This is a genomic window from Pseudomonas sp. ICMP 561, assembly GCF_002699985.1.
Lineage (GTDB): Bacteria > Pseudomonadota > Gammaproteobacteria > Pseudomonadales > Pseudomonadaceae > Aquipseudomonas > Aquipseudomonas quasicaspiana.
Window position 1 is genome coordinate 461,374 of sequence record NZ_LKBT01000001.1, and the last position, 53,682, is coordinate 515,055.

42 protein-coding genes (1 of these 42 only partly in view) are annotated in these 53,682 nt (G+C 53.5%); 19 read left to right on the top strand and 23 right to left on the bottom strand.

Going from position 1 to position 53,682, the window contains the following annotated elements:
• From AO242_RS02180 to AO242_RS02195, 4 genes are all read right to left on the bottom strand, one after another.
• Nucleotides 1–300 carry the 5' end (the start) of a polysaccharide biosynthesis protein gene (locus tag AO242_RS02180; RefSeq protein ID WP_099267471.1) on the bottom strand. It extends 1,695 nt beyond the left edge of the window, so 300 of the gene's 1,995 nt are visible here — the first part of the coding sequence; the start codon lies at nucleotides 298–300; its stop codon lies off the left edge, out of view.
• Between the two features lie 244 nt (nucleotides 301–544).
• The gene (locus AO242_RS02185; RefSeq protein ID WP_099267530.1) at nucleotides 545–2,539 is read right to left on the bottom strand and encodes a polysaccharide biosynthesis protein; all 1,995 of its coding nucleotides are present in this window, start codon (nucleotides 2,537–2,539) and stop codon (nucleotides 545–547) included.
• A gap of 90 nt (nucleotides 2,540–2,629) precedes the next feature.
• On the bottom strand, nucleotides 2,630–3,658 hold the full coding sequence (locus AO242_RS02190; RefSeq protein WP_373562188.1) for an MraY family glycosyltransferase: 1,029 nt from the start codon (nucleotides 3,656–3,658) through the stop codon (nucleotides 2,630–2,632).
• A 53-nt stretch (nucleotides 3,659–3,711) separates the two neighbouring features.
• The gene (locus tag AO242_RS02195; RefSeq protein WP_099267473.1) at nucleotides 3,712–4,680 is read right to left on the bottom strand and encodes an NAD-dependent epimerase/dehydratase family protein; all 969 of its coding nucleotides are present in this window, start codon (nucleotides 4,678–4,680) and stop codon (nucleotides 3,712–3,714) included.
• 398 nt (nucleotides 4,681–5,078) lie between these two features.
• Between AO242_RS02195 and AO242_RS02200 the strand changes: the two genes are divergently transcribed.
• The 13 genes from AO242_RS02200 (at nucleotide 5,079) to AO242_RS02260 (ending at nucleotide 20,062) form a co-directional block, all read left to right on the top strand.
• Nucleotides 5,079–5,978, top strand: coding sequence for a glycosyltransferase family 2 protein (locus tag AO242_RS02200; RefSeq protein WP_099267531.1), 900 nt, complete (start codon nucleotides 5,079–5,081; stop codon nucleotides 5,976–5,978).
• A 330-nt stretch (nucleotides 5,979–6,308) separates the two neighbouring features.
• Nucleotides 6,309–7,094 carry an ABC transporter permease gene (locus AO242_RS02205; RefSeq protein WP_099267474.1) on the top strand — a complete coding sequence of 262 codons (786 nt, stop codon included), beginning with the start codon at nucleotides 6,309–6,311 and terminating at the stop codon, nucleotides 7,092–7,094.
• Between the two features lie 82 nt (nucleotides 7,095–7,176).
• The gene (locus AO242_RS02210) at nucleotides 7,177–8,307 is read left to right on the top strand and encodes an ABC transporter ATP-binding protein (protein ID WP_218927824.1); all 1,131 of its coding nucleotides are present in this window, start codon (nucleotides 7,177–7,179) and stop codon (nucleotides 8,305–8,307) included.
• Entirely contained in the window at nucleotides 8,294–9,058 is a 765-nt protein-coding gene (locus AO242_RS02215) for a TylF/MycF/NovP-related O-methyltransferase (RefSeq protein WP_099267476.1), read from the top strand. The genes AO242_RS02210 and AO242_RS02215 overlap by 14 nt, the downstream gene beginning before the upstream one ends.
• A complete protein-coding gene (locus tag AO242_RS02220) occupies nucleotides 9,058–9,714 on the top strand; it encodes an acyltransferase (RefSeq protein WP_099267477.1) in 657 nt (218 codons plus the stop codon). The genes AO242_RS02215 and AO242_RS02220 overlap by 1 nt, the downstream gene beginning before the upstream one ends.
• A gap of 76 nt (nucleotides 9,715–9,790) precedes the next feature.
• Complete coding sequence (locus AO242_RS02225; RefSeq protein ID WP_141562174.1) at nucleotides 9,791–12,181, top strand: glycosyltransferase; 2,391 nt, start codon at nucleotides 9,791–9,793, stop codon at nucleotides 12,179–12,181.
• A gap of 19 nt (nucleotides 12,182–12,200) precedes the next feature.
• Entirely contained in the window at nucleotides 12,201–13,295 is a 1,095-nt protein-coding gene (locus AO242_RS02230) for an NAD-dependent epimerase/dehydratase family protein (RefSeq protein WP_099267479.1), read from the top strand.
• 12 nt (nucleotides 13,296–13,307) lie between these two features.
• Entirely contained in the window at nucleotides 13,308–14,249 is a 942-nt protein-coding gene (locus AO242_RS02235) for a glycosyltransferase (protein ID WP_099267480.1), read from the top strand.
• Complete coding sequence (locus AO242_RS02240; protein ID WP_099267481.1) at nucleotides 14,249–15,388, top strand: glycosyltransferase; 1,140 nt, start codon at nucleotides 14,249–14,251, stop codon at nucleotides 15,386–15,388. Before AO242_RS02235 ends, AO242_RS02240 begins: the two co-directional genes overlap by 1 nt.
• A 69-nt stretch (nucleotides 15,389–15,457) precedes the next feature.
• Entirely contained in the window at nucleotides 15,458–16,858 is a 1,401-nt protein-coding gene (locus AO242_RS02245; RefSeq protein ID WP_099267482.1) for an MBOAT family O-acyltransferase, read from the top strand.
• Nucleotides 16,833–18,068 carry a hypothetical protein gene (locus tag AO242_RS02250; protein WP_141562175.1) on the top strand — a complete coding sequence of 412 codons (1,236 nt, stop codon included), beginning with the start codon at nucleotides 16,833–16,835 and terminating at the stop codon, nucleotides 18,066–18,068. Before AO242_RS02245 ends, AO242_RS02250 begins: the two co-directional genes overlap by 26 nt.
• A 17-nt stretch (nucleotides 18,069–18,085) precedes the next feature.
• A complete protein-coding gene (locus AO242_RS02255) occupies nucleotides 18,086–18,997 on the top strand; it encodes a glycosyltransferase (protein ID WP_099267484.1) in 912 nt (303 codons plus the stop codon).
• 249 nt (nucleotides 18,998–19,246) lie between these two features.
• The gene (locus AO242_RS02260; protein WP_141562176.1) at nucleotides 19,247–20,062 is read left to right on the top strand and encodes a hypothetical protein; all 816 of its coding nucleotides are present in this window, start codon (nucleotides 19,247–19,249) and stop codon (nucleotides 20,060–20,062) included.
• Nucleotides 20,063–20,126: 64 nt separating this feature from the next.
• Here AO242_RS02260 and AO242_RS02265 read toward each other — a convergent pair whose 3' ends face one another.
• The 14 genes from AO242_RS02265 to mtnA form a co-directional block, all read right to left on the bottom strand.
• Nucleotides 20,127–21,143: an acyltransferase family protein gene (locus AO242_RS02265; protein ID WP_176560555.1), complete on the bottom strand. Its 1,017-nt coding sequence runs from the start codon at nucleotides 21,141–21,143 to the stop codon at nucleotides 20,127–20,129.
• 1,216 nt (nucleotides 21,144–22,359) lie between these two features.
• A complete protein-coding gene (locus AO242_RS02270; RefSeq protein ID WP_099267487.1) occupies nucleotides 22,360–23,283 on the bottom strand; it encodes a glycosyltransferase in 924 nt (307 codons plus the stop codon).
• A 6-nt stretch (nucleotides 23,284–23,289) separates the two neighbouring features.
• The gene (gene rfbA / locus AO242_RS02275) at nucleotides 23,290–24,168 is read right to left on the bottom strand and encodes a glucose-1-phosphate thymidylyltransferase RfbA (protein WP_099267488.1); all 879 of its coding nucleotides are present in this window, start codon (nucleotides 24,166–24,168) and stop codon (nucleotides 23,290–23,292) included.
• Between the two features lie 278 nt (nucleotides 24,169–24,446).
• On the bottom strand, nucleotides 24,447–25,898 hold the full coding sequence (locus tag AO242_RS02280) for an MBL fold metallo-hydrolase RNA specificity domain-containing protein (protein WP_099267489.1): 1,452 nt from the start codon (nucleotides 25,896–25,898) through the stop codon (nucleotides 24,447–24,449).
• A gap of 416 nt (nucleotides 25,899–26,314) precedes the next feature.
• Nucleotides 26,315–26,557 (bottom strand): lipopolysaccharide assembly protein LapA domain-containing protein, encoded by a 243-nt coding sequence (locus tag AO242_RS02285; RefSeq protein ID WP_027897945.1) that lies wholly within the window; start codon nucleotides 26,555–26,557, stop codon nucleotides 26,315–26,317.
• A gap of 9 nt (nucleotides 26,558–26,566) precedes the next feature.
• Nucleotides 26,567–26,875, bottom strand: coding sequence for an integration host factor subunit beta (gene ihfB, locus AO242_RS02290; RefSeq protein WP_027897944.1), 309 nt, complete (start codon nucleotides 26,873–26,875; stop codon nucleotides 26,567–26,569).
• A 498-nt stretch (nucleotides 26,876–27,373) separates the two neighbouring features.
• Nucleotides 27,374–29,065, bottom strand: coding sequence for a 30S ribosomal protein S1 (gene rpsA, locus AO242_RS02295; RefSeq protein WP_027902857.1), 1,692 nt, complete (start codon nucleotides 29,063–29,065; stop codon nucleotides 27,374–27,376).
• 121 nt (nucleotides 29,066–29,186) lie between these two features.
• Nucleotides 29,187–29,876: a (d)CMP kinase gene (gene cmk / locus AO242_RS02300; protein ID WP_027902856.1), complete on the bottom strand. Its 690-nt coding sequence runs from the start codon at nucleotides 29,874–29,876 to the stop codon at nucleotides 29,187–29,189.
• Nucleotides 29,873–32,080: a bifunctional prephenate dehydrogenase/3-phosphoshikimate 1-carboxyvinyltransferase gene (locus tag AO242_RS02305; RefSeq protein ID WP_099267490.1), complete on the bottom strand. Its 2,208-nt coding sequence runs from the start codon at nucleotides 32,078–32,080 to the stop codon at nucleotides 29,873–29,875. The genes cmk and AO242_RS02305 overlap by 4 nt, the downstream gene beginning before the upstream one ends.
• A 28-nt stretch (nucleotides 32,081–32,108) precedes the next feature.
• On the bottom strand, nucleotides 32,109–33,221 hold the full coding sequence (gene hisC / locus AO242_RS02310) for a histidinol-phosphate transaminase (RefSeq protein WP_099267491.1): 1,113 nt from the start codon (nucleotides 33,219–33,221) through the stop codon (nucleotides 32,109–32,111).
• A gap of 213 nt (nucleotides 33,222–33,434) precedes the next feature.
• Nucleotides 33,435–34,529 carry a prephenate dehydratase gene (gene pheA, locus AO242_RS02315; protein WP_027902853.1) on the bottom strand — a complete coding sequence of 365 codons (1,095 nt, stop codon included), beginning with the start codon at nucleotides 34,527–34,529 and terminating at the stop codon, nucleotides 33,435–33,437.
• Nucleotides 34,529–35,614: a 3-phosphoserine/phosphohydroxythreonine transaminase gene (serC, locus tag AO242_RS02320; RefSeq protein ID WP_099267492.1), complete on the bottom strand. Its 1,086-nt coding sequence runs from the start codon at nucleotides 35,612–35,614 to the stop codon at nucleotides 34,529–34,531. The genes pheA and serC overlap by 1 nt, the downstream gene beginning before the upstream one ends.
• 223 nt (nucleotides 35,615–35,837) lie before the next feature.
• Nucleotides 35,838–38,630 carry a DNA gyrase subunit A gene (gene gyrA, locus AO242_RS02325; RefSeq protein WP_099267493.1) on the bottom strand — a complete coding sequence of 931 codons (2,793 nt, stop codon included), beginning with the start codon at nucleotides 38,628–38,630 and terminating at the stop codon, nucleotides 35,838–35,840.
• A gap of 306 nt (nucleotides 38,631–38,936) precedes the next feature.
• Nucleotides 38,937–40,013, bottom strand: coding sequence for an S-methyl-5-thioribose-1-phosphate isomerase (gene mtnA, locus AO242_RS02330; protein WP_099267494.1), 1,077 nt, complete (start codon nucleotides 40,011–40,013; stop codon nucleotides 38,937–38,939).
• A 121-nt stretch (nucleotides 40,014–40,134) separates the two neighbouring features.
• On the opposite strand from mtnA, the gene AO242_RS02335 reads away from it, so the two are divergent.
• The 5 genes from AO242_RS02335 to AO242_RS02360 all read left to right on the top strand — a co-directional run bounded on the left by AO242_RS02335 (nucleotide 40,135) and on the right by AO242_RS02360 (nucleotide 45,079).
• A complete protein-coding gene (locus tag AO242_RS02335) occupies nucleotides 40,135–41,466 on the top strand; it encodes a TRZ/ATZ family hydrolase (RefSeq protein ID WP_099267495.1) in 1,332 nt (443 codons plus the stop codon).
• A 62-nt stretch (nucleotides 41,467–41,528) separates the two neighbouring features.
• Nucleotides 41,529–42,227 carry a bifunctional 2-polyprenyl-6-hydroxyphenol methylase/3-demethylubiquinol 3-O-methyltransferase UbiG gene (gene ubiG, locus AO242_RS02340; RefSeq protein WP_027902848.1) on the top strand — a complete coding sequence of 233 codons (699 nt, stop codon included), beginning with the start codon at nucleotides 41,529–41,531 and terminating at the stop codon, nucleotides 42,225–42,227.
• 2 nt (nucleotides 42,228–42,229) lie between these two features.
• Nucleotides 42,230–42,901, top strand: coding sequence for an N-acetylmuramic acid 6-phosphate phosphatase MupP (mupP, locus tag AO242_RS02345; protein WP_099267496.1), 672 nt, complete (start codon nucleotides 42,230–42,232; stop codon nucleotides 42,899–42,901).
• 297 nt (nucleotides 42,902–43,198) lie between these two features.
• A complete protein-coding gene (locus AO242_RS02355) occupies nucleotides 43,199–43,939 on the top strand; it encodes a YciK family oxidoreductase (protein WP_099267498.1) in 741 nt (246 codons plus the stop codon).
• Between the two features lie 207 nt (nucleotides 43,940–44,146).
• Nucleotides 44,147–45,079, top strand: a complete 933-nt coding sequence (locus tag AO242_RS02360; protein ID WP_027898218.1) for a GGDEF domain-containing protein — start codon at nucleotides 44,147–44,149, stop codon at nucleotides 45,077–45,079.
• A 3-nt stretch (nucleotides 45,080–45,082) separates the two neighbouring features.
• On the opposite strand, the gene AO242_RS02365 is transcribed toward AO242_RS02360, so the two are convergent.
• The 5 genes from AO242_RS02365 to trhO all read right to left on the bottom strand — a co-directional run bounded on the left by AO242_RS02365 (nucleotide 45,083) and on the right by trhO (nucleotide 52,032).
• Complete coding sequence (locus AO242_RS02365; RefSeq protein WP_099267499.1) at nucleotides 45,083–45,868, bottom strand: TenA family transcriptional regulator; 786 nt, start codon at nucleotides 45,866–45,868, stop codon at nucleotides 45,083–45,085.
• A 30-nt stretch (nucleotides 45,869–45,898) separates the two neighbouring features.
• A complete protein-coding gene (locus AO242_RS02370; RefSeq protein WP_099267500.1) occupies nucleotides 45,899–48,364 on the bottom strand; it encodes an EAL domain-containing protein in 2,466 nt (821 codons plus the stop codon).
• 262 nt (nucleotides 48,365–48,626) lie between these two features.
• On the bottom strand, nucleotides 48,627–50,513 hold the full coding sequence (locus AO242_RS02375) for an ABC transporter ATP-binding protein (RefSeq protein ID WP_099267501.1): 1,887 nt from the start codon (nucleotides 50,511–50,513) through the stop codon (nucleotides 48,627–48,629).
• On the bottom strand, nucleotides 50,443–51,045 hold the full coding sequence (locus tag AO242_RS02380; RefSeq protein ID WP_164581461.1) for a DsbA family protein: 603 nt from the start codon (nucleotides 51,043–51,045) through the stop codon (nucleotides 50,443–50,445). Before AO242_RS02380 ends, AO242_RS02375 begins: the two co-directional genes overlap by 71 nt.
• A gap of 36 nt (nucleotides 51,046–51,081) precedes the next feature.
• On the bottom strand, nucleotides 51,082–52,032 hold the full coding sequence (gene trhO, locus AO242_RS02385) for an oxygen-dependent tRNA uridine(34) hydroxylase TrhO (RefSeq protein ID WP_176560558.1): 951 nt from the start codon (nucleotides 52,030–52,032) through the stop codon (nucleotides 51,082–51,084).
• Between the two features lie 433 nt (nucleotides 52,033–52,465).
• Here trhO and AO242_RS02390 point away from each other — a divergent pair, with 433 nt between their 5' ends.
• Nucleotides 52,466–53,641 (top strand): integrase core domain-containing protein, encoded by a 1,176-nt coding sequence (locus AO242_RS02390; protein ID WP_099267504.1) that lies wholly within the window; start codon nucleotides 52,466–52,468, stop codon nucleotides 53,639–53,641.
• The last annotated feature ends 41 nt before the right edge of the window (nucleotides 53,642–53,682 follow it).

The following is a 53,682-nucleotide window of genomic DNA, read 5'->3' on the forward strand; positions in this document are numbered from 1 at the left end:
GCCTAGAATCAATGCAGAAAGGCTGACCGCTTTGATGATAGCGATGAGGGCATCGTTACCGAAGTAGCGCATGACGGCCCGGTAAAGGCCCATTCGAATGAAAAGCGGGATGGCGACAATGGGGGCGCTGATAAACAACCAGGTGTGTGAGTGCAGAGGGTTAATCAAATCGTCGGCGCCAAGCCGCACGAAAAATGCCATCCACAACGCAGCCCACACCAGGACAATATCAGTGGCTACCTGAATGATTCGTTTTTGACGGCGAGGCAGCGCTAACAGGAATGCTCTAAGTTTTTCCATGGTCCCCTTCAGTCCCCTTGATCAGCATCCTGGGTCATCTACGCAACCTGCAGAACATCAGGCGAGGATGAAGTCGTTACGAGTTATCTCAAAAACTATAGAACAACGCTATCAATTATAGAGCCGCGTCGTTAAATTTCATGTTGAGGGCAGACTGTTTGTTACAGCGGTTCGACAAGCGATCTAAACGTAGCCTAATGCCATGTATATCCATGATCTCATATATTCCCCCGCGCGCTCGCCCTTACTGGGGGTCAGCACGCGTCTCAAGGTAATTCCAGTCAACAATGTCACCCTCTGGGGCGTAACCAGCAACCAGGTCGCCTAATACACGCCTCACATCCGGATAGTCGTCTCTTGAAACCGCATCGAGAAGTAACTCCAGTTGCTCCTTGAGCTGGCTCCAGGGCAGGAAATCTTCCTGAGCACTCATGATCATCGGGTGGCGTGTCGAGACGACGTTATCGCCGATCAACAACTCTTCATAGAGCTTCTCACCCGGCCGCAATCCAGTGAACTCGATAGCGATGTCACCGTGAGGGTTGCGCTCGGATCGAATACTGAGCCCGGAAAGATTGATCATTCGCTCGGCGAGTTCAATGATCTTGACCGGGGCGCCCATGTCCAGCACGAAGACTTCCCCGCCCCGGCCCATGGAGCCTGCCTGTATCACCAACTGAGCGGCTTCAGGAATAGTCATGAAATAACGGGTGATGGCCGGGTGCGTCACGGTCAGCGGACCACCGCTCTTGATCTGTTGGTGAAACAGTGGAATGACCGAACCTGATGAGCCAAGCACATTACCGAAGCGCACCATCGTGAATCGTGTCTTGTTGACTTGAGAAACATTGCTGCTGCCACGAAACAGTACCGGCGCAACTTCACGACTAAGGGCCTGGAGAACCATTTCTGCAAGCCGCTTGGTACTGCCCATTACATTGGTCGGACGCACAGCCTTGTCGGTAGAGATCAAAACAAAGTTGGTGACACCGGCCTGCAACGCAGCCTGTGCCGTATGCAAAGTGCCCATGACATTGTTAAGCACGCCTTCGGCAATGTTGTGTTCAACCATCGGGACATGCTTATAAGCCGCGGCGTGGTAAACCGTGTCCACGCCCCAGGTATTCATCACATCGACCATTTTGCCGAAGTAACGAACCGAGCCGAGAATAGGCAATACTTCAACGTCCAGCAAACTCCTCCTAACCTGCTTGTCCAACTCACCAACAATGCTGTAAAGGTTGAACTCGCTGTGATCAAGCAACAGAAGTTTGGTGGGCTTGAGCAACAGGATCTGGCGACAGAGCTCAGAGCCAATTGAGCCCCCTGCTCCCGTGACCATTACGACTTTGCCGGTGATACAGTGCTCCAGCAGATCATCCTGCGCAGGCACAGCATCGCGACCGAGCAAGTCAGCGATATCGACCTCCTGGATGTCATCGACCTTTACCCTGCCGCTGGCCAGATCCGCGAGGGCTGGAACACTGCGTACGTGCAGCGCATAGCCTTCCAGATATTCGAGAATCTCTCGACGCCGAACTCGTGTGGTTGATGGCAAGGCCAGGAGTACTTCTTCAGCGCCTGTCGCGTCGATCATTTGCTGAATGTGCCGGGGTTTATAAACCTGCAATCCGGCAATCGTACGCTTGGTGATGGTTTCATCGTCGTCGATGAACGCCACGGGCCGCATGGAGCGCCCCATACGCAACGCAGCGACCAACTGGTTGCCAGCTGAACCCGCGCCATAGATCGCAACTTTGGGCAGACCATCATTGCGTGAAGCAAAAGGCACATGCTGCACTGCCATGAACCAGTCGCCCATGAAGTACTGACGCATGAACAGCCGTAAACCACCGACCATGACCAGGCTCAACCACCAGTAGTTGAACACGATGGAGCGCGGGACGATTATCTTCTGATCGCTGTACCAGTACACAAAGAAACCTACCAGCAACGCAGACAGGCTTACCGCTTTGCAAATAGTGATCAGCGCATCGTTGCCGAAAAAGCGCATCACCGCTCTGTACATGCCAAAGCGGATGAAGATGGGAATGGTCAGTAAGGGCGTCGCAATAAAAAGCCAAAAATGGGCGGTGAGGGCCGTATAAGCAACGTCAAACCCGAGTCGCACAAAAAACGCGAGAGCCAGGGCAGCCCAGACAATAACGACGTCAGCACCGACCTGCAGCATTCGTTTATTTTGGCGCGAAAGACCGAGCATTCGCGAGCGCAACGACATTTTCATCCCTCAACCACACTAATCCATACGCTATTGTACGGACTGTCGTTGGACCGCGCTTAGTTGAAAACGACCTTTGTAGCTTTTTTATTACAGACGGTTGGCATCATTGGACTCAAGCCCGCCCGCCCCTAGCACTAAAGCCAGTGCCAACAACGGTACATATGCAATGACCAGCAGGGTTGCGCCATCAAATCCCCAGATGCCTGTCGCCATGGCCAGCGGCAGCAGCCAGAACACGTTGATAGCCATCACCCCCAAGGTAACCGGCAAATGCCGACCAAAACGACGTGACGCAAACTGGTAGGCATGGGAGCGATGCGCCTCGTACACCTTGTCACCGCGTACCAGTCGGCGAATGAGTGTTGCAGTTGCATCGACGATAAATACGCCCAGCAAAATCAGCCAGCTCCATAACAAGGACGGCTCAGCCCATGCAGCTTGCAGCGAAAGAAGCCCGACGATGACGCCGAGAAAGCCGCTACCGGCATCGCCCATGAAAATTCGAGCGGGTGGGAAATTCCAGAACAGAAAGCCTGCTACGGCAGCAGCCAGGAACAGTGGTAAAACGATCAACGACCCATGGCCTGAAAGCACATAGATCAGACAGGCACCCAGGCACACGCAAATCGCCTCTACACTGGCGATGCCATCGATGCCATCCATGAAGTTGTAAAGGTTGAGCATCCAGACCAGATAGAACAGCGTCAGGACATGCCCTATCCAACCGAGGTCGAACGTCGCACCAAACAGACTGAACGGCGGCAGGCCGCCTAACCAGTAAAGCCCCCAGATCGCGGCACTGAAATGCCCAAGCAACCGCCAGCGCGCCGCAATGTGGCCGTGGTCATCGAGGAAACCCAGAATCGCAACGACCAGGCCTGCACCGCCCAGGGCAAGCGTCGCATGCCAGGCCCCGGGGCTTTCAACCTGCATAACCAGCAGCGCCAATAAAAAGCTCAGGACAATAGCGACACCCCCGCCCCGAGGCGTGGGCAAACTATGGGAGCTTCGCGCGTTGGGAATGTCCATGAGGCTACGTGCCAATGCGTAACGCCGTAATACCCAGGTGAGCCCCGCCGTTAACAAAACGATCGCAGGCACCCACCAGAAACTCAAATCCATCAAGCGGCTACATCCTTCGAAAAACGGCCATTCTATACGGTTCGCACTCAGGAGCGGGATTGCAACCATTGTCTGGCACTGTCGCGCAATGCATCGGCCGCACTAATCTCAGGCTGCCACCCCAACAAGTGACGTGCCTTACTGGCGTCTACCTGCAACGAACCGCACAGTTGCTGGCCCAGCCCTTTTCGGCCAAGCAAAGCCAGACCCCTGCGCAATGCCGAGACCGGAACAGGAAGAAGCGTTGCGCGATGCCCCATGCCCTGCGCCAGAAACTCAACCAATTGAGTCGTCGAAACATCCTGCCCATCGGCGATCACAAAGGACTCATTGGCAGCCGCTGGATGCGTAAGGCAAAGCTCAAGAAACCCCACCAGATTTTGCAGGGCTATCATGCTTCGGGCATTACAAACGCGGCCCAGGGGCAGCGGAAACCGCTTGCCAACAAGTCCTAGCAGGCGGGCGAAGTTGCCGGGCGCATGACCCGCGTAGACCAGCGGTGGACGAACGATCACCAATTCCATGGGTTGACCTGCCACCAGATCCCGCAATGCCAGCTCGGCTTCAAGCTTCGACTGGGCATAAGCCTGCTGCGGATGGGGAGTGGAAAGCTCAGTGAAAGGTTGACCGAGTGGGGTTTCAGGACCGTTGACACCAATGGAACTGATAAATACAAATCGTCGAACCCCTGCTTCCATTGCCTGGCGGGCCAAGGCCAGCGTGCCTTCGACGTTGACCTTGCGAAATTGCTCAAGCGGATTCGCTTCTTCTTCTAGCAGGACGTGCGCTCTGCCTGCGGTGTGAATCACCACATCACAATGGGTTAGCGCGTCGGACCAGTTGGTGTTGCGATCGATACTGGCGACTTGTATCCAGTCTTCAGAGACGTCTTCTGGACGACGTGATGTGCCACGCACCGCCGCGCCTCGGTTAGACAGGGAGTCGAACAGAGCTCGGCCAATGAAACCGGTGGCACCGGTGATTAGGTATTTAGGGGTCGCTAACTGAGGGTACATAGCAGGTCAATACCGGTCTTGAAATAATTAAGCGCACGTGTTGCGTAGCCACGGTTGTAGCCAGCTAGACAGGATCACACCATGATTCGCTTGAGAAGACGCTAATTGTAGGCAGCTTAATCAATGACAACACCGCAATGCACACACATATGCCCGCTGAGAACCTTCAGAGATGGCAGGTCGTCAAAAATCGCCGCTCAATTGCTGCTCCATACACCAAATACATTGCCATGTGACTCAGATCACTGACAATGCGTAAAATGTAGGATTATCAAAACAAGGCTTCCCCAAGAATGCGTATCACTGGAACGGGCATTGCAGATAGCGAAAGTGAGGTTTCGCACCTAGATACCCTTACTGCAGAGAATAATGCAAGCGACCCATCTGTAGCGATCCTGATGTGTACCTATAACGGCGCACGGTACCTTCGGGAACAGCTCAATTCGTTCTCTGAGCAGACCTGCACCCGCTGGACGGTATTTGTTTCTGATGATGCGTCTACCGACGAGACGCTAGATATACTCGCCGAGTTTCAACAAAAGTGGGGGGAAGACCGGCTGGTTCTATTCAAAGGACCCTGTGAAGGCTTCGCGCGAAACTTTATTTCGCTTGTTCAAAAACCTGAGATCAACGCTGACTTTTTTGCTTTCAGCGATCAAGACGATATCTGGTTTGCAGAAAAGCTCGCACGGAGCCTTGACTGTCTGAAACACGTGCCCAAAAACAAGCCTGCGCTATATTGCTCCCGGACCCGCCTGATCGACGCAGATAAAAAAATAATTGGCCTTTCTCCACTTTTTTCAAAACCACCTGCTTTTAAAAACGCACTGGTTCAGAGCCTTGCGGGTGCAAATACAATGCTCATCAACCATTCAGCTCGGGATCTTTTACTACAGTTGCCAGAGCATTCATCACCGGTATCCCATGACTGGCTAACCTATCTAATTGTTAGCGGTTGCGATGGAGAGGTCGTTTATGATGCCAAGCCCACTCTCGATTATCGCCAGCACGGAGGTAACTTGATTGGTGCAAAAACAACAAGCCTGGATAAATTAAAACGCGTGCGCGGGATGTTTTCGGGGCGCTTTGCGCAATGGAACGACAGGAATCTCGACATATTAAACAAGATGAAATCACTCCTCTCAGAGGAAAATCAAAAAGTTCTGACACGCTTTGAGGGCGCCCGGAATGAAAAATTCTTCAAACGCCTGATCGCATTTAGCAGCACTGGTGTTTATAGGCAAACTTCACGCGAAAACTTGATCCTGCTAGTAGCAATCCTTCTTGGAAGGATCTGAAAGTGACTCGTGAAAGCAGGGTCAGCGGGCACAGCCTGCAAGGTGAGCATCCAGGCGAGGAAGGCTTTTGCCAGCTTGCTGAACTCGTACGATTGCGCCATTGCAATCAGGGAGCGGGCGGTGGCGACAGCTCAAAATCTCGCCACCCAAGAACCATCATCCCTCCACCACAGCGGTCTGTCAGGTGGCTTTTTGGGAATGCAACGTTAAGAATCCGGCTATCAAACATCATCTGCTACAAGCCTACTCGCTTTTTCGCTGAGGCCTCTTTATAATTCTGCGCCTTGACTAAGTAGGCCTGACACCAGTTGTATAATTTTTGAGGTATGTATGAAGTTTGCAGAATGTGTCAGATTAGCGTGGGATTTGGCAAGGCGCGACCTGCAAGCTAAGTATAAACGGTCTTTTCTAGGTGTTTTCTGGATGTTGTTGACGCCGCTGTGTTTACTTTGTGTATACACGGTTGTATTTAACGGCATATTAAAAATTAGCTGGCACGAACCCGGCTCTACAACTTCTGTCGGATTCGTTCTACCGTTTTTCATCGGATTGTCTGTTTATCTGCTGCTCGCGGACATCGTTAACTCATCCACCACGCTATTTTCGAGCAAAAGAACATACGTTGTGAAATCACCATTTCCTCTATGGGTACTCTGGCTCGCCAACCTAATGCGCGCCTATGTACACGGCATAATCTACGCGGCAATTGTGTTGGTGTTGTGCCTCATCTACTCAGTTTTAAGTTGGCAAAACGTGGCGTGGTCTTTGGTTCTATTGATTCCGATAGTGGCTACCATTTCCTCGACCTCGCTGATTTTGTCTGTTGTCGGTCCCTTTATCGGAGACATTTCAGAAGCGATAAGGCTGATGATGCGCGTGCTGTTTTATGCCGCCCCCATTTCTTATCCATTGAGCATGGCACCTGAGGCCTATCGGTTTCTGCTTTGGCTCAACCCTTTGACGGTGATTGTCGAACCACTGAGAAACGCGCTCGTTTTCGGAAATGGACCCTCTATCACAGTGCTATCGCTCCTCGTGGCCGCAGCGGTTATTTTGGTTGCGTTTTCAATATGGCTGTTCAACAGAATCAAAGGAGTAGTAGCCGATGTCGTCTGAGAATGAACGCAATCACTTACTACTCGAAGCGACAAATATCAGCAAACGCTACGCGAGTTCCTTACGGCCAACGACTGTGTTCATGGATGCGCTGCTGAAGCGGACTTCCAAAGCTCTAGGTGGGAAGAAGGTGCTGGACGGCATCAGCCTCTGCGTACGCAGCGGAGAAACTGTCGGGATCATCGGCCGTAATGGCGCAGGCAAGTCCACACTTCTGGGAATTCTGGGCAACGTGATAGAGCCCACCGAAGGTGGCGTCGCACGGCACGGTCGAATCGCCACACTTCTCGGCCTTACTGCTGGTTTCAACATGAGCTTTACCGGCAGAGAAAATGCCTACCTGTTTTGCAGCATCCAGGGGATCAACAAACAGGGAACTGACCGCCGCATCGCCGACATCATCGCCTTCGCAGACTTGGGAGATTATTTCGATCAGCCTCTGCGGACGTATTCATCTGGCATGCAGTCTCGTCTAGCTTTCGCTTGTGCAGTGCACGTGGATGCCGATCTGATCATCATTGACGAGACTCTTGCAGTGGGTGACGCAAGCTTTCGCATGAAATGCTATGACCGTATCCGCGAAATGCGTGACGCGGGACAGACATTTTTGTTAGTCACGCACAATCAGAACCTACTGGCGAATTTTTGCACCCGCGCAATAGTTATTGAGGGTGGTAAAAAAATTCACGACGGCTCGGTTTTTGAAGCGATTGAAGTCTATAAAAATGTGCGCAGTGAAAACGAACCCACTAGCCGCGCCAAGGGTAAGTCGTCGCTGAGTAACGCTGCGTCCGCAACAAAAATGATCAAAAATTTCGCCCTTGAGTATAAAGCGGACAGTCAACAGTATGTCTTCACAGGGACGTTCAAAGCGGCCCAGACTTCAGAATGCGTTGCGTTCAACTTTGGAATCCGTAATAGCTCAGGGATTACCGTTTGCGCTATTGACGGCTCCGAAGTTGGGCCGCTTCTACATAATGTGGTTGAGGGTGAAGAATACAGTCTCGCTTTTTCGTTCACTCACCACTTGCTCGGCGGAAAATACTTCTTCAGCTATATCGTCAATGAAGTTGTTGGGGACGCCGCAGTGCCTTTAGAGATGTCACAAAACTTTTTCAATTTTGACATTGCCTCAGTGTCAGGTCAGACAGGTATTGTAAACCTTGGTCTGACCCTTTCCACGTCTAAGGTATGTAATCATGACCAGCAGTGAAACCGTGAAACCAAAGAAACTCAAATTCAATGCGTCGCTTGAATTCCCACATGTTCCACCTTTTTCCGAGATTTTCTTTGAACGGATTCCTGTACTCCACGGTTTCCAGCTCGCAATAGCTAATTACCTACGTAACGAACGTCAGAAAAAAAAGAAAAATCCATGGGGCGATTTTTTTTGGGACTTGGGTATCCGCAGGCTTTCCAGGTTCAATGCTGTAGAGTGTGGGGTGTTTACCGGAAGCAGCTTGATAGCCTGCTCGAAACTAGCTCATGAATCTGGTATCCCGTTCAAAATGCTTGGATTGGATACCTTCAGCGGTCTACCCCCGCTGTCCGAAGAGGATAAGCAACATGCCCCGGCAGATGCTATATATCGAAACAAAACACTCTTCACCGAAACATCCCTCTCAGGCGTACAGAAATTGGTTGACCAAGCGGGGTTGAGCACCAGTGTTGAATTGCGCAAGGGGCTATTTAGTGAAACGCTGCCCACGCTGAACGAAGAGCGCTATCACTACGTCAATATTGACTGTGACTTATTCGAGCCACACATCGAATGCCTGGAGTATTTTTACTTGCGAATGGTGCAAGGAGGGGTCATTTTCTTCGACGATTATAACTCCATCAACTACCCTATGGCACGCAAAGCAATCGACAAGTTTTTTGCAGACAAACCTGAAAAGCTTGCTCAGATTCGGTACGGCGACGATGGTGCGAACCGGACGAAGGCATACGTGGTGAAATATTAATGGTCTGGCTCCTCTCGCAATTGAAACGGTTTTTCTACTCTAAGAAAGAGCGCGTAGCGCCACATGCTTTTTCAATTGGAGAGGGGGCTCAAGTAGCGCCGGACGCGTATTTTGAAGGTTACCTTTCGAATATTGTTCTAGGGAAAAAAGTCATCATCAAGCCGGGGGCAAGGCTCATCTGCACCGATGTTGATGCAAGCATCGTTATCGGCGACGGTAGCATTATTCAGCACGGTGCCATATTAGAGACCGGACCAGGTGGAAAAATCGAACTGGGTAAATCAAACTCTGTTAACCCCTACTGCGTCATCTATGGGCATGGTGGATTAAAAACTGGCAACTATGTACGCATTGCAGCTCACGCCGTCATTATTCCTGCGAATCACATCTACGCCGACTCGACAGTACCCATAGCGAAACAAGGTCTCGTTCGCCAGGGAATTAGCTTGGGTAACGATATTTGGATTGGTGCAGGCTGTAGAATACTCGACGGCGTTTGCATTGAAGACGGCGCAATCATCGCAGCAGGCGCAGTCGTGAACAAATCTGTCGAACGGGGCTCCATCGTGGGAGGAGTGCCCGCAAAACTCATAAAGTATCGTCCTGGCTTCGACTACCCGGCTTGCGACGAAAAAAATACCGATGAGCTGCGGTAAAATGTTGCCGCACATCGAAATGAATAAAGGTATTTAATAAGCAATTGTCAATGTTTTGGATAGGGGAGTGGCAACGGTGAGTAACATTCAAGGGGATAAACCGCTAGTGATCGGATGGTGCGTCACGTCCCTTTCACTCGATGTGGCCAGTATCCGATACCGCGCGATTCTTCCCGCTGTTGCGCTTGAGGCGTCAGGCCACAAATGCGAAGTTTTCCACAGGAGCAATCCTCCACCGCTTGAGTCGTTAGATATCCTGATCGTCGTAAAGGATTTCTCCGTTGAATGTTACGGGCTCATGCAACGTGCCAGCCGTCTGAATATCCCGGTGATATTTGATCTATGTGACAACATATTTGTACCCGGTTACGGTAAGTACTCTGCCAATGTCCCCAGTGACATGTTCAAGGCAATCGCCAAATTGGCTAGCGGCTTCGTCGTCACGACAATTCCTCTGGCAGAAGCCATCGAAAATTACACTGGAGGCGTGCCGGTACACATCATTCCAGACGGTGTAATCAGTCTTGAAACCAATGCTTTGCTGGACAGGTGCTTGCAGGTCGCGCTTGATGCAGCAAAAGAGCGTACGCCCCCTCCTTCGCACCCGCTAATCATTAAATTCAAAAAGCTGGCGAAACTTTGCGGAGCCGTTTCAATTTCCGGTGTACTGAAGAAAATTGCACGGCGCTGGCGCTCGCTGCTCAGACTCGGGTTTTACATACGACAAACACGTAGAGCCACCGCATATCTGGTAGCAAAGGCCCGCATGACACTGCAGCGCCTTACGGCCAAACGCGATAGCAAATTACTAAAGCAGTTAGATAAGACACCTAACATTATCGCGCAGCCCTCGCCCACCGCCAAACAACTGCTGTGGTTTGGAAATCATGGAGCCGATTATGCAAACTTTGGAATTCGCGATGTTGTCCTGATCAAAAGCGCACTTGAATTCATCTCCAAGGATTACGATGTAGAGTTGGTAATAGTTAGTAATGATCTCGCTAAATACGAAACCTATATACTCCCCATGAACATACCCTCGCGCTATGTTCCTTGGTCAAAATTATCGATTGAGCTAGAGATGCAGCGAGCGCACGTGGTGTTGCTACCCAACTCACTGGACGCATTCAGCATCTGTAAGTCTGCCAACCGTGCTGTTCAGGCACTTGTTAATGGTCTGCCTGTAATCGCGACCAATACGCCTGCGCTTGCTCCATTGCGTGGTGCCATCGTAGTAGATGATTTTATTGGTGGACTGAAGCGTTATCTTTCATCCGCTAGCGAAGTAGCGACGGATGTAAAGTATGGCCAAGAACTAGCTGCTGTGCATTTCAGTCCAGATAGGATCGCTCAATTGTGGTTCGGCACGCTTACGCAAACGACCGGGGGAGTTCTTGCTGAGACGCAGATCCCTAAGGTCATTTTTGTACTTCATCTGATTCAGGATCTGGACATCTTGTTGCCAATCATCATTATGGCCAAAGAACGAACATTACCTTTTGAGGTTTGGTGCAGTGCCACCCTACTTAATAAATCAAGTTTAACACTTCGTACGCTTCACAGGATTAACGTTTTCCCGGTCACAATCGTAGAAAACCAAGCGGCTATTTTCCCTGTTATTCATAAGGGAACTAAAGCAATGCTCTCCGCGACTGAAACGAATCTGGCTCCCCATGCCTTTACACGCGCCATCACTGATCGCGCAAACAAGGCAGGGTTGAAAACTGCAACATTGCAACACGGTTTCGAAAATGTGGGGTTAACCTACAGTGATGAAGTTCATAGCGTCCAAAAAGTTAATTTTTCGTCCTCTAGGATATATATTTGGGGGCCGCTTGAAACCCTCCACCCCGATGTCAATCTCTCAACCAGACAGAAATGCGTGCCCATGGGATGTCCAAAACTGGTAAGTCAGGCAAAAGTAGAGCTAGATCACCTCATCGCACCAGATAAAACTGTCGTTGGCATTTTCGAAAACCTCCACTGGCACCGTTACAGCGACGAATATCGAAGTTTTTTTCTTGAAGGCGTGCAGAATTTGGCAACGAGTTTTCCCGACTTTATATTTTTAATAAAGCCTCATAACGCAGGCTTATGGCTGACTCGGAGATACAAAGGCGATCGTCCAGCCGCGCCGAATATCGTGATCGTCGACCCAGAAAACAGAGAATGGCAGAACTACACAGCGGATCAGTTGATGGGAAGAATGGCAGCAGTCATTACCTCGCCATCTACAGTAGCTCTTGATGCCGCCCGCCGTGGGCTGCCTGTAGCTCTCGTCGCCCATGACATGGCACTGACTTCGTACGCACCGCTACCTCAGATATGCAAGACTCAGGACTGGGCGGATTTCGTCCTTGGTCTACAAAGCACCTCCTATCCAGCCCCTGAATCTTTAGATTTCGTAACGCGCGCTATAATCGCGGGTCCAACGGCGTCTAAAATACTCGATGACTTGATTGCTTAGCTTTAATACGGAATTTGAAATGACTGAGAATGTTCTGGTAACAGGTGGTGCAGGTTTTATTGGCTCACGCCTGGTTGCCGCGCTTTTGAAAAAAAACCCATCATGCAAAATCTGGGTTTTCGACAACCTGCACCCACAGGTACACGGTGATAAGCCAGCTGCGCCAAATTTGGGGGCCAATGTGACTTTCGTTCGCGGTGACGTCACCGATGCGGCCGCTCTCACCGAAACTGTTAAAGACTGCAACCCTAACATCGTTTACCACTTGGCAGCCGAAACCGGTACGGGCCAGTCGTATGACGAGCCAACACGTTATTGTGCTGTTAACGTGATTGGCACGACCAACCTGATTGAAGCGCTACGTACTCAATCAGCGGTTAAAAAAGTCGTGTTGGCTGCCTCCCGAGCCGTTTATGGTGAAGGCGGATACAGGGATGCGAATGGCACAGAATTTGTAGGCTTACCACGTCAACCAGAAACCATGCAATCGGGTGATTTTTCGGTTCCCGTTCCTTCTAATGCCGTGCTGCCTGTCAAGCCCATCCCAAGCCACGCAGGTCTGCCCCCTGCTCCCGCGTCTGTGTATGCCTCGACCAAGCTCATGCAGGAATATTTGCTATGTCAAGCTGGGGAAGGGGCGGATTGGGATGCCGTGATTTTAAGATTCCAGAATGTGTACGGGCCCGGCCAGTCGTTAAGAAATCCTTATACGGGTGTCCTGTCCATTTTCGCGCGCCAAATACTGTCCGGCGTCAAACTAGCTATCTATGAAGATGGCAATATTGCTCGGGACTTCGCTTATGTCGATGACATCGTGAACGCACTTGTGCTGGCTGGAGGATCTTCGGTCAAACACGGTACGATCCTCGATATCGGAAGCGGAGAGCCGGTATCGATTCTTGACATGTCGAAAATGCTCATGCGTGCCTTGGGTAAACCCGACGACGGGTTTGAGGTAACCGGCGCGTTCCGGATCGGAGATATTCGCTACGCATGCGCCAACATTTCTGCAGCCAGCAAAGTGATGAATTGGCACCCTCAGATCAGCGTCGAGGAAGGCGTGACTCGGTTGGCTCAATGGGCAAAAATCGAATATAGCAACGTACAGAATTAAGGAGAGTGTTGCGTGTCCAGTGACGAAGTCATCAGGGTTTATGTGGGCGTGGACCGGTCACAGCTTTTAGCTGTGCCGGTTCTTGAGTACTCGATCAAACGGCATACGACGGCTAAAGTCGAAGTCATCCCCATGCTCGATTTGCCAGTACCCGTGCCTACTGATCCCAGAAACGGTCAACGGACAGGTTTCTCCTTCAGTAGATTCTGTATACCAAAGCTCAGCGGGTACAAAGGCAAGGCGATCTATATGGACGCCGATATGCTCGTGCTCCGCGATATCCGGGAGCTGTGGGACATCCCGTTTGACGGTGCAAAGATCATCATCCAGCAGGAAGTCAAACACACTCAGGACACTACTCAAAAAGTAGGAGCCCCCAAAGAACGCAAGAAACAGTGTGCTGTAATGCTGCTTGATTGCGAACGACTGGACTGGGATGTGGAAGAGATAGTCCGTGGGATGGATGAAGGGCGGTACGACTACGATCAATTGATGTCCCAGCTCGTAATCCTTGACGAAGACCATGTCAAGTATGGCGTCCCATTTGAGTGGAACAGTCTTGAGCACTGGGACACAGAGACACGATTGATCCATTACACCGACGTCTACACTCAACCATGGTCTGCTTGCGGCAATAAATTCGCATGGGTCTGGTTTAAAGAGGTTCGTCGAATGCTCGCTGACAAAACCTTGACCGAGGCGGCAATTGAAGCTGAAATAAAACTCGGGTATTTCAGACCGTCGCTTATCAATGACATCAAATACCGTCATTTTATACCGTCATTCCTGCATAAATTGTGGGACAAAAAGAACGCGGCGTTCGACAGACTGTCGGGCTATGTGCCCCACAAGGCGGTTTATGAAGCTAAACGTGAAAGACAACGGGTGATTAAAGAGTACGAAGCTCAGCTAAAAGCTGCCGAAGCCAACGGCCAGAGTGAGGCCGCTAGCTGATGCTCGCTTTTCTCAAGTCTTTATTCGGTAAATCCTCCCAATCGGACCCGACCGGGTTTGACATCTACAAGGCTGGAAATACAGGCGTACCGAATGTGCTGATATTTACTGAGCACGTGAACGCCACCTACTACATAAGCTTTGATATTCCTCTGAATGAGGTGCATAAGCGAGGCGAGGTCAATTTCGCCGTTGCGTCGCAAAATCTGCTTAAAAAAAGTAAAGATAAAATCTGGGTCTCCTGGCAAACATCATTTCGCCCGGACGTCGTGGTCATGACGCGTTACGGCCTGCCCTACGGCAAAGAGATTCTTGACTACTTCAAGCAGCAAGGTGTGCCGGTCATCTATCACATTGACGACAATCTGCTTGAAATCCCGCACTCTCTAGGAGCAGAGATTCAGAAAGTACAAGGCGCTACTCAGGTCATTGAGGAGCGTCGATATCTGCTGGCTAATTGTGATCTCATCTACGCATCAACACCCTACCTTGCCGGGCATCTGCAGAAACTGTATCCCCAACAAGAAATATTTTTTGGTATGTATGCGCCTTACATGGCCGCCCAGGTTGGCGAGATTCCAAAGCATGACCGCACCAACAAAGTATTTGGTTACATGGGATCTAAAGGACATCAGGAAGATCTTGAGCTTGTAACTCCTTCCATTATCCGGCTCCTCGAAGAGCGTGACGATTTGCGCTTCGAAGTCTTCGGCACTATTCAAATGCCTAGCGAGCTACTACGTTTCGGCGATCGGGTGAAAAGCCACAAGGTCAACCAGGCCTATAGTGGGTTTCTCACCACTTTGGCGCACCTGAATTGGGATATCGGGTTAGCGCCATTAGTCGATGAGCCATTCAACCTATGCAAAGCGCCAACGAAGTTCATCGAATACACGGCTGCCGGTATTCCAGTCGTGGCTTCCAATATTGCCGTTTACCGCAATGTCATGCCGGCCAATGGCGGCCTGTTGGTAGAGGCTGGTTGGTATCAGTCAATCAAACAGATGCTTGATAATGATGAGCTTAGAGCTTCAGCCCTGCAAAGTGCCAGGGAGTACTGTGGGACTAAATTTTCTGAAGGGACGCTGCAGAAACAGGTAATGCAGCTAGTTAATCAGGTACTGGAGCAACGCAAGTGATGCTTTCGTTGCTCTTGCGATGCCATTCAGAATGCGTGCGGGCTACACATTACAAGAGAATGAGTGCGAATGCTTTTTAACTCGATGGAATATATCGCGCTCTTGGCAGCGACGTTGGTTTGTTATTGGTTATGTCCTTCCGTAAAGGGGCGACAGTGGATCGTTTTAATTGCAAGTCTCTACTTCTACTGTAGTTGGAGTAAAGCCTTCGGCTTGATGCTAGTCGGTGTGATTGCCGTAAACTGGATCATCGCCTGTAAAATTTCTTCAACTCGCAACCGCGCTTGGCTCCTGGCGTCGTGCGTACTGAATTTGCTGCTGTTGTGTTATTTCAAGTACATGAATTTTTTCCTGGAAAACATCCAGGCAGTGGGTGAGCTTTATGACCCAGACTATCAGATTGGCCTACTGAAAATCATCCTTCCGCTGGGGATATCTTTTTATGTATTTGAACTGATCTCTTATCATGTAGATATATACACCGGAAAATTTGAGCATGTCAAAAACCCCGTCGTTTTTGCTATATTTGTACTGTTCTTTCCTCATTTAATCGCAGGGCCAATATGCCGTGCCGCTCAGTTTTTACCTCAGATCCAAGTAAAACAGCCTTTTGACTCTGTTCAGATCTATAATGGCCTTTACTATTTTATAGCTGGCCTTGCTTTAAAATGTGGTATCGCAGATGGCTTGTCGCCTTATGTGAACGTTATTTTCGAGGCCCCTGAGCATTATTCCGGGCTGGACAATCTAATGGCGGTCATTGGGTTCGGGGTACAAATACTGTGTGATTTCTGGGGTTATTCATTAATGGCGCTCGGTGCCGCGCTGCTGCTCGGCTACGTGTTGCCATATAACTTCAATGCTCCCTACTCTTCTACCTCTATCAAAGAGTTCTGGCGTCGTTGGCATATCACTTTGAGCAACTGGCTTCGTGACTATTTGTACATCGCGATGGGGGGATCCCGGACCAGCGCCGAATGGAAAACCCATCGCAATTTATTCTTTACGATGCTTTTAGGCGGCCTATGGCACGGCGCCAGTTGGAACTTCATCATATGGGGCGCCATTCATGGTACGGCGCTTGTGAGCCAGCGTCTTCATGAAAAAATAGACCCTAGTGCGCTAGCTCGCAGAATTTTTCTGATCCCTGGCTTGTCTTGGCTTTTAACCATGCTAGTGGTATTTCTCGCCTGGATTTTTTTCCGAGCATCAGACACGCATACAGCCTTCAAAATCATTGCGAATATTGGTAGCTTTTCAGCTGCCTGGACACAGACCAAGATTGATTCGGTCTTTTACGAACTGCTCTTGATCTATATCCCTCTACAATGGCTTATCCACAGAACAACTTACCAAACTGATATAACCACCTTTAAAGCATTGAGTTGCGCCCTGACCTTCTCCGCACTGGCGGTGTTCTCCTATATTTACTATGTAGATGGCAATGACTTCATATATTTTCAATTCTAAGGGCAAGCGGCGAACGCGCGCAGGGCTGGCGAAGCTTTACTTGCTAACCTTTCTGATGATTGTAACTTTGTTTCTGGTCGCTGAGACAGCTACTCGATATCACTATCACAGTATTGAAAATCTCAAGCAATCAGTGCCAGATCTGATGGCTCGTCTGCCAGAGATGACCATATCCGGGCGAGAAATAGGTAACCAGACGATTGCCCATAATGTCGCACTCTTTAATCTCAATACCGAACCTGAAAAAGTCACGACCGGCTACGTAGGTACGTCCAGATCAAAGATTCTACAACCGAGTCGTATAGGACTAAGTGGCACTGTCATCGGTGCAGGAAACTCATACAGTGAAATATCGTACGGCCTAATCCTGCAAGCGGAGATCCTACGGTTACGCTTCCCCAATCTTAAAACGGTTTACGTTGAAGCCTCACTGCTGCTCAGAAGACCAAGCCAGCTTATTATCGAACCTGACCACTTGAAGTACATGCCTTTACTGCAGTCTTTGAAGCCGCTTTGCGTGGAACCAGAGGTGCGAGGCTGCGAAGCGATATTTGCGTCCGCTGAAAAACTGCTAGATCGTCATTCATTTAGCTGGAAGCCTGCACTGAATCAGTTCAGGGGCCAACTGCGATTTTCGTCGTTATTGACTACGCGACAGGGGGAAATTCGCACAGTAGACGATCCCATGCTTAAAGGATTGAATCCCCTAGGCGAGCGAAAAGATGAACTACCCATCCTTATAGCGCGGGACAAGCAGATCCCTGAAGTAAAAATTGACAACATCAAAGTTCAACGTTTGAGGGATATCCCCGGCAGTGCACCATGGGACGGCATGTTCGACATATTTGCCCGCTGGGGAAAACTGCACAATATAAAGATCGTTTACTTTCAGCCACCCGTCCGCGCTGATCTGTACAACTTCCAAAAACAGTTTGGCCTTGATGAGCATGTGGCTGACCTTAAGCGCTTATCTGCTCAGTACCAAATACCATTTATTGACCTGGATAAGCCAGAAGTCGGGTTGATTCAGGACTGGACGTTGTTTAGCGATGAAGATCATATGGGAACCTGTCGAGGCAGCGCACTTTTAATGCTTGCTCTCGAACAAGGCCACGAAGACTACCAGAATAAAAATATGCTGGAGCCTTTGATTCAGCGTGCAATGCTTAATCAAAAGCTGGATGTCTTGGCCACTTGCAAGGAACATTAGTCTTCCGGAGAACTAACATGACAGCACCATTATCCATCCGCCGTGATGATACTGACGCAGTACGAATTTTCGTGGCAGCCACCCCCGCTGAATGGCTTCCAATGAAAGTTCTTGAATTCTCAATTCGCGAAAGAACTGCGCTGCCCGTTCAGCTTTCTGCTATTTACACTCATGCTCGTCCCATTCCCATACCTAGAGACGTCGCTAACAGGGCACGCACGCCGTTTTCCTTTCAGCGCTTTCTGATCCCTGAGTTGTGTGGTTATAAGGGTAAGGCAATTTATATGGATGCCGACATGCAGGTGTTTCGAGACATCTCCGCTGTCTGGGACAGTCCATTTAATGACAGTGACTTACAAACGGTAAGCAATGGCACGGAACAACGGCGTCCCCAGTTTAGCGTCATCCTGATGGACTGCGCCCGATTAAAATGGAAAATAGAAGAAATAATTAACAAGCTTGATAACGGTACGCTGACTTACGCAAGGCTTATGTTCGACATGGAAGTTGCTGAATCAGTATCATACTCTCTTCCACAAACGTGGAACTCGTTAGAATATTATGAAGAACACACTACCTGTTTACTTCATTACACGGATATGAATACACAACCTTGGATTTCGCTGGGCAACGTTAACGGACATCTATGGGTCGACTGCCTAAAACGTGCGCTGGCTAATGGTTTTATATCGAAGGAGGAGCTAAACAGGGAAATCGAACAAGGCCATGTTCGTCCATCCTTGGCGAGCCAAGTGTCAAGTCGTTCGACACCGTCATGGAAGCCATCCATGAAAGATATTTTGCTGGATATAAAATTTACACCGCCTTTCTATGCAATCACAGCTCAGCGGGCTGGCAGGTTGAAAGTCATCCTTTCCAGGATATTTCGTGCCCGACAGATACTTCAACTGGCATTCATCAGACGTTGAAACAACATATACGATATGTGCCACACCTACGTAGATCAGATCAACGGTGCAGTACAACTATCCATTCTTCAGACATAAAGCTCATTACGGCAGGCAATGAAAATAGGAAATTGAGCCTTGTCCTACCAATGCGGGAAAGCACTCCCCTTCCCCCCTCTGGAAACCAGCGCTTCCACAGGGACGTATCGCTGGTGCTTGCTAATCCCGAGAGGTAGAATGAGGTCTTATGTTCAGTACGGATTGTTGCCTGTGGACAGTTACGTTAAGCAGCACGCATACAAAGCGATTAAAAATGCCAAACTCGTTTCCGCGCCGTTTCCGCATATTTATGTTGAGAGGGTTCTTCCTGACAACTTCTATGCGGAGCTGTTAGTAAAACTCCCACCAGACGATGACTATAACATCTACCCGCCCCCCTATGAGCAACGACATTTTATTCAACTCTCACCGAGCCGAACTGAGAAACTAACAAGTGCAGTCTCCCAATTCTGGAAGGATTTCGAAGCGTGGATTCACTCACAGGAATTTCTGGAAGTTCTTGTTGAAAAATTCGGCAAACATCTCCAGGTTAATTATAAATATCGGGAAAAAGACCTTATTAAAAATTCGGTGTCTGATGAGTGCGTGAGGGTTAGCCCCAGATCTCTGCTTGTTCGTGACTATCAGAACTTCGCTCTCGGTCCTCATACTGACAGTGAAAGTAAATTTATCGTGGGCGCATTTTACTTCCCCAAAGATGATTCTCTTCGCGATTTTGGGACAAGCATTTATACACCCAAAGATTTAAAGCTCACCTCTTGGTCGTCGCCTCATATGAACCATGAGGATTTCAATCTTGTTAAGACCTTTGAGAACCGACCAAACACCATGCTTGTGTTCATGAAAACGGACCATTCCTGGCATGGAGTTGAGCGCAAGCAGCACTCTAACGTGGGCCGCGATGTTTTGTTCTGGATACCGCAAATAGGTTCGGCCGCGGGGGCGGAAATTCCTCTGCAGTTGCCGAAAAAATGGTTCTGTAAGCCTTCTCTTATTAATAGAATAGCGAAAAAAATTAGTATATAGCTTACAGGCACCATAATGCCCGCCGATAGCGGGCTTTTTTGTTTAAGGTATGGGCTACTAAAAATCAAATAGAGCGAGAACGCTTGATAGCCCTCTCCATCTTCTCCAGAGTAGTACGTAGCTTTTGCATCGATGGCTTCTCAATCCAAACATAAGACATGTATGAAAAACTAATACAGATCGCACACAAAACTACCCCACTGATCAAGCCATATTGCGACCATCCCGGAACGTTTCGATTAAAGAATGGGTAATAATATTCGACAACGCAAATGATTTGATAGTGCCATATATAAATGCTGTAAGAAATCACACCGAGAAATACAAGCGGTGATAATAAACGTGAAACAATCTGGCCACACTCTTTACCTCTTGTAAGTGAAAGACAGGTTAGCGCAAAAGCAATTGCTATGATACGACCACTATAAGCGTGTAAGATATTATCGAGACAAGCATAAATTGCCAGTAAAATAACTATCAAACATACCACCAACTTTTCTTTGCCATCTGCATAGGCAATGAATGCCCCAAGCGCAAAAGCATAGAAAATTTGCGAAAACTTGAAATAACCCAGCCAGCCGAAACCTAAGAAGATTCCGTAAACTACAAATGACGCAGCCAGAACCACATATTTATCTCGAATGCCCATTAGCAATATAATAAGCACTAGAACGTAGAATAAAACCTCGTGGGTTAGGGTCCACAAAACAGGATTAATATCTCTTGAGACCGAAGGATATAGATCTTGCGAAAAAACGAGATGTCTAAATATGCTCCAAACATCATATGATGGAGTCCAACGACTACCGATATAGCTCAGCAAAGTGGTAACGACGAATAAATTTATGAGATACAGTGGCACTAGACGGGTGAAACGATGAATAGCGTAAAGCCTTAAGCCGCCCGGTGTGCCAGTAAGACGTGTGCCTGATTGCCAAATCAAATACCCGCTTAGGCAGAAAAAAACATAAACTCCAAAATCGCCCATTAACCCCTTATGAGCAGAGAGCCAAGCATTAGTTGCAAGTCCTGACGTATCTGAATGATCAAAGAAAACGGCGGCAGCAGCAGTTCCCCGCAAAGCATCGATCGTTTTTTAATGGAGATTCTATTTCATGAGACAAAGAACCATGACTTTGTAGAAAGACCGACATAATGGCATTTACAAACCCATTAGTCTAAGTCCCTCGAAGCATAATTTTTTGCGACCAGAGAAAAGTATGACTTCTCTAACGTAATGAACTCTGCTAGCCCTGTGTTGAATATTCGAAAGCCATCGGTTTTGAGCTGGGGTAGATGCTCTTGAGTTTGCGTGGGAGCAGGACTGATCTAGGGCTTCAAAAAGAGGCTGGGAGCAGAGCTTGGGGCGCCAGTCAAGCGCTTTACTGGGGGGATGTGGTCCTTAGGTAGGGAGTCGTGCAACAGCCCACAGCGTTCTGCCAACGCAAACTTCAACCTGGAACGCGGTGGAGTGATGGTCGAAATTGTCAGATCCGCCTTGAATAGGTTCAGGGCATCGACGGGACTTTCAGTGATCATTGGCTCCGCTTACCAGTCCTGACCTTCAGTCTCATTTAAAGGCTGCCCACCAATCACTCCTTTTTGCGCCCTTCACCTCTCCCTAAAATATAGGGACATAATTACTACATAAAAGCGTTAAATTCATTTTACTGGTTACTCTTAGCTGACTCCAGCACCTCACTCACTCTCGGACAATACAACTTGGCTCCCTCCTTCGATAGATGAGTCGCATTAAAGATGCTGGTTTACTATTTCCATCGAGTACAACGCATTCGTCTTCTCGTGGACAAGTAGCCTTCATCATGTCCACATAGATCACGCTCTTCAGCAACGCAAGTTATTTTTGATTTTATCTGTATCTGGTTTTTTTGAACTGAACAGCATAGTGGTTTAGCCCTGCCTATCTACCTAAGCTGGTGGCAATATACGCGCTATCCTTCAACAGATCCTTCCTACCAAATACATAAACCTCGGCTTTTGTCTGCGCAGCTAATTGCCATGCGATCCGTCGATCGGAAAATTGAACAGGTCTGTTCGCGCACTGAGCAAACAAAAAATACGAGGTCTTCAGGAGAAAAGAATTTAGTCTCACGCCGGAATGACTGAATAGGTACGCCTGTTAATGCATAACAACGGCAAGAAGTGTTGTAGGCGACCGTGGCACGTACCTGAGCGGTTACCCACGGAAAAGCCGTGAAACATTTCACCGTAGCACTCTGCGAATCGCTAGCGCACTCAGGCCTTTGAAGACTACGGATCGCCACTAACAGGCGTCCTTAGCTTGCTCTGATGCCGGTAAAGGCTGTCGCCCAGCAAATGAGCAGGAAAAAAATCTTGTCTCGCCCTCTTCTGCGATACTTTCCGGCGCTCACGGAAAGCCTCAGTAGCTGCCACCGACCCGGCGGCCATCGACCATTGATAAACGGATGTCGCTCTGGCTTGATCAACTCACCAATCAACCGTATCTGTGAAAACCACCAGCCACTGCGGATCATTATGTACCGTGCAATCCAAGAATCGATGCCCGTATTGGCTCCGAACTGGTTGTTATTATGCTGACGGTATTGCATCGATGGATTGGGGTCAATGAGCCACTGGAAGCCATGCCCACGAGCAAACGCATAACAGTACCAATCGTGCAAACTGACTTCTTGCAGCTTCTCCCAGTTAGCCAGCATTGAAACCTTCAGACTCGCTACCAGCTTGCGACTCATTACATAAGTGCATCCCGGGCCCGCGGCTTCAAACAGATAATCCCAGGCCACCTGCGGCTGAGCCTTGTTTACCAGCTTGGTTCTGCCGTCTGGCCAGAAGGCGGTTACGTTGCTGGAGTAAGCATCTATATCGCGGCTTAGGATTGCCTGCGTTGCGCGAGAGAGCTTGTCCAGATCCCAGACATCATCCTGATCGGCAAACGCCACGAAGTCATAGTCAGAAAGGTCAACATCACGGATAAGCCGGAAAAAGTTGCGGGAGGCCCCGCCGAACCTACCGGCTGGAGGAAGCATCACTACAGCATCATGCTTTCCAGAAAAATCCCGGCACCACGCCTCTGTCCCATCCGTGGATAGATCAACGCTTATGTAAACAGTCAGGTCGACATCTATCTGGGCAAGGATCGAAGCAAGCTGCTCTTCGATCCACTGCATACCGTTGTAGGCAGCCAGTAGAACAGCGACCTTGGGGCGCGTTACCGGCATCGCGAATTAAACCAGTAGCTTCTGAAGATACTGGCCATAGCCAGTTTTCTTCAAGGCCTCAGCCTGAACACCGAGCTGCTCTGCGCTGATCCACCCATTGTGGTAAGCGATCTCTTCAAGGCAAGCCACTTTCAAACCCTGACGATGTTCGATGGTGTGCACGAAGTGACTGGCTTCCAGTAGAGACTCATGGGTACCCGTATCCAGCCAGGCGAAACCGCGGCCGAGCATTTCCACGTTAAGGGTCTGCTGTTCGAGGTAAGCGAGATTGACGTCTGTGATTTCCAGTTCGCCACGCTCGGAAGGTTTGATGTTCTTGGCGATCTCGACAACCTGATTGTCGTAGAAGTACAAGCCAGTCACGGCATAGCTCGACTTCGGCTGCTGAGGCTTTTCTTCGATGCTCAGGGCTTTGCCGCTGGCGTCAAACTCCACCACACCAAAACGCTCAGGATCAGATACGTGGTAGCCGAATACGGTAGCGCCGTGTTCCTGGGCGCTGGCAGAGCGCAGGTTTTCAGTAAAGTGCTGACCGTAGAAAATGTTGTCGCCCAGGATCAGACAGCAAGGGTCATTACCAATGAACTCTTCACCGATGATGAAGGCCTGTGCCAAGCCATCAGGGCTTGGTTGTTCGGCGTAGGTCAGGCTGATTCCATACAAGCTGCCATCCCCCAACAACTTTTGAAAGCTCGGCAGGTCTTGCGGGGTGGAGATAATCAGAATCTCACGCATACCGGCTAGCATGAGCACCGACAGCGGGTAGAAAATCATCGGTTTGTCGTAGATCGGCAGCATCTGCTTGGAGACACCCAAGGTCAAAGGGTGCAGGCGAGTGCCCGAGCCGCCAGCGAGGATGATACCTTTACGATTTACCTGACTCATTTTCTGAAACTTCCCTAATAGTTCGGAGTTACTACACGCAGCAGATCCAGCAACGTGTTGAGAAAGCTGTCATAGCATCTGACAGGATCTAATACATCGTTCAAGAATTAAGATGCGAGAGCTTTATGGCCCATCAGAATCAACGGTTCTTTACGCCCACCAGAGGCAGGAACTGAACGGCTAAAAGCGCGTAGGATAACCTCCACCTTGATGTGCGACAACAAGGCCTCTTCAGAAGCAAAGACAGCGAGAGTGCTAATCGCTGTCTTGCTCACCTGTTATTGCGGAACCGACAGCTTGAGTGCGCTCTTTTTCAGAGAGTATTTGCGCTCCAACACATCCCCCAGCACTTTTTTCGCACTCGCCTCGCCGTGAACCAATGTGATCTCCTCAGGCCATTCCTTCATCCCAGTCACGAAGCTGACCAGCTCTGCCTGATCCGCATGAGCCGAGTAGCCACCGACCGTGGTAATTCCGGCCTTTATCTTGTATCGCTCTTTGTCGAGCTCAACGTAACCTTCTACGGGTCCATATTTCTGTATGGCTGCGCCGGGTGTCCCTTTGGCCTGATAGCCGACAAATACGACGTTGTGACGAGGGTCGCCTAGCATGGCCTTGAGGTAATTGACGATCCTCCCACCTGAGCACATTCCACTGCCCGCGATGACGATTGCCGGTCGACCGGTGCTGGACAGGTAATTCACCACCATCTGGTGCTTGTCGTGGCTGTCAACGGTGATGAGTTGTTTGAACCCCAGAGGGTTGCGGCCTTGACTCAAGCGCTCTTGAGCTGCGGTATTCCAGTAGCCATTGAAGTCTTGGTAGACCTTGGTAAACCGGCTGGCCAGCGGGGAGTCGAGGATGACGGGCAATTGCGGCCAATCGATGGGCAGGCCATCAGCATCAACGGCGTCAAACGCGGGATCGAGGTCTTCAATCAGTGCTTTGCGACGCAGGATATCTTCTATCTCAAACAGTAACTCTTGGGTGCGACCGATGCTGAACGCGGGAATCAGGATCGTGCCGTGATCAGCTAATGCCTTGTCGATGATCTCTTCCAGGCGCGTCTGACGGCTACCGCGGTCCTCATGCAGACGATTACCGTAAGTGCTTTCAAGAACCAGCAGGTCTGCCTGCTCGGGTGGCTCAGGGCTGATTAACAGTGGATTGAGGCGGGAGCCCAGATCGCCGGAAAATACGATGCGCTTCTGTCGCGACTCAGTGGGGTACTGAACATCACACTCGACATAAGCAGAGCCGAGTATGTGGCCCGCACGCTGCAGCCTGACCTTCACAACCAGCTCCGGGGTATCAATCAGCGCATGCCAGGTATTGAAGGGCAAAGCGATGGTTCGCCTCTGAACAATAGCCAGATACCGCTCAATCTGCTTGCTGTCATGAGCAAACTGATACTTCCAGGCATCTTCAAGGGTGAGCGGCAACATTTTTGCCGAAGGCTCGCTGCAGATTATTGGACCCTCGTAGCCCGCAGCCAGAAGATCCGGAATACGTCCTACGTGATCGACGTGAACGTGGGTCAGGAGCAAGGCTTTTACTGTGTCTATCGGGAAATCAATTTTCAAATCCCGTCCTGGCCCGGTTACCTCCGAAGATTCGAGGCGCAAACCACAGTCGACCAGCATGCTGTGGCGCTCGTCAAAGCTCACTTGATGACAGGACCCAGTCACACTCTGGACACCGCCATGATGGACAACTTCTGGATAACTCATGAATACCCTCGGCCTAAAACATCGCTAAAACCTGAATTCGCACTGCACCGGTTCCGGCGTGCAATATCGACTTCCAGACTGATCAAGCGGCCGCATTCTGCCGCCCTGTGATTCCTTTGCAAAGGCGTGAGCCGTTGACGGTTTCGGCTGGAAATACCCCAAGCCGCGCACAGCGCTAAGGCACCACCCAGCAAACACGGGCTTAAAGGCGCAGAGGACAGGAATCAGTAGAATTTTCCGACAGGCAGGAGGTAACCGCTCCCACAAGAATTGCCGGGGAGGACTACACAAAGTGTCGGTAGGAATAAACGCAATGAACAAAGCTTTCAGCCGAGTACTACGTTCGTAGTTTCAGCGCTGAAGAGCTTTGCTGACGATAACCAAGGAATACCTACAGAGCTGTAGATAGCCTTTGCTCAAATTGAGCGACGGTCCAGCTTCCGCTTTTTACGAAGTACGACGACCCATCCTAATAGCGGGCCGATGAGCATGCCCGCGAGCAGCGCAACAATGATCGGTATAGCGAGGAACAGCTCAGGCGAAGACCAACCCAAAAAGACCAGTGAGACCTTCTGTTGATTCTCCAGAATAAAAACGATCGTCGACACGATAAGCGCCAGCGCGACCACGGCCGCAATTACTCGTGTGAACATCCGCATCTGTTACTCCTATCGGGAGGCCACAAGGCCCTCTTCTTCGTCTTCGTTTACGCGATCACGCAGCTCTTTGCCCGGCTTGAAATGCGGTACAAACTTACCGTCAAGGCTGACCGACTGGCCGGTTTTGGGGTTACGCCCTACTCGTGGAGCACGATAATGCAGGGAGAAGCTGCCAAAGCCACGGATCTCGATGCGGTCGCCTGTCGCCAGACACTGGGACATTTGCTCAAGCATCGTCTTGATAGCCAACTCTACATCCTTGGATGAGAGCAGCCCTTGATGGGTGACAATTCGTTCGATCAACTCCGACTTCGTCATATTTTTCCCTTCTTTTTCAAGCAGCTAGATAAGCGCTCCGAAGGTTTTAGCATGACTGGATGAATTTGAATAGCCCGAGTATTGACTTATGTGAGTTGGTCACAAATGAGGGATATTAACCGGCGAGCGCCAGGCCGCGGAATACAAGTGATGCGGCCCGGATTTGCCTTCAAGCTGTGTGTCGGCGCTGCTGCCCGAATCCAGTACGCCCTGAAATCGAAGCGCAGCCATCGCGGGCAAGTCGGGATGCCGCACACTGGCTACCAAAGGGTCTACGCAATCTTTGTAGGACTGGCTTTAGCCGGGAGGACGTCTGGGCATCCGCTAGATCTGCTTCGGCAGAAATACCGCCCTCCCGGCTGAAGCCGGTCCTACGGGGTTGCAGGCGAACATAGAATCTTCCGCTATATGCCCCACAAGGTACAGGAGCCTCCCTCTAAATCGCGCCCACAAAAAAGGGCGACCGAAGTCGCCCTTTTTCTAATGGTTAAGCAGAACTTAGTTCTGTTTTTCCATTTGAGCACGCAACAGGTCACCAAGAGTGGTAGGACCAGTGTTTTCTGCGGTCTCAGGCTTGCTACGCAGGCTTTGGATCGCTTCTTTCTCGTCTTCAACGTCTTTCGACTTGATGGACAAGCTGATCACGCGGCTCTTGCGGTCAACGCTGATGATCTTGGCTTCGATCTCTTCGCCTTCTTTCAGAACGTTACGCGCGTCTTCAACGCGGTCACGGCTGATTTCGGAGGCTTTCAGGGAAGCTTCGATGTCGTCGGCCAGAGTGATGATGGCGCCTTTGGCGTCAACTTCTTTAACGATACCGCGAACGATTGCGCCTTTGTCATTGACAGTGACGTACTCGGAGAACGGATCGCTTTCCAGCTGCTTGATACCCAGCGAGATGCGCTCACGCTCTGGATCAACAGACAAGATCACGGTGTCGAGCTCGTCGCCCTTCTTGAAGCGACGTACGGCTTCTTCGCCCACTTCGTTCCAGGAGATGTCGGACAGGTGAACCAGGCCGTCGATGCCGCCGTCCAGACCAATGAAGATACCGAAATCGGTGATCGACTTGATGGTGCCGGAGATTTTATCGCCCTTGTTGAACTGGCCAGAGAAATCTTCCCATGGGTTAGATTTGCACTGCTTGATGCCGAGGGAGATACGACGACGCTCTTCGTCGATGTCCAGAACCATAACTTCCACTTCGTCGCCGACTTGTACGACTTTCGAAGGGTGGATGTTTTTGTTGGTCCAGTCCATTTCGGAAACGTGTACCAGGCCTTCCACGCCTTCTTCCAGCTCTGCGAAGCAGCCGTAGTCGGTCAGGTTGGTAACACGCGCAGTTACGCGAGTGCTTTCCGGGTAACGAGCCTTGATAGCAACCCATGGGTCTTCGCCCAGTTGCTTCAGACCCAGGGAAACACGATTGCGCTCGCGATCATACTTCAGCACTTTTACATCGATCTCATCGCCAACATTGACGATTTCCGATGGATGCTTGATGCGCTTCCAGGCCATGTCGGTGATGTGCAGCAGGCCATCGACGCCACCCAGATCGACGAATGCGCCGTAATCGGTGAGGTTCTTGACGATACCTTTGACTTGTTGACCTTCCTGCAGGGACTCGAGCAGAGCTTCGCGCTCGGCACTGTTCTCGGCTTCCAGCACGCTGCGACGCGAAACAACAACGTTGTTGCGCTTCTGGTCCAGCTTGATGACCTTGAACTCGAGCTCTTTGCCTTCCAGGTGAGTCGTGTCGCGCACTGGGCGGACGTCGACCAAAGAACCAGGCAGGAACGCACGGATGCCGTTAACGTCGACAGTGAAGCCGCCTTTAACCTTACCGTTGATAACGCCCTTGACCACTTCTTCAGCTGCGAAAGCCGCTTCCAGAACAATCCAGCACTCGGCACGCTTGGCTTTTTCGCGGGACAGCTTGGTTTCGCCAAAGCCGTCTTCTACCGCGTCCAGAGCAACGTGAACTTCGTCGCCGATCTTGATGGTCAGATCGCCAGCGTCGTTGTGGAACTGTTCCAGCGGGATCAGGCCTTCAGATTTCAGACCGGCGTGAACCGTCACCCAGCCTGCCTGGTAATCGATATCAACGATGATAGCGGTGATGATCGAACCGGCCTGAAGGTTGAGGGTCTTTAGGCTTTCTTCAAAAAGTTCTGCAAAGCTTTCGCTCATTTTAATTCCTGTTGATCAAGGGCGAAGGATACGCCCATCTGCCACGTTCCAGACAACGTGGGTTACGTTCAAGTAAAAGAAAGCCTGCGGGACTATTTCTGGTCTCCCACATGCTTCTTTGTCACCCGGCAATATCGCGAAGCGCGATTTCACTCAGAATGCGTTCCAGCACCTGCTCGATGGACAATTCGGTGGAATCCAGCTGAATAGCGTCATGCGCTGGCTTGAGCGGGGCTACCGCTCGCTGGGTGTCACGCTCGTCGCGTGCACTTATCTCATCTAGCAGACTCGACAGACTAACATCATCGCCCTTGGCCTTCAACTGCAAGTAACGTCGACGGGCACGTTCCTCGGCGCTGGCGGTCAGGAAAATCTTCAGCGGAGCGTCCGGAAACACTACGGTTCCCATGTCGCGACCGTCTGCGACAAGGCCTGGCTCTTCCTGAAAAGCACGCTGGCGTTGCAGCAATGCATCACGCACCGCAGGCAATGAAGCCACCTGCGAAGCGCCGCTGCCGACCTGCTCATTGCGAATAGAGTGAGTAACGTCCTCACCTTCCAGAATGATCCGCTGCTCCTGCCCTGCCGTTCCGCTTACGAACTGCACATCCAGATGCGCAGCCAGCAGCTTCAAGGCCTCTTCATTGGTCAGGTCGACGCCGTGGTTGCGGGCGGCGAACGCCAGCAAGCGATACAGCGCGCCGGAATCGAGCAGGCTCCAGCCGAGGCGTTTAGCCAGCAGCCCTGCAACTGTGCCCTTCCCGGAACCGCTAGGTCCATCAATGGTAATTACCGGTGCTTGAATTTTCACAACTGCCCCTCTTGCGCTACACGCATGCCGACTTGAGCGCTAAGCGCGAGAAAATTTGGGAACGACGTAGCGACGTTCGCACAATCATGGATCTGAATCGGCGCTGCTGCACGCAGCGCCGCAACACTGAAAGCCATGGCGATACGATGATCGCCTTGAGCATTAACCACACCACCACCTATCTGACCGCCATCAATGATAATGCCGTCCGGGGTGGGCTCGACACTGATGCCCAGGGTTAACAGACCGTCGGCCATGGCTTGAATACGGTCCGACTCTTTGACGCGCAACTCTTCAGCACCCCGCAACACCGTACGACCCTGCGCACAGGCGGCGGCCACGAAGATCACCGGGAACTCGTCAATGGCCAGTGGTACCAGCGCCTCCGGGATCTCGATACCCTTGAGTGACGCTGAACGCACACGTACATCAGCCACTGGCTCGCCACCCGCCTCGCGCTGATTCTCCAACGTAATGTCGGCTCCCATTAGACGCAGGATGTCGATGACACCCGTGCGCGTGGGGTTGATGCCGACGTGTTCGAGCACCAGGTCGGAGCCTTCGGCGATGGACGCGGCCACCATAAAGAATGCAGCAGACGAAATGTCGGCAGGCACTTCAATACGCGCAGCGGTCAATCCAGAGCCAGACTTCACGGAAACTTTCGCCCCATCGACCGTCACCGGGTGACCGAAGCCACGCAGCATACGCTCCGTATGATCCCGGGTCGGCGCAGGCTCGATCACTGTCGTAGTGCCCTGCCCGTAAAGGCCGGCCAACAACAGGGAAGATTTGACCTGAGCACTGGCGATTGGCATTTCATAGGTCAAGCCATTAAGCGTTTGCCCACCCTTGATCTTCAAAGGCGGACGCCCTTCCGCAGCGGTTTCAATCACTGCGCCCATCGCCCGCAACGGCTCAGCTACTCGACCCATCGGCCGTCGCGAGAGCGAAGCATCGCCGGTCAATGTGCTGTCGAAACTCTGCGCAGCCAGCAACCCGGCCAGCAAGCGCATGGACGTGCCGGAGTTGCCCAGATAAATCGGTCCGGGCGCAGATTTGAGCCCATTAAGCCCGACCCCATGGATCGTCAGGCGACCATGATGCGGGCCTTCGATCACGACCCCCATGTCACGGAACGCTTGCAGCGTTGCCAGCGCATCTTCACCTTCAAGAAAGCCTTCAACTTCCGTAACGCCCTCAGCCAGCGAGCCGAGCATGATGGAGCGATGGGAGATGGATTTGTCACCCGGCACACGGACGCGACCTGAGACGCTACCGCCAGGACTGGCGAGAAACACCAGGTCCTCAGCTTCGACGGGTTCTACGTAGGCACGCTGGGCAAGGATCTTGCCGAAATGCTCACGGGCCATTCGCGCGCGGGTGAACACACCTAATAACTGATGACCATCACCCGCGACCATCGCGTCACGCAGCGCATCCAGATCCGTTCGAAAGGTATCCAGCGTGCGCAGCACAGCCTCACGGTTGGCCAGAAAGATGTCATGCCACATCACCGGATCGCTGCCCGCAATCCGCGTGAAATCGCGAAAGCCACCGGCTGCGTATCTGAAGATGTCGAGGTTTTCGTTACGTTTGGCCAACGAATCCACCAGACCAAACGCCAATAGATGAGGCAAATGACTGGTTGCCGCCAGCACCTCATCGTGACGTTCGACCTCCATGTGTTCCACGTCAGCACCCAGTTCGGACCAGAGTCGATCGACCACCGCCAGAGCTTCAGGATCAGTCTCGGGCAATGGAGTAAGGATTACTTTGTGTCGTTTGAACAACTGCGCATTGGAAGCTTCCACGCCGCTCTGTTCGGAGCCAGCAATTGGATGCCCAGGCACGAACCTCGGTGGCATTGCGCCGAACGCCAGACGCGCAGCTCGAACCACATTGCCTTTGGCACTGCCAACATCGGTCAGCACTGCGTCGCCCAGGTCAAAGGTCGCCAGCAACGCCAGGACTTTTTCCATCGCGAGAATCGGCACAGCGAGCTGAATCACGTCAGCATCACGGCACGCCACAGCCAGATCCGCTTCACAGCGATCTACAACGCCCAGCTCCACAGCCAGCTTGCGTGACTGGGGGTCGAGATCAACGCCGACCACCTCACCACACACGCCACTTTCACGAATGCCTTTGGCAAAAGACCCGCCGATCAGGCCAAGCCCGACGACCACCAAGCGCCGAATCATAGGTGGGTTTGGTTTCACTGAGATGACATCAATCACGCGCCAGAACCCTGGCCAATGCCTCGAGGAAACGAGTGTTTTCTTCCAACAAACCGATACTCACACGCAGATGATTGGGCATACCGTAGCCAGCGACGGGGCGAACAATCACACCTTCGCGCAGCAAACCTTGATAAACCGGACCGCTGTCACGTCCCAGGTCTACCGCAATGAAATTACCTTTGGAGGGAATCCAGCTCAGCCCGAGCAAGCGCAAACCGCCCTCAAGCTGCTCCATGCCGACTTCATTCAACTGGCGACTTTTAGTCAGGTATTCAGCGTCATCCAGCGCCGCGCATGCTGCGGCCAAAGCTAGGCTGTTGACGTTGAACGGCTGCCGAACGCGGTTCAGCACGTCTGCCACGGCAGGAGACGACAAGCCGTAACCCACACGCAATGACGCCAGGCCATAGGCCTTGGAGAATGTGCGCGACACCAGCAGGTTCGGGTACTCAGCCAGATAATCGAGGCCATCGGGCAGATCGCCACCTTGGGCGTATTCGATATAGGCTTCGTCCAGCACTACCAGCACGTGCTCAGGGACAGCGGCAAGAAAGCGGCTCAATGCATCCGGCCCAAACCAGGTACCGGTCGGGTTGTTCGGATTGGCGATGAACACGACGCGAGTATCGGCATCAATCGCCGCCAGCATTGCAGGCAGATCATGTCCCCACTCTTTGGCGGGCGTGACGCGAGCCGTAGCGCCGATAGCCTGGGTAACAATGGGATAAACCGCAAAAGCGAATTCGCTGAATACCGCGTTCAGGCCGGGAGCCAGATAAGCACGGGCGACCAGTTCAAGAATGTCGTTGGAGCCATTGCCCAGCGTCACTTGATCGATCTGCACACCACAACGTTCTGCAAGGCGCTTTTTCAGCTCGAAGCCATTGCCATCCGGGTAGCGCGTCAGCTCGGCCAACTCTTCGCGAATCGCAGCCAGCGCCTTGGGGCCAGGGCCCAATGGGTTTTCGTTGCTCGCCAGCTTGATGATCTTTGCGGGATCGATGCCCAACTCACGCGCCAGCTCATTCACAGGCTTACCCGGAACATAAGGCGAAAGTTTTTGCACACCTGGCTGAGCCAGTGCGAGGAAGTCGCCAGTCATGTGTCGCTACCTCCTATCAACAAGATGCAAATTACTGAATTGAAATGCATTTCTGTAGGAGTGAGCTTGCTCGCGATAGCGTCAGTTCAGACGACAAATTCGTCGACCAGGATACCGAATCGCGAGCAAGCTCACTCCTACAGTTCAAATGTTTGCAATAAGACAGCGCCGTGTCAGGAACGCGAGCCAATAAGTAGTTCTGTAGCTGCTCTTTTAAAGAACCGCTTTCGGGTATGAACCCAGCACCTTGAGCGCCACTGCTTCCTGACTGATGCGCTCCAGCACCGCTTTGACCAATGGATCGCGATGGTGGCCAACGAAGTCGATGAAGAATACGTAGGTCCATTTACCGCTGCGCGACGGACGGGTCTCGATACGCGTCAGGTCCAGGCCGTTCTCATGGAATGGCACCAGCAACTCGTGCAGAGCGCCCGGCTTGTTGCTCATGGATACGATGATCGAGGTCTTGTCGTCGCCAGTGGGCGGGACTTCCTGACTGCCGATGATCAGGAACCGGGTGGAATTGTCCGGACGGTCTTCGATTTTTTCAGCGATGCGCGTCAAACCGTACAGGTTTGCACTCATGTCACCGGCAATCGCTGCGGAATTCCACTCGCCCTTCACCCGCTTGGCGGCTTCGGCGTTGCTCGCAACGGCGATCCGCTCGACATTCGGGTAATGCGCGTCCAGCCACTTGCGGCACTGAGCCAGCGACTGAGCGTGGGAGTAAATACGGCTGATGCTTTCTGTTTTGGTGTTTTCACCAATCAGCAGGTGATGGTGAATACGCAGCTCAACTTCGCCACAGATCACCATGTCATGCTCAAGGAAGCTGTCCAGCGTGTGATTGACCGCGCCCTCAGTGGAGTTTTCCACCGGCACGACGCCAAAGTTCACAGCACCGGCCGCCACTTCACGGAACACTTCATCAATCGCAGCCATGGGCAGGCTGATAACTGCATTACCAAAATGCTTGATCGCTGCAGCCTGAGTGAACGTCCCTTCTGGCCCCAGGTAAGCAACCTTAAGCGGCTGCTCCAGCGCCAGGCACGAAGACATGATTTCGCGAAACAGACGCGCCATCTCTTCGTTGCTCAATGGGCCACGATTGCGCTCCATGACCCGCTTGAGCACTTGGGCTTCACGCTCGGGGCGGTAAAACACCGGCACTTCGCCTTCAGCCAGATTGGCCATTTTTACCCGGGCTACTTCCTGAGCGCAGCGTGCGCGCTCACTGATCAACTCCAGGACTTTTTCGTCCAGGCTGTCGATGCGGACGCGTAGCGCCTTGAGTTCTTGCTCGGACATTAGCCGTGTTCCTTCTCGAACTCTGCCATGTAAGCCACCAGCGCGTTGATCGCGTTGATGTCCACGGCATTATAAATAGAGGCACGCATGCCACCGACCGAACGGTGACCTTTCAAATTGAGCAACCCCCGCGCATCAGCACCTGCCAGAAATGGCTTGTCCAGACGATCATCAGCAAGGCGGAACGGCACGTTCATCCACGAGCGGTCAGGCTTGTTGATCGGGTTGCTGTACAGGCCGCTGGCATCGATGAAGTCGTAAAGCGTGCGCTTTTTGACTTCATTGAGCTTGCCGATGGCTTCGACGCCGCCCTGCTCTTTCAGCCATTCGAAGACCAGACCGGACAGATACCAGGCCAGGGTCGGCGGCGTGTTGTACATCGAGCCGTTATCGGCCGCGACTTTGTAGTTGAGCATGGTCGGGCACACCGAACGGGCGCGACCCAGCAGGTCTTCGCGAATGATCGCAACGACGATGCCGCTTGGGCCGATGTTTTTCTGTGCGCCCGCGTAGATCATGCCGAAACGCGAGACGTCCACCGGACGGGACAGGATGTCCGAAGACATATCAGCCACGAGTGGCACATCACCGGTCTCTGGAATCCAGTCGAACTCCAGACCGCCAATGGTTTCATTCGGGGCGTAGTGAACGTAGGCCGCGTCCTTGGACAGCGTCCACTCGTTCTGGCCCGGGATGGCGAAGTAATCGTAAGGCTTGGCGCTGGCAGCCACATTAACGTGACCATAACGCGAAGCTTCTTCAATGGCCTTCTGCGACCAGATACCAGTATCGATATAGTCGGCAGAGCCGTCTTCAGGCAACAGATTCAGGGGGATCTGAGCAAATTGCTGGCTCGCTCCACCTTGCAGAAACAGCACTTTGTAGTTCGAGGGAATCGTCAGCAGGTCACGCAGATCCTGCTCGGCCTTGTTGGCGATGGAAGTGAACTCATCACTGCGATGGCTCATTTCCATGACGGACAGGCCTTTGCCATGCCAGTCCAGTAGCTCCGCCTGGGCACGCAGCAGAACAGCTTCAGGAAGCGCAGCAGGACCTGCGCAGAAGTTAAAGGCTCGCTTGCTCATATCCACTCTCACTACGCTCTGATTTTCTCAGGCTTGGGTCATCTGGAGTACGAAGCGTCGAAGGCCGCGAAGCGGTGAGAACCGTTCGCAGCCTTCGGCTACTTCTGTCAAACAACACGCGGTTGTTTGAATTTAACTGATCTCGGCAGGAGCGAACTTGTTCGCGAGAGGGGCTTGAATGACACACCGCCTCGCCAACAAGTTGGCTCCTACAGGTTACGCGTTACTCCTGCGGTTCTTCTTCGTCAGAAGCAGCGTCGGCTTGCAGCTCGTCGGTGGAAGCGTCTTCGTCAGCGATGTTCAGCACCTCGCCTTCAATGATTTCACCGTCTTCACCGATGACCAGCTCTTCGCCTTCGACTTCCGATGGCTCCTGCACACGCTCCAGGCCGACCAGTTTCTCGTCGCTGGCCAGCTTGATCAGCGTCACACCCTGAGTGTTACGACCCAGGCTGGACACTTCGCTGACACGGGTACGAACCAGTGTGCCCTGATCGGAAATCAGCATGATTTCTTCGCCGTCGAGTACCTGCACCGCACCGACCAGTCGGCCGTTACGCTCGTTGCTGACCATGGCAATAACGCCCTGACCGCCACGCTTGTACTCTGGGAACTCGGAGATCGCCGTACGCTTGCCATAGCCGCGCTCGGAAGCGGTAAGGATCTGGCTGCCTTCTTCCGGGATCAGCATCGAAATCAGCTTCTGGCCTTCCGGCAGACGCATGCCGCGCACACCGCGGGCGGTACGGCCCATGGCGCGAACGTCGGATTCCTTGAAGCGCGTAACCTTGCCGCCATCGGAGAACAGCATGATTTCCTGCTCGCCATCGGTGATGGCTGCGGAGATCAGGATGTCGCCTTCGTCCAGCTCAAGCGCGATCAGACCCACGCTACGCTGACGGCTGAAGGCCACCAGCGGGGTTTTCTTCACGGTACCGTTGGCGGTGGACATGAAGATGAACGGAGCCTTCTTCTTGTCTGCGGCCTTGATGCGCGCTTTACGCTCTTCTTCGGTCTCGTTGCTGTTTTCTGCGTCGTCGATCTCACCTTCGATACCAGCCTCTTCCTCCTCGTCAGCCCGCTTGCGCATAGCTTCCAGGTCGACCGGCAACATGGTGGTGATGTACTCGCCCTCGCTCAGCGGTAGCAGGTTGACCAACGGACGGCCACGGGCAGCGCGGGACGCTTCCGGGATCTCGTAGGTCTTGAGCCAGTAAACCTTGCCCTTGCTGGAGAACATCAGCAGCGTGGTGTGGCTGTTGGCGACCAGCAGGTGAGCAATGTAATCCTCATCCTTGATGCCGGTGGCCGACTTGCCTTTACCGCCGCGACGCTGCGCCTGATAGACCGCCAGAGGCTGAGTCTTGGCATAGCCGCCGTGAGAAATCGTAACGACGCGCTCTTCTTCCGGGATCATGTCGCCCAGTGTCAGGTCCAGACGCGCATCCAGAATTTCAGTGCGACGCACATCGCCGTACTCGACGCGGATCAATTCCAGCTCTTCGCGGATCACTTCCATCAAACGCACGGCGCTGTTGAGGATGCGCAACAGTTCGCCGATCTGGCTGAGGATTTCCTGATACTCGGTGAGCAGTTTTTCATGCTCAAGACCGGTCAGGCGGTGCAGACGCAATTCGAGAATGGCCTGAGCCTGTTCCGGCGACAGGAAATACTTGCCGTCACGCAGACCGTACTGGGGATCAAGGTTTTCCGGACGGCATGAATCCGCACCGGCGCGCTCGACCATTTCCACCACTGCGCTGGATTCCCAAGGGGTCGAAATCAACCCGACCTTGGCTTCCGCAGGTGTTGGCGAGGCTTTGATCAGAGCGATAACCGGATCGATGTTCGACAGTGCTACTGCCTGACCTTCGAGCAAATGACCACGCTCGCGGGCTTTCCGCAGTTCGAAAACGGTACGACGGGTGACCACTTCGCGACGGTGACGAACGAAGGCTTCGAGCAGATCCTTGAGGTTCAGGATGCGCGGACGGCCGTCGATCAGGGCAACGATGTTGATACCGAAAACGGCTTGCAGCTGGGTCTGGGCGTAGAGGTTGTTGAGAATGACCTCAGGCACTTCGCCGCGACGCAGTTCGATCACGACGCGCATACCGTCCTTGTCGGACTCGTCGCGCAGTTCGGTGATGCCTTCCAGCTTCTTCTCTTTAACCAGCTCGGCGATCTTTTCGATCAGGCGAGCCTTGTTCAATTGATACGGCAGCTCGGTGATGACGATCTGCTGACGACCACCGACCTTGTCGATGTCTTCAACCATCGAGCGGGCACGCATGTAAATGCGACCGCGACCGGTGCGATAGGCTTCGACGATACCGGCACGACCGTTGATGATTGCGGCAGTCGGGAAGTCAGGGCCCGGGATGAACTGCATCAGTTCATCGATGGAGATTTCCGGGTTGTCGATCAGCGCCAGGCAACCGTCGATGACTTCACCGAGGTTGTGCGGCGGGATGTTGGTCGCCATGCCCACGGCAATACCGCTGGAACCGTTGACCAACAGGTTGGGAATACGGGTCGGCATGACCGCAGGGATCATTTCCGTGCCGTCGTAGTTCGGCACCCAGTCCACGGTTTCTTTATGCAGGTCAGCGAGCAGCTCGTGAGCCAGCTTGGTCATGCGCACTTCGGTGTATCGCATGGCCGCGGCGTTATCGCCGTCGACCGAACCGAAGTTGCCCTGACCGTCTACCAGCAGATAGCGCAGCGAGAATGGCTGGGCCATACGAACGATGGTGTCATACACGGCAGTGTCGCCGTGGGGGTGATACTTACCGATAACGTCACCGACCACACGGGCGGATTTCTTGTACGGCTTGTTCCAGTCGTTACCCAGTTCACTCATCGCGAACAGTACACGCCGGTGCACGGGCTTCAAGCCATCACGTGCATCGGGCAGTGCCCGCCCGACGATTACGCTCATTGCGTAGTCGAGGTAGGACTGCTTCAGCTCGTCTTCGATATTGACCGGGAGGATTTCTTTGGCCAGTTCGCCCATGAGAAGCTCGATTCCTTTTTCTGGTGAAACTTCGAACATCCATCCGGGAGGAACGAAGCTCGCCGCTACCGGCACGTTTGCCTGGCAACGACTTACGACAAATCAACGAGTTATGTACTGGATCTGCGCAGTAGGGACGGCTACTGCATGCGCCCCTGGAAACCGCCGGATGTTACCACAATCGCCGCTAAGCACCTATCCTTTGAAAGCCCTGAAAACGAGCTTGTGTGTCGCAAGACCGCTGAGAAGCGCTTACAGGCCCGCTTAGCGCCCTTGCGACCAAAGTTCCGCCGGTCTTCAAACGGATCAGTGCAAGCGTTTGCGGCACATCAATTGAGCCATTTTTGCGGTGTCAGGGCGCTCGACAATGCCCTTTTCAGTGACGATCACGTCAATCAGGTCAGCCGGGGTGACGTCGAATACCGGGTTGAATGCATCGACATCTGCACCGACCCGTTGACCGCCCACTTCCAACAGCTCACGACCGTCGCGCTCTTCGATGACGATTTCGTCACCACTGGCCATGTCCATATCAATCGTCGAGCTGGGCGCGACCACCATGAAGCGCACACCGTGGTGCATGGCAGCAACAGCCAGATGGTAAGTACCGATCTTGTTGGCCACATCGCCATTGGCGGTGATGCGGTCGGCGCCCACGATCACCCAGGTAATGCCTTTGGTGCGCATCAAATGCGCAGCCGCCGAATCGGCATTAAGCGTCACGGGGATACCTTCGTTGGCCAGTTCCCAGGCGGTCAGCCGGGAGCCTTGCAACCATGGACGGGTTTCATCGGCGTAGACACGCTCGATCATCCCTTCCAGATGCGCTGCGCGGATAACGCCCAGCGCGGTACCGAAACCGCCGGTGGCAAGGGCGCCCGTGTTGCAGTGGGTCAGAACGGCTTGCAGATTGCCCTGATTCTTGCGAATGAGGTCTGCACCCAGTTGAGCCATGGTCAGGTTGGCTTCGCGATCGCTGAGGTGGATGGACACCGCTTCAGCCTCCAGCACCACCAGAGGATCATCGCTTTTCTTGATACGCTGCAGACGTTCGCGCATCCGGTTCAGTGCCCAGAACAGATTGACGGCCGTGGGGCGCGAGTCTGCCAGCACTTTGAAATCTTCTTCCAGGGCCGCTTTCCAGTCACCACCGGCGGCGATGCGGGCGCGAGCCCCCAGCACAACGCCATAAGCAGCGCTGATGCCGATGGCCGGTGCGCCACGGACAACCATTGAGCGAATGGCCTCGGCCACCCCCGCCGCGCTTTTATAAGCGAGCCAGGTTTCCTCGAACGGCAAGATGCGCTGATCCAGCAGATACAGAGCGTCATCCCGCCAATCGATGGCTTTCACCTTCTCAGCAGCCAACAATCGATCGCGCATTGCACACTCCATACTCAAAAAACCCAAGCCGGACATCAAAAGCTGCCGATTATAGCGAGCCGTCGGCGAAGACGCTCGGGTATACTGCGCCGTCCCCATAATAAGCCCCGGAAGCCCAGTCATGCCTAACACCGCTGCTCCGCTCGACCTGCTGCTCCTGCCCGCCTGGCTGGTGCCGGTCGAACCCGCTGGCGTGGTGCTGAAGGATCATGGCCTGGGCATCCGCGATGGCTGCATCGTTTATATCGGCCCACGCGCCGAGGCCTTGAAACAAACGGCTCTGCAAACCCTTGAATTGCCTGAAATGCTCCTCAGCCCGGGATTGATCAACGCTCACGGGCACGCGGCCATGACCTTGTTCCGCGGGCTGGCCGACGATCTGCCGCTGATGACCTGGTTGCATGACCATATCTGGCCTGCGGAAAGCAAATGGGTGAGTGAGGATTTCATTCGCGACGGCACTGATCTGGCCATCGCCGAGCAGCTCAAAGGTGGCATCACCTGTTTCTCGGACATGTACTTCTACCCCTCGGTAGCAGCAGACCGCGTGCACAACAGCGGAATCCGCGCACAGATCACCGTACCGATTCTGGATTTTCCGATTCCTGGTGCACGGGATACCGACGAAGCCCTGCACATGGGCGTGCAGCTGTTCAATGATCTGGCCCATCACCCGCGCATAAAAATTGCCTTCGGCCCTCATGCACCGTACACCGTTGGCGACGAAAACCTGGAAAGGGTCCGGGTGATTGCCGACGAACTGGACGCCATGATCCAGATGCATGTTCACGAGACTGCCTTCGAAGTGGAGCAGGCTGTCGACCAGTCAGGTGAGCGCCCGCTGGCGCGCCTGAATCGTCTGGGTGTGCTCGGCCCACGTTTTCAAGCCGTGCACATGACGCAAATAAACGATGACGATCTGGCGTTGCTGGTAGAAAGCAACACCAGCGTGATTCATTGCCCGGAATCAAACCTGAAACTGGCCAGCGGCTTCTGCCCGGTCGAACGACTGTGGCAGGCTGGCGTCAATGTAGCAGTAGGCACCGATGGTGCAGCCAGCAACAACGATCTGGATCTACTGGGCGAAACCCGTACAGCAGCGCTGCTGGCCAAGGCCGTGGCAGGCTCGGCTGCCGCGCTGGACGCTCATCGCGCCTTACGCATGGCTACCCTGAATGGCGCACGGGCGCTGGGTATTCAGAACGAAGTCGGCTCGCTGGAGATTGGCAAGGCTGCCGATATGGTCGCCTTCGACCTGTCAGGCCTGGCCCGCCAACCGATTTATGACCCGGTGTCGCAGCTTATATACGCCACCGGCCGCGACTGTGTCAGCCATGTCTGGGTCGCGGGCAAGCAACTGCTCGACGATCGCCGCCTGACCCGTATGGATGAACAGGCGCTGTGTGACACCGCAAAAGCCTGGGGCAAGCGTATTTCCGGGCGCACCGAATAAGACCGGGCTGGTTGCTCATCAGCCAGCCCGCTGCACGTATTTTGAGTTCAAGAGGACATCCCATGAGCAACGTCGATCACGCAGAAATCGCCAAATTCGAGGCACTGGCCCATCGCTGGTGGGACCGCAACAGCGAATTCAAGCCACTGCACGACATTAACCCGTTGCGGGTCAACTGGATCGACGAGCGCGTCAATCTGGCGGGCAAGAAGGTTCTGGACGTCGGTTGCGGCGGCGGGATTCTTTCCGAAGCCATGGCACTGCGTGGCGCGACCGTGACCGGTATCGACATGGGCGAAGCGCCACTGGCGGTCGCTCAGTTGCACCAGCTGGAATCTGGCGTACAGGTCGAATACCGGCAGATTACCGCCGAAGACCTGGCCGAAGAAATGCCTGAGCAGTTCGACGTCGTCACCTGCCTGGAAATGCTTGAGCACGTACCGGACCCGTCGTCGGTAATTCGCGCCTGCTACCGCATGGTCAAGCCAGGCGGCCAGGTGTTTTTCTCGACCATCAACCGCAACCCGAAGGCTTTTCTGTTCGCCATCGTCGGCGCGGAATACATCATGGGCCTGCTGCCGCGCGGCACCCACGACTTCAAGAAATTCATCCGCCCTTCCGAGCTGGGTGCCTGGAGCCGCGCTGCTGGCCTGCAGGTCAAAGATATCATCGGTCTGACCTACAACCCGCTGACCAAGCACTACAAGCTGGCTTCGGACGTCGACGTCAACTACATGATCCAGACGCTCCGGGAGGCATAAGCATGCGCTTGAGAGCAGTTCTATTCGACATGGACGGTACCCTGCTCGATACCGCTCCGGATTTCATCGCCATTTGCCAGGCAATGCTTGCTGAACGCGGCTTGCCTGCTGTGCCGGACAAGCTGATCCGTGATGAGGTTTCCGGCGGTGCGAAGGCGATGGTCGCTGCGACCTTTGCCATGTCCCCGGACGCCGAGGGATTCGAGGCGCTGCGCCTTGAGTTCCTTGAACGCTATCAACGTGACTGCGCCGTACACAGCAAGCTGTTCGACGGGATGGCGGAGTTGTTGGCCGATATCGAAAAGGCCAACCTGATCTGGGGCGTGGTCACCAACAAACCGGTGCGCTTCGCTCAGCCGATCATGGATCAACTGGGGCTGTCGCAACGCTCGGCCTTGCTGATCTGCCCGGATCACGTAACGCGCAGCAAACCCGATCCCGAGCCGCTGATCCTGGCCTGCAAGATGCTTGATCTGGATCCGGCAAGCGTGCTGTTTGTCGGCGATGATCTGCGTGACATCGAATCCGGCCGCGACGCGGGCACCAAAACCGCAGCGGTGCGTTATGGCTACATCCACCCCAACGACAACCCGGATCACTGGGGCGCCGATGTAGTAGTGGATCACCCGCTGGAACTGCGCAAGGTGCTGGATAACGCGCTGTGTAGCTGCTGACATGTGACTTACTGGATATCCCACTGTGGGAGATTCTATTTCCCCACATTGATTGCAACCCCGTAGGACCAGCTTTAGCCGGGAGGCCAATATTTCTGGCGATAGATGTTTAGCGAATGCACTGACGCCCTCCCGGCTAAAGCCGGTCCTACGAGCAAGCGCGACCTGTGGGAGCCGGGCTTGCCCGCGATAAAGCTGGACGCAATTGACTTGATGTCTGCGGCGCTCTTATCGCGGGCAAGCCCGGCTCCCACAGGGATCTGCGCAGGCCGCCAACCCGGTTTAAAGAGGTAACCCATGTTCGATTACTCCCCCCGCCCCGACCTGCTCACTGGTCGGGTGATTCTGGTCACTGGCGCTGGACGCGGCATTGGTGCTGCGGCTGCGAAAACCTACGCGGCACATGGCGCCACCGTTTTGTTGCTCGGTAAAACCGAAGCCAACCTGACTAACGTGTATGACGAAATCGAAGCTGCGGGTCACGCCAAGCCAGCGGTCATCCCTTTCGATCTGGAAACCGCGCTGCCCCATCAATACGATGAACTGGCGGCCATGATCGAAAAAGAATTCGGTCACCTTGACGGCCTGCTGCACAACGCCTCAATCATCGGTCCGCGTACGCCCCTTGAGCAGTTGTCCGGGGAAAACTTCATGCAGGTCATGCACATCAACGTCAACGCGATGTTCATGCTGACCAGCACGCTACTACCATTGCTCAAGCTGTCCAAAGATGCCTCGGTGGTCTTCACCTCCAGTAGCGTTGGCCGCAAGGGCCGAGCGTACTGGGGCGCTTACGGGGTTTCGAAGTTTGCGACGGAAGGCTTGATGCAAACCCTCGCTGACGAACTCGATACCGTGGCATCGGTGCGCTCCAACAGCATCAACCCTGGCGCCACACGCACCAGCATGCGCGCCCAGGCTTATCCGGCAGAAAACCCTCAGAACAACCCGACTCCGGAAGAGATCATGCCGGTCTATCTGTACCTGATGGGCCCGGACAGCAGCGACGTCAACGGCCAGGCCCTTAACGCGCAATAACATCGCCCCACCCCGCCGTGACGGAAAACCGTCATCGGCGGGTGACTGGCGAGTCCCGCAAGTCAAGGTTATGTCGCCCCTAGACGAAAACCTGCTTGCCAGCCCTCCCAAGCCCTTGTATTTAAAGCGTTATATTTAATTTCAAAGACTGGCACGACTTTCGCTCTGACTCAGCTTATCCAGCAATGCGCGCTGAGGAATGACGCCATGATTTCTCCTAAACCACCCAAAGCTATTAATTTTGATGCAGCCAAAATGAAACGACTGGGCATGCATCAACGACAGGTTCAGAACAACGTACAGCCGCCTGTCGGCTTGACGCAATTGGTGCAACAGCTCGGTCAGCAATTGCAAACCAGCCTGGAAGCGGAGCGAATCCTGGGGATGTTTTTCCGGGGTGTTCAGCGCGTGGTCCCGCTTGATGGGCTCAGCTACGAATACGCTGAAAGTGATCTGTACATGCAGATGGGCGAACGTGCTCCACACAGCATCAGTTACAACCTCAGTAATGAAGGCGAAGTTCTGGGCCTGTTTACCTTCGAGCGTAATGTGCGCTTCAGCGAAGAGGAATTTGCGGCGCTGGAATCCCTCATGACCTGCATACTGTTCCCGCTGCGTAACGCGCTGCTGTACCGGGCCGCCATGGAAAGTGCGTTGCGCGATCCGCTGACCGAGACTGGCAACCGCATGGCCATGGATCAAACCCTGGCTCGCGAAATAGAACTCGCACGACGCAACGCCCAGCCACTGTCAGTGCTGATGCTGGATATCGATCACTTCAAGCGCGTCAACGACACCTACGGCCACGCCACCGGCGATGACGTACTCAAATTCATCGCTCAGGCGATTAAAAGCGAGCTGAGAAACGTCGACCGGATATTTCGCTATGGCGGCGAAGAGTTTCTGGTCGTGCTGTCCAACACGGGTCGCGATGCAGCAGGTTTGATGGGGGAACGACTGCGTAAGGCAGCTCAAGAACTGATGCACCCAGGGCTGGATAAAACCCTGGAGTTGACGATCAGCCTGGGTGGCTCAACGCTGCTGCCGGCGGAGTCTGCCGGCAGCCTCATGCGGCGCGCCGATATCGCGCTGTACGTCGCGAAGCGGCAAGGCCGTAATCGTCTCGCGATGGCAGGCTAAAACTCAGGTTTCCAGTTCGGCCACTCGCGTGCGAGGCGATTTGGCCTTTTCCAGCTGCATGCAGTGTTCCAGAAAGAGATACATGTAGTCATAACTCTTGGTGACTGCCTGCCGCAGTTCAGTCTGCAATTGCACGCTTGGGTTATTGCCCGCCAGCGTACAGATGATTTCCAGTGCCTCCCAAGGGTGCGAATCGTCATACTGCGCGTGCATCTTCAGCCACTTCATCGCACGCTTGCGCGACTCCTCGGGAAACCCGTCGGCGTATACGTCCGAGGAACACACGACTGCCGCCCACTCCCCCGTGGCACCTTCGATGGCATAGTTAGTCGCAGCCATACCCACCACCAATGAGTCAGACGAACTGGTGTGCCAGCACCAGTGACTCAGCGCATGCAACTCGGGAGACACATGCTGAGCCTTGAGGTCATCAAGGCTGACACCGTGGGCATCCGCCCAATTTACCCAATAGTCAGCATGGTTAAGCTCCACGCGAATATTGCGCATCAACCAGCGGCGCGCCATGTCTTCGCCGGGATGACGGGCAAAGCGGGTCTTCGCCAGGCTGTTGGCCATGTAGATAGCGAACTGCTCAACCACCGGCCAGCCACCAATCAAATAATGACGCATGACTTTAGCGCTCAGGCGCCCGTCACGCATGCGTTGATAGAGCTCGTGCTCGACCACTCTGGATTTAGCGAAGCTACAATCCTTGATCAACTGCTGTGCCCAAGCCGGATAACTGCTGGCTTCCATGAGCGGACCGGTTCTGCTGAAAGTATCGATCACTGTGTGGCTCCTTTTCGTGAAGTTAATGGCTTATCGGAATGTTCCTGGCGTGCTGAACAACAACGGGACGGCCCTTGAAGGGCGTGCATGAAGACTTTGGCACGTGAACAACTGAGGACGTTCAATCAGATATCCCTGAGCGAAGTCAACTCCGATCTCACGCAGTGCGATCTCGATCTGGGGCGTTTCGACGAATTCGGCAATGGTGCGCTTACCCATGACATGGCCAATGTGATTGATCACCTCGACCATGGCGCGGTTGATGGGGTTATCGAGCATGTCTTTGACGAAGCTGCCATCGATCTTCAGATAGTCCACTGGCAAGTGTTTGAGGTATGCAAACGACGACATGCCGGCACAGAAGTCGTCGAGGGAAAACTTGCAGCCCAGCGCCTTCAGATCGTTGATAAAACGGATCGCGCAACCCAGGTTGGCAATCGCGATGGTTTCGGTGATTTCGAAGCAAATCAATGACGGGGGGATGTCATAAGTCCGGAACTGCAGCTTCAGGTAATCAAGAAAAGCATCATCACCGATGCTCGCCCCGGAGAGGTTGATCGCACACACCATCATAGGTCCGTCGTAACGCTCATCATCCCGGCACTGAGCAATGATCTCGAAAACATTGCGCACCACCCAGCGATCCAGCTGGGTCATCAAACCATAGCGCTCAGCGGCGGGAATAAAGTTCTCGGGCAAGATCATGCGCCCGGTCTCATCACGCAGGCGCAGGAGGATTTCGATGTGCCCGCTGTCATCCTGAGCGTGCTGGCCGATACCGGCGATCTGCTGGGAGAACAGGCAGAAACGGTTCTCGTCCAGCGCCATGTGCAAGCGCTGCACCCACGCCATCTCACCAAAGCGCATGGACACCTCGGAGTCCTCGGCGTGATAGACCTGGACGCGGTTACGACCTTTTTCCTTGGCCATGTAACACGCCATATCCGCCGAACGAAGCAGCGCCTCCAGCGTGGTCGGAAGCTGGGAAATATGAACCAGTCCAATACTGACCGTGCTGACAAACGGCCTGCCCTTCCAGACAAAGCTCAGGCTCTGAACAGTCTGGCGCAGGGACTCGGCGATCGTTTCAGCCGTCTCCGGCGGGCAGTTCTCCAGCAAAATGCCGAACTCGTCACCGCCTAACCGTGCAAGCGTGTCGCCTTCACGCAAGCCCTGTTGCAGCACCGTGCAAATATGCCGCAGCAGTTCGTCACCGGCCGCATGACCGCTGGTGTCGTTGACCAGCTTGAACTGATCCAGATCCAGGTACATCACGGAATGCTGGCTCGCTTGCCGGGCCAACCCATCAAGCGCCTGTTCCAGGCGATATTCAAACTCACGTCTGTTGGCCAGTCCGGTCAGTGCATCGTGGGTCGCCTGCCAGGACAGATTGGCGATGTACTGCCGCTCCCGCGTCATGTCGTGCAGCACCAGCACGGTGCCGCTGACCCTGCCATCGGTAAAGATCGGCGACCCGACCAACGCCACTGAAACGGTGCTGCCGTCCAGACGCTGGATGAGTTTTGAATGCTCGCTGCCACCGCTGAGCTGACCACTGAGAATATGCTCGATCAGGGTTGAGCTGTCTTTGCGGTCATTTTCGTCAAGCAGGTTGAATAACGCCGCAAGCGGGAGACCACTGGCCTGAAAGTTTTTCCAGTGGGTCAGCCCTTCGGCAGCCGGATTCATGTAAACAATGGCACCCTCGACATCAGTCGTAATCACGCCATCACCAATCGACTCCAACGTGACCTGCGCACGCTCTTTCTCCACCTGAAGGGCATCTGCGAAGGCATGGCGCTGAGTCAACAGTTTGTGCGTCCTGAGCAGCGCCAGAAGAATCAGCACCACCGCCGTCGCCAGGTTAATGACCAGCAGCAACCGCAGAATCCCTCGGGAGCCTTCGCTCAGGGCGTTACTGAACGCTCTGGCTACTGGCGTCACGCTTTCATTGATGGCGGTGATTTGGGCGCGCCATTCACTAATTTCGGCCTCGGTAGCTGCGCCCGACGAAATACGTTCATGCATCTGATGAGCAAGCGTATCCAGCTGGATCAGAAAGTCATCGCCCAGCCGCCATTGGTCGACGGCTTTTTTCATGTAACCCAATTCACGAAAATTCACATACAGCCAGATGACACTCGCGGCGTCATCAGGATGATTCCCGCCTTGCAGGAAGCCATCTGTCGCTTTTTTGATATCCGGAACCGGCTGATCCAGCGCTACGCGAAGCGCGTGGCCGCCCTCGGGTATTGAAATCGCCTGCTCGTAGCGCTGGAAATTGATCTCTTCGTGGCCATTGGCGTAGAGATTCAGGTAATAAATGGCGTCTTTCTGCCCCTTGGACCATAGGCTTTCGCCGCCGACATAGCTGCGCACGGCTGAAAGCATGTAGAGGCTGACACCCCCCAATAACGCCTGAAACAGCGCGACAGCGATAAATGGCCATACGATGCCCAACAGGCGGGGCTTTTCGAGGATCCGCTTTTGCTTCATGGGTTCCCTTTCATAAGCGATGCCAGATGCTCATCAAGCTGTCTTCAATTCATCCTGCCCAGAGACTAGGTCAAATCCATGAAACCGTTCAGGGAATTTTCTTGAATCTGAAACACACTACCGCCTCGCATGATGGAATCGCGATGCAGTGCACATAAAGAGAAATCAGCGAGCGTTACATGGGTGAAAGAACGCTGTTAACGCGGTGTTACCAACTACCAAGAAAGACCCTAAATGGGATTCTGGCAAGTAACCGTGGGAATTAAATGTGCTGCAGATGACCGTAAAGCTTTGCGTACAGCCCACCTTCAGCAATCAATTGCTGATGATCGCCCTGCTCTGCAATACGACCACCGTCGAAAACCAGCACTTTATCGGCCTGCTTCACCGCGGATAAACGGTGAGCAATGATCAATGTGGTGCGGCCACTGAGAAACCGCGACAGCGCCTGATGCAGGCTGTATTCCGTTGCGGCGTCGAGTGCCGAGGTGGCCTCGTCGAGGATCACTACGCAGGGATCGGCCAATACCATCCGGGCGATAGCCAGACGCTGACGCTGACCGCCAGACAGTCGCACACCCGAGCGTCCCACAACACTGTCGAGCCCTTGCGGCAAGCTGCGAATGGTCGATTCGAGCTGGGCGATTTCCAGCGCTCGCCAACACGCTTCGTCGCTGCGCTCGCGGCCCATGGTCAGGTTGGCACGTACCGTATCGTTGAACAGTGCCGGATGCTGAAGCACCACCGCAACATTCTCCCGAATGGTTTCCAGACCGATCTCCTGCTGGGTGGCGCCACCAAAGCTGATCGTGCCGGCCTGTGGCGTGTACAACCCAAGTAGCAGTTGCACCAAAGTACTTTTACCGCCGCCACTGGCACCCACAACGGCGATCTTCTCACCGGGAGCAATCGTCAGGTTCAATTGATCGAGAATATTCTCTTCACCGTAACCGAAGCTCAAACCACGCACTTCAATGCCCACGGTTTTCTGACCGGCGAACGGATTGACGCCTCCCGGATACTGCGGCTCATCGGCACGCGCGAGCAGTTCGTTGATTCGGGTCAGCGCCCCGCCTGCGGCGTAATAGGCGTATTGCAGATTCAGTAGCTGTTCCACCGGCCCGATCATGAACCAGAGGTAGCTGAACACCGCCAACATGTGACCGATGGACAGGTCAGAAAACAGCACCGTCAACATGGCCGCGGCGCGGAACACATCGATCCCGAACTGGAACAGCAGCCCACTGGCCCGATTGGACGCGTCACTCTTCCATTGCGAAGCGGTAGCGTAATCACGGACTTCCCGGGCACGCACGCCCAGACGACCGAGGAAATAGCCCTGGCGATTACCGGCGCGGACTTCCTGAATCGAGTCCAGCGTTTCAGTCAGAGCCTGGGTGAACCGCGAGGTGCTGTCGTTCTCCTGCTTTTTGAGGTGTTTGACTCGCTTGCCCAATTGCACCGTGGCGTAAATCACCAGCGGGTTGAACAGCAGAATCAGCAGCGCCAGCTTCCAGTGCATCCACATCAGAATCGATGCGGTGCCTGTCAGCGTCAGCATCGCCACCAGAAAACGGCTCAGCGTGTCACCGATGAATTTATCCAGCGTATCCAGATCGGTAACCAGATGCGCAGTGACCGTGCCACCGCCCAAGCTTTCGTATTCCCCCAGAGAGATGCGCTTCAGGCGCTCGATCAGGCGAATTCGTACGCGATACACAATGTCTTTGGACAGCCGTGCAAACAGCTTGGCCTGCACTACGTTGAACACCAGCGCGCCAAGACGCAGACCAAAGGTGAACAGCAGCATCAGGCCGATATAACCCGCTGGTTTTTGCAGGCTGTCGGGCAGGAAGTGATTCATGAACTTCAGCGCCCGGTCGCCATGCCCCAACAACACCTCATCCACCAACAAAGGCAACAGCAGAGGAATCGGCACGGTACACAGCGTAGCCAGCACCGCCACACCATTAGCGATCCACAGGGCTTTTTTATGCCGTGAAGCCAAACGACGAATCTGCGCCCAACTCAAGCGGTTGAACGTCACGCTTGATTCGTCCCGATCAGTTTTAAGAGGGTCAGGCACTGGCAGCACGCTCAAGCCAGCGGCCCAATAAAGGCGAGAGTTCTTCAAGCGACTGGTAGCCATTGGTCAACAACGCCAGTTGACCGTTGCGCTCAGCCAACAAGGTCGGGAAACCCGCGATACCCAGATCCTGGACCCAGGCGAAGTCTGCCTGGGTTGCGGCCAACTGTTCGGCGCTGTCGAAGGCTGCGGCGAATTCGATACGCGGCAAGCCAGCCTGCTCGGCAAGCTCAGCCAGCACCGCGGCACGCGTGACGTCACGTCCCTCGATATAGAACGCCTGCTGAATCAGCCCGACCAGCTTCCAGGCAAAGTCCGGCTCAAGATGACGCGCGGCGACGATGGCCCGGCATGCAGGCTCGGTGTCATAGACAAAACCGTCGGGCAACGCATCGTCGAAACGAAACGTCTGCCCGGTGGTTTTCTCAACCGCTTGCCAGTGCTCAAGGATGTAACGGCGAGTGGTCGGATCGAGCGCCGCCCCGCTACCGGTGCGCAAACCACCCATCACCAGATGCAATGTCACACCACTCGCCTGCGCTTGTTGAACCAGCGCTTGCGCCACAGGAGCAAACCCCCAGCACCAGGAGCACATCGGGTCCATTACATAAAGCAGGCGGGTGGACATGGATCAGGCCTCGTCTGGCTGGCGGTCTTCCAAACGGTAATTACGACCGATTGGGTGTGGCTGATTACGTGCTTTGGCCAGTTCGATCTGCTTCTGGCGGTCGATGGCGCTGCGACGGGTTTTCTCGCTCAGGCTGTCCCAGCAATAAGGGCAACTGATCCCCGCCGAGTAATGCTCACTGGCACGGTCTTCAGCGCTGATCGGCGTGCGGCACGCGTGACATTGATCGTAGTCGCCCTCGGTCAGGTCATGGCGGACAGTGACACGATTGTCGAACACAAAACACTCGCCACGCCACAGGCTTTCATCCTGCGGGACCTCTTCGAGGTATTTGAGAATGCCGCCCTTGAGGTGATAGACCTCGCCGTATCCTTCACCGAGCATGTAGCTGGAAGCTTTTTCGCAGCGGATGCCGCCGGTGCAGAACATCGCGACTTTCTTGTGCACTTCGGGATTGAAGTGTTCCTTGATGTACTCGGGAAACTCGCGAAAGCTGGTGGTCTTGGGGTCGATGGCGCCTTCGAACGTGCCGATGGACACTTCGTAGTCGTTACGGGTGTCGATGACCAGCACTTCCGGATCGCTGATGATGGCGTTCCAGTCTTTGGGTTCGACGTAGGTGCCGACGGCTTTGTTGGGGTCTACACCTTCAACACCCAGGGTCACGATTTCTTTCTTCAATTTGACTTTGGTGCGATAGAACGGCTGCTCGTCGCAGTACGATTCCTTGTGATCGATGTCGATCATGCGCGGGTCGTTCTTGAGCCATGCCAGCAGGCCATCGATGCCTTCGCGGCTACCGGATACGGTGCCGTTGATGCCTTCTTCGGCGATCAGCAAGGTGCCTTTGATGCCGTTGTCGACCATCGCCTGCAGCAGCGGCTCGCGCAGTTGGACGTAGTCGCTGAGGGTGACGAATTTGTATAGCGCCGCTACGACGATGGGCTGATTCATCGGCTGTTGTGTCATGTGTATCTCCAGGTGGCGACCCTCGCAAAGGGCCTACCGGATAGAAAATAATTCAATAAAAACGCGCAGGGTGTGCAGCGCGGGGCGGATTCTAGCAAAGATGGGGGGATGGGTGGGATCGACATCGGGAGCTGCTTGGACTTGTGTACATATCCATTAACGCGGTCACGGCTTGTATTGGTTGCGCTTTTACAGCGCCTCACTTTTGAACAGCGCAAAAGTAAGCAAAACGCTCTTGCCGGTATGACTCACCCACATGGGTTACAAATCAGTTCACGCACATAGGTAACAGTTTTTAACTGGCAGGGTCGATTTCGCAGCTCTTGCCGGTATGACTCACCCACATGGGTTACAAATCAGTTCACGCACATAGGTAACAGTTTTTAACTGGCAGGGTCGATTTCGCGAGGATCTGACCATGCCCTGGAAAGAGCTGAAACCTATGGACCTTAAAGTGATGTTCATCGCCGACTATCTGTCCCAGAAGCACAGCCTTAGCCAGCTGTGCCGGGACTATGAGGTCAGCCGAAAGACTGGGTATAAGTGGATCAGGCGTTACGAGGCAGAGGGGCCGAGCGGGCTTGATGAACGTAGCCGCTGCCGCCACAACCAGACCTACGTGGTGCCCTTGGCGGTGAAGCAGGCAATCGTTGAGTTTCGCTTAATTGGCGAGACGATCCCCGGTCCGAAAAAGATTCAGAACAGCCTCATGCAGCGTTTTCCAGACCAGGATCCGCCCTCGAAAACGACCATTTACAACATTCTCAAGGCAGCTGATCTGATTACCCCCAAGCCATTGCGCCGACGGGTGGCTGTGTATCCCAAGCCTTTACGCAAGGCAGAAAATCCCAACCAGTTATTCAGTGCTGACTACAAGGGCCAATACCTGACCGGAGCAGGGATTTGGTGTTATCCGCTGACGATCATGGATCATGCCAGCCGGTTTTTGCTGGCTTGCCAGAGCATGAGCAGCACCAATCTCAAGGAAACCCAGCAAACCTTCGAAAGAGTTTTTCGCGAATACGGCCTGCCAGAGCGTATTCGTACTGACAATGGGATTCCGTTTGCCAGCACCAGTCGTGCAGGGCTTTCACAACTGTCGATTTGGTGGATGAGACTTGGAATTATTCCTGAGCGGATCGAGCCTGGTCGCCCAGATCAGAATGGGCGGCATGAGCGTATGCACCGGACGTTGAAAAGTACGTTACCTCATCCGTCGGCAATTGCCTGGGAGGCCCAGCAGCGCCACTTTGATCGCTTCCTGCAGCACTATAATTATGAGCGTGGACATGAGGCGCTTGGCCAGAAAACGCCTGCTGCTTGCTATACGCCTTCAACTCGAATGTACCCAGAAACGCTACCGGAAATGACCTATGCGAGCCATATTGAGAGTTACCTGGCCGACAGTAGCGGAATCATCAATCGAGGAGGCATGCGGGTTTATGTGGGCAATTTACTTTGTCACCAGACCATCGGAATGGAGATGATCGGTGATGGGGTATGGAATGTAATCTTCGGTCCGGTGATCTTGGGCCACGTGAATGCGAGAGATGCAAAAAACGGTTATGTCTCAATCAAAGTGTCACCTATGTGAATGCACTTTTTTGTAACCCATGTGGTTGATCCGTACATGCC

What these genes read in the sequence shown, in the direction of transcription:
- AO242_RS02185 (WP_099267530.1), bottom strand. Translation starts at nt 2,539, where the DNA reads ATGTCGTTGCGCTCGCGAATGCTCGGTCTTTCGCGCCAAAATAAACGA.
- AO242_RS02195 (WP_099267473.1), bottom strand. Translation starts at nt 4,680, where the DNA reads ATGTACCCTCAGTTAGCGACCCCTAAATACCTAATCACCGGTGCCACC.
- AO242_RS02200 (WP_099267531.1), top strand. Translation starts at nt 5,079, where the DNA reads ATGTGTACCTATAACGGCGCACGGTACCTTCGGGAACAGCTCAATTCG.
- AO242_RS02205 (WP_099267474.1), top strand. Translation starts at nt 6,309, where the DNA reads ATGAAGTTTGCAGAATGTGTCAGATTAGCGTGGGATTTGGCAAGGCGC.
- AO242_RS02210 (WP_218927824.1), top strand. Translation starts at nt 7,177, where the DNA reads ATGGATGCGCTGCTGAAGCGGACTTCCAAAGCTCTAGGTGGGAAGAAG.
- AO242_RS02215 (WP_099267476.1), top strand. Translation starts at nt 8,294, where the DNA reads ATGACCAGCAGTGAAACCGTGAAACCAAAGAAACTCAAATTCAATGCG.
- AO242_RS02220 (WP_099267477.1), top strand. Translation starts at nt 9,058, where the DNA reads ATGGTCTGGCTCCTCTCGCAATTGAAACGGTTTTTCTACTCTAAGAAA.
- AO242_RS02230 (WP_099267479.1), top strand. Translation starts at nt 12,201, where the DNA reads ATGACTGAGAATGTTCTGGTAACAGGTGGTGCAGGTTTTATTGGCTCA.
- AO242_RS02240 (WP_099267481.1), top strand. Translation starts at nt 14,249, where the DNA reads ATGCTCGCTTTTCTCAAGTCTTTATTCGGTAAATCCTCCCAATCGGAC.
- AO242_RS02245 (WP_099267482.1), top strand. Translation starts at nt 15,458, where the DNA reads ATGCTTTTTAACTCGATGGAATATATCGCGCTCTTGGCAGCGACGTTG.
- AO242_RS02250 (WP_141562175.1), top strand. Translation starts at nt 16,833, where the DNA reads ATGACTTCATATATTTTCAATTCTAAGGGCAAGCGGCGAACGCGCGCA.
- AO242_RS02255 (WP_099267484.1), top strand. Translation starts at nt 18,086, where the DNA reads ATGACAGCACCATTATCCATCCGCCGTGATGATACTGACGCAGTACGA.
- AO242_RS02270 (WP_099267487.1), bottom strand. Translation starts at nt 23,283, where the DNA reads ATGCCGGTAACGCGCCCCAAGGTCGCTGTTCTACTGGCTGCCTACAAC.
- rfbA (WP_099267488.1), bottom strand. Translation starts at nt 24,168, where the DNA reads ATGAGTCAGGTAAATCGTAAAGGTATCATCCTCGCTGGCGGCTCGGGC.
- AO242_RS02280 (WP_099267489.1), bottom strand. Translation starts at nt 25,898, where the DNA reads ATGAGTTATCCAGAAGTTGTCCATCATGGCGGTGTCCAGAGTGTGACT.
- AO242_RS02285 (WP_027897945.1), bottom strand. Translation starts at nt 26,557, where the DNA reads ATGCGGATGTTCACACGAGTAATTGCGGCCGTGGTCGCGCTGGCGCTT.
- ihfB (WP_027897944.1), bottom strand. Translation starts at nt 26,875, where the DNA reads ATGACGAAGTCGGAGTTGATCGAACGAATTGTCACCCATCAAGGGCTG.
- rpsA (WP_027902857.1), bottom strand. Translation starts at nt 29,065, where the DNA reads ATGAGCGAAAGCTTTGCAGAACTTTTTGAAGAAAGCCTAAAGACCCTC.
- AO242_RS02305 (WP_099267490.1), bottom strand. Translation starts at nt 32,080, where the DNA reads ATGATTCGGCGCTTGGTGGTCGTCGGGCTTGGCCTGATCGGCGGGTCT.
- hisC (WP_099267491.1), bottom strand. Translation starts at nt 33,221, where the DNA reads ATGACTGGCGACTTCCTCGCACTGGCTCAGCCAGGTGTGCAAAAACTT.
- pheA (WP_027902853.1), bottom strand. Translation starts at nt 34,529, where the DNA reads ATGTCCGAGCAAGAACTCAAGGCGCTACGCGTCCGCATCGACAGCCTG.
- serC (WP_099267492.1), bottom strand. Translation starts at nt 35,614, where the DNA reads ATGAGCAAGCGAGCCTTTAACTTCTGCGCAGGTCCTGCTGCGCTTCCT.
- gyrA (WP_099267493.1), bottom strand. Translation starts at nt 38,630, where the DNA reads ATGGGCGAACTGGCCAAAGAAATCCTCCCGGTCAATATCGAAGACGAG.
- mtnA (WP_099267494.1), bottom strand. Translation starts at nt 40,013, where the DNA reads ATGCGCGATCGATTGTTGGCTGCTGAGAAGGTGAAAGCCATCGATTGG.
- AO242_RS02335 (WP_099267495.1), top strand. Translation starts at nt 40,135, where the DNA reads ATGCCTAACACCGCTGCTCCGCTCGACCTGCTGCTCCTGCCCGCCTGG.
- ubiG (WP_027902848.1), top strand. Translation starts at nt 41,529, where the DNA reads ATGAGCAACGTCGATCACGCAGAAATCGCCAAATTCGAGGCACTGGCC.
- mupP (WP_099267496.1), top strand. Translation starts at nt 42,230, where the DNA reads ATGCGCTTGAGAGCAGTTCTATTCGACATGGACGGTACCCTGCTCGAT.
- AO242_RS02355 (WP_099267498.1), top strand. Translation starts at nt 43,199, where the DNA reads ATGTTCGATTACTCCCCCCGCCCCGACCTGCTCACTGGTCGGGTGATT.
- AO242_RS02360 (WP_027898218.1), top strand. Translation starts at nt 44,147, where the DNA reads ATGATTTCTCCTAAACCACCCAAAGCTATTAATTTTGATGCAGCCAAA.
- AO242_RS02370 (WP_099267500.1), bottom strand. Translation starts at nt 48,364, where the DNA reads ATGAAGCAAAAGCGGATCCTCGAAAAGCCCCGCCTGTTGGGCATCGTA.
- AO242_RS02375 (WP_099267501.1), bottom strand. Translation starts at nt 50,513, where the DNA reads ATGGCTACCAGTCGCTTGAAGAACTCTCGCCTTTATTGGGCCGCTGGC.
- AO242_RS02380 (WP_164581461.1), bottom strand. Translation starts at nt 51,045, where the DNA reads ATGTGCTCCTGGTGCTGGGGGTTTGCTCCTGTGGCGCAAGCGCTGGTT.
- trhO (WP_176560558.1), bottom strand. Translation starts at nt 52,032, where the DNA reads ATGAATCAGCCCATCGTCGTAGCGGCGCTATACAAATTCGTCACCCTC.
- AO242_RS02390 (WP_099267504.1), top strand. Translation starts at nt 52,466, where the DNA reads ATGCCCTGGAAAGAGCTGAAACCTATGGACCTTAAAGTGATGTTCATC.